The sequence below is a fragment of the Curtobacterium sp. USHLN213 genome (assembly GCF_037144815.1).
Lineage (GTDB): Bacteria > Actinomycetota > Actinomycetes > Actinomycetales > Microbacteriaceae > Curtobacterium.
Window position 1 is genome coordinate 115,344 of record NZ_JBBCYQ010000001.1, and the last position, 57,495, is coordinate 172,838.

Sequence of the window (57,495 nt, forward strand, 5' to 3'; positions counted from 1 at the left end):
TCCGGGTTCTCCTCGTCGAGGTTGTCGATCTGCTTGCTCGTGGCGGCGTCGACCCAGTCCTCGTCGAGGATCCGCTCGCCCTCCCACACACCGCGCTGCAGGTACAGCTGGCCGAGCGCGGCGATCGCCGAGGTCGGGGCGTAGCACCCGCTGAAGCCCAGCTCTGCGTCGGACTCGTCCCGGCGCCACGCCAGGTCGTCGATGCCGAGCGGGTCGAGCAGCCGCGGACGCAGGTAGTCGACCAGCGACCCACCGCTGACGCGGCGGACGATGGCGGCGAGCGTGTAGGTGCACGGCTGGTTGTAGGTGAAGAGCGCGCCGGGTTCCTCTTCCGGCGGCAGGAGCAGGAAGCCGCGCACGACGTTCATGCGGTCGAGTTCCCGGACGCGGTCGATGGTGTCCTCGCGGTGGCCGCTCGCCATCGCGAGCAGGTGCCGGACGCGGATGCGGCGGCTGCGTTCGTCGGTGATCTCGGCGTCGAGCTCCGGGAAGTACGAGAGCGCGGTGGCGTCGAGGTCGATGAGCCCCTCGCGGACGGCGATCCCGACGGCGGCGGCGGTGAAGCTCTTGCTGAGGGAGTAGAGCAGGTGGACGCGGTCCTCGGCGTAGGGCTGCCACCAGCCCTGGGCCGCCACCTGACCGTGGCGGAGCAGCACGATGCTGTGCGGTTCGACGTCGGGCGTCGACTCGAGGGCGTCGAGGAACCGGGCGAGGCCACGGGCGTCGATGCCGAGGGCGGACGGGGTGGACCGGGGGAACGTCGTCGTCACCCGTCCGACACTACGTCGCCGGGGGTCGTCGCGCGCAGCGGTTCGGTCCGTGTCCTCGTCGGCCTGTCTGAGAGTCACGGCATCTGCGTCACGGGTGCCGTCCACCGGCGCACGCCAGGATCGATCGGCAGCAGCGCAGCACAGACGGCACGACGGCACGAGGGGGTCCGATGACGACGGCGGACCACCCGCGGAGACGCCCGACCACGGCGGTCTGGGCGCTCCTCGTCGCCGTCGCCACCGGCCTGCTCGCGTGGGTCCGCATCGGGAGCCCTGCCCGCGGCGTCGCCTGGGCGGAGGACTCCGGGCGCTTCCTCACCGACCGGCTCACCCTCGGCCCGGTGCGGTCGGTGTGGCACCCGTACGACGGCTACCTGCACGTCCTGCCGCGACTGGTGGTCGACGCCGCCGTCGCGCTCGGGCGGATCGACCTGTACGCGCTGTCCGTCTCGGCGATGTCGTGCGCGGTGCTCGGCGCGGTGTGCGGCACCGTCTTCGTCCTGGCGCGCGGCGTGGTGCGGGCCTGGCCGCTCCGGGTGCTCCTCGCGGCCGTCCCCGCCCTCGTCCCGCTGGCGCCCGTCGAGATCGCCGGGACCGCGGCGAACCTGCACTGGTACCTGCTGTTCGCGGCGCCGTGGCTGTTCGCCCACCGTCCGCGGAGCTGGTGGTCGTCCGCGTGGACCGCCGTCGCGGTGGCGGTCGTGACGACGAGCGAGATCCAGGCCGCCGTGTTCCTGCCGCTCCTGCTGCTGGGCCGTCGGCAGCGTCGGGTCATCCCCGTCGCAGCAGTCGCCCTGCTCGGTGTCGCGGCACAGGTCACGGCAGCGCTGACACACCCCCGTTCCGCCACGCACCGGGGTGGCATCACCTCGTTCCGGGACATGACCGCCGGGTTCGTCGCCCAGGTCGTCGGCGGCAGCGGGAACGCCGACGTCCGTGCGGTCGGAGCGTCCGTCTCCGCGCACGGCTGGTGGGTCGTCACCGTGCCGGCCGTGCTCCTCGTGGGGGCGGTCGTGGCCGCCCTCGTCCTGGCGGACTGGCGGACCCGGTGGATGCTCCTCGCCGTGAGCGTCGGCGCCGGCGTCGTCTGGTACGCGGCGCTCATCGTGAACCGGACGCCCGGCACGACGTGGTCCTCGTTCACCCCGGCGGCGTGGGCGGGCACGGCGCCCCTGCGGTACGCGGCCGCGTCGTCGATGTTCCTGACCGCGGCGGTGGTCCTCGTCGCCGACGTGTTCCTCGCCCGCGCACGGTGGTCGTGGCGGGCAGCGGGCGGGGTGCTCGTCGCCGCCTCGCTCGTCGCGTTCGTGGCCGGGGCCGGGGCGGTGCCGCTCCGGGAGCACGGGCCGCAGTGGTCCGCCGAGATCGAGCACCGAGCCTCGTACTGCGCGGCGCACCCGGGCGACACCGTCCGGGTCGGCGCGATGCCCAGGATCGCGGGGTGGGACGCGACCGTCCCGTGTGCGATGGTCGAGCGCGCCGTCGGCCGGTGAGGGCTCAGGCGCCGCGGCGCGCGTCGGCCGGGTCGCGGGGCGGCGGGCTGGCCGGGTCGCGGGGCGGCGGGCTGGCCGGGTCGCGGGGCACTGGGCTGGCCGGGTCGCGGGGCGGCGGGCTGGCCGGGTCGCGGGGCAGTGGCACGGTGTCGGGGGTCGGGTCGGTCGCCAGGCGGGCGTGGGTCTCGACGTCGAAGCGGTCGTCGCCGTAGCGGAGCTTCTCGCGTTCCACTCCCTCGGCGCGGAACCCCGCCCGGGTCGCGACCGCGCACGACGCCGGGTTGTTCGTGCGGTGCCCGAGTTCGAGGCGGTGCACGCCGAGGGCGAAGGCGTCCTCCGCGGCGGCGGCGAGTGCACGGGTCGCCAGGCCCCGGCCGCGGGCCTCCGGTGTGAGCCAGTACGAGACCCAGGCGGTGCCGTGGGTGTGCTCGATGGCCGTCACCCCGACGCAGCCGACGACGCGGGCCCCGGCGCCGCCCGACCCGGCGCCGTCCGACCCGGGCCGCCCGTCCGCCGCGTCAGCGACGTCCGCCGCGTCAGCGACGTCCGCGACGTCCGCGACGTCCGCGACGTCCGCGACGATCGCCCAGTACCGGGCGTGCCCGTCGAACCGGTACGTCGCCCCGATGAACGCCTCCGCCGCCGCGACGTCGTCGAACCGCACACCACCGAACTGGCGCGCGAGCTCCGGGTCCGCCGACGCCGCCAGCAGCACCGGCGCGTCGGACGACCGCCACGGCCGCACGGAGGCCGGCACCGTCACGCGCCCTGGAACGGGTTCGTCCACCGCCACCAGACGCCCGGGTCGTCGATCGGCCGCTCGAGCACGAGCGGCACCGTCACCGGGTCGTGGTCCGTGATGGTGAACCGCACCGTGCCGACGCGCTCCCCCTTCGTGCCGAGGGTGATCTGTTCGAGCTTCGTCCTCGCGGACACCTTCGTCCGGCCCCACACGAGCACCTCGGCCGCGGACCGCGACACCGCGTCCGCCTCGTCCTGCCACGGCGTCGAGAACGTGCCGAAGGTCTGCCCGGCGTGGGCGAGCGTGACGACCTGGAAGTTGTCGGCGACCGACCGGAGCAGCCGCTGGACGTCGACGTCGAGCGAGTCGTGGTCGACGCCGCCGAGCATCGCGCCGACGACCGTGACCTCCTTGCCGCCGCGCTCGTACGTCGCCGCGAAGAGCAGGCAGGCGCCGGCCTCGTCGAGCGTGCCGGTCTTGATGCCCTCGACACCGTCGAGCCCGAGGAGCTTGTTCGAGTTCTCGATCGCGCCGGCGCCGGGCACCGTGACCTGCTTCGTGCCGACGACCTCCTTCACCACCGGGTTCGCGAGGGCGAGCTGCCCGAGTTCGACGAGGTCGGTGGCCGTCGAGGTGTTGTGCGCGTCGAGGCCGGTCGGCTCCTCGATCGTGGTGTGGTCGAGTCCGTGCTCGTCGAGCCACTCGTCCGCTGCCTGGCGGTAGGCGTCCATCGACCCGAAGGCCCAGAGCGCCAGCGACCCGGCGTAGTTGTTCGCCGACTTCATGAGCATGACCTGGAGCGTCTGGTACTCCGACAGCTGGAGGCCGGCGGGCATCGGCGCGACCTCGCCGTTCACGGCGAGGTACTTCGCGTACAGCGCCTGCATCCCGGGGCTGAAGGTGATCGTCGGGCCGGACTCCCCCGGCTGCAGCGGCTTCTCGTCGAGCACGACGAGCGCGGTGACGACCTTCGAGATGCTCGCGATCGACCGGGGCTTCGTGTCGCCGCTCGTGCGCAGGCTCTCGGGGAAGTCGGTCGCCTCGACCGCGGTGGCGCCGTAGCCGGGGAACGTCAGGTCCGGCACCGACGACGTGGGCGCGGAGTACGTCGTGGTCGAGGCGCTCGCCGGGGCGAACGGCACGACCGCTGCGGCCACGAGGTAGCCGACCGCCAGCACGAGCACGGCGACGACCGAGATGGTCACCGGCCTCCGGACGGCGGAACGGGGGCGGCGGACGACTCGTGACACGGGAACCGAGCGTACCGGGGGCGGGTACCCCGTGGCTGCGAGGACGCGCTAGGCGCGCGTCGGTGCGGGGTCGGACTGGAGGCGCGGCTCGCCCCCGACGGCAGCCGTCGCGTCCGACGGGACGCCGGCCCCACCGCCGTCGGGTCCCGTCGGGCGCGCGAAGGTCCACCTCCGCGACAGGTACGCGAAGACGGGGCCGGCGGCGTTCATCACCACGACGGACACCCACGCTGCCCACACGTTGCCCGGTGCGAAGCCGAAGCCGCCGAAGTACGTCGCGAAGAAGGACGCGAACCCGAGGAACATCCCGGGGACCAGCGCGAACGCACGGACCCGGCCGGTGCACATCAGCGCGGTGTTGCACACGAGGATCACGACGCCGAGCACGACGTTCCGGGCGAACTGCCCGTCGCCGAGGAGCGTGCCGATCCGCTGGTCGACGAGCACGATGACGAGGGCGAACGTCGACCCCACCGGCATCGTCGCCCAGAGCCGGGTGGCGTTCCGGAGCGTGGGCTTCGGCCCGAGCAGGAACATCCCCGCCCAGCTGATGAAGATCGCCCAGGTGGGCAGGTTCAGCGCCGTGCCCCCGATGAACGCGGTGGCGCCGGCCAGGACGGAGGCGACGATCTCGTGCGGGATCCGTTCACGCATTGCTGAGCTCCTTCGATCGGGTGGTGCCGGTGGTGAGGACGGTGGTGCGGGTGGTCTCGGCGACGACGCGGCCGCGCTTCACGACGAGGGCGCGGTCCGGGCGGTCGAGCAGCACGCCCGCCGGGTCGGTGGTCGAGAGCAGCACGAGGTCGGCGTCGGCGCCGGGACGGATGCCGTAGGTCTCGGCGATCCCGACGACCCGTGCAGCCGAGGTCGTCGCCATGTCGAGGACGCGGGCGAGGTCCTCCTGCCCGGACAGGTGCCCGACCTGCGCGAGCAGCAGCCCGATGTCGAGCAGGTCGGCGTTGCCGAACGGGGTGAAGGCGTTCCGCACGTTGTTCGACGAGTACGCGCTCGTGACGCCCGCGGCCCAGAGGTCGCGGACCGGGACGACACCGCGGCGGACGTCGTGGTCGTCGGCGCGACCGCCGAGGTGCAGGTCGGTCGCCGGCAGCGGGACGACCGCGACCCCCGCCTCGGCGAGCCGCGCGAACAGGTCGGCCCGCTCGGTCCAGGGCAGGCTCGCGGACGAGGTCATGTGCCCGAGCGCGACCCGGCCCTGCATCCCGCGGCGGACGACGGCGTCGGCGATGACCCGCGCGAGGGCGAACCGCGGGTCGCTCGTGTCGTCGGCGAAGTCGGCGTGCAGGTCCGCCGGCACGTCGAACTCCTCGGCGAGGTCGAGGACGGTCTCGACGTGCTCGTGGCACTCGGCGAGGGTCCACTCGTTGTACGTGCAGCCGCCGATCACGTCCGCGCCCGCACCGAGCGCCTCGCGCAGCAGTGCGAGGGTCCCCGGCGCCTTCGCGATGCCCTCCTGCGGGAACGCGACGATCAGCAGGTCGAGGGCGTCGCGGTACTCGTCGCGGAGCCCCAGCAGGACCTCGACGCCGGTCAACCCGACGATCGGGTCGACGTCGGGATGTGCGCGGACCAGCGTCGTGCCGTTCGTGATCGCCTGGTCGAGCAGGGTGCGCGCGCGGTCCCGGACCGAGCCGTGCGTGAACCCGCGCTTGAGCTCCCCGGTGACGGCGATCGCCCCGGCGAGCGTCCCGTCCGGGTTCGCACGTTCCCGGTCGAGCAGGGCCTTGTCGACGTGCAGGTGCGACTCGACGAACCCGGGCACGACCACGCGGCCGGCGCAGTCGACGACCCGGGTGGCCGGGTCGCCGGGGACGGTGCCGACGGCGGCGGTGACCGCGGTGATCGTGCCGTGTTCGACGACGACGTCGACGAGGCCCGGCTCGTCGACCAGGCGGGCGTTGCGGAGGACCAGGTCCACGACGGACCCCTCTTCTTCATCGGTGGTCGGTTGACGCCACCCACCATTCGCCCGTCGTGTTTCCGGCTCCGTCGCAGCGTGTGACGGGCGTGTAAAAGTTGGTCGTACCAATGAGCCAAGCAGACCAATGGACCCTAGGCTCCTGACCCATGCAACGAGGACGCACCCTGAGCGCCGCCACCGCCGCGCACCTCGCGCGCCTGGTGCTCGAGGACCTCGCTCCGGGCGACAAGCTGCCCCCGGAACGGACCCTGGCCGAGGACCTCGCCGTGTCGCGCACGACCGTCCGCGAGGCCATGCAGGAACTCGAACGCCGACGCCTCGTGTCCCGGACGCCCGGTCGCGGGACGGTCGTGCTCCCCCGGTCCGAGGAGGCCACCGCGCTCCTCGAACGCCAGACCGGTGTCGGGCACGCCGAGGACCTCGCGCACCGGGCCGAGAACGTCGCCGAGTTCCGGGCCGTCGTCGAGCCCCAGGTCGCCGCGCTCGCCGCAGCCCGTGCCGGCGAGGCCGACCTGCTCGCGCTCGAACGGATCCTGCAGGCCACGCACGCCGGCCTCAGCCCCGAGGAGTCCCTCGCGCAGGACGTCGCGTTCCACGTGCAGGTCGCCCGGGCCTCCGGCAACCCGCTCCTGGTCTCCCTGTGCGAGCTCAGCAGCGGCTGGGTGCAGGACGTCCGCGCCCGGTCCCACAGCACGAGCGAGGGCCGCCGGTCGTCGTTCGTGTGGCACGAGCAGATCCTCGACTGCATCCGCCGACACGACGAGGGGGCCGCCCGCACGGCGATGACCGACCACCTCGCCGACGTCGCCCACCTCGCCGACGTCGCCCACCTCGTCGAACGGAAGGCCGACCGATGACGACCCCCGCGATCCCGACCCTCCAGCCCGGAACGGGACCGGTCCGCGCCGACCGGTACCTGCCGGTCGACCCGGACACCGTCCTCTGGGGGCGGCTGCCGAACGCCGACGACCGACCGGCGATCACCGTCGTGCCGGGCGAGTCGGTGACGATCGACACCGTCAGCCACGAGGGGATCCTCCCCGACCAGGGAAGTGACCCACGTGCCTTCTTCGCCACGCACGGCGTCGCACCGGAGCACGTGCTCGACGACGCCGTCGCGATCGCCCGGACCGGACGCCGCGACCCCGACACGGACGGACCGCACGTCGTGTCCGGGCCCGTCGGGGTCGCGGGCGCACGACCGGGGGACGTCCTCACCATGACCGTGGTCGAGACGCTCCCCCGCGTGCACTACGGCGTCGTGTCGAACCGCCACGGCCGGGGCGCGCTGCACGGCGAGTACCCCGTCGACGGCACGACCGTGAGCGTCTTCGCCGACGTCGTCGACTCCCCCGCCGGACTCCGCGGCCGCATCCCCCTGACACCCGCGCGCGAACGGTTCGCCCGGTTCCCGCTCGCCCCGTTCCTCGGGATCATGGGCGTCGCGACCCCCGGGGAGCGCCGGCACTCGGTCCCGCCGGGCCGCCACGGCGGGAACATCGACGTGAACCTCCTGCAGGCGGGCACGCAGCTGCACCTGCCCGTCCTCGTACCCGGTGCGCTCGCGTACGTCGGCGACCCGCACTTCGCGCAGGGCGACGGCGAGGTGGCGCTCACCGCGATGGAGGCCTCCCTCCGCGCGACGGTCCGGTTCGACCTGACACCGGCCGACGAGGCCGCGAGCCGGTTCGGCGACCTCGTGTGGCCGGTCGCCGAGACCCAGGAGTACCTCGTCCCCACCGGGATGGACCCCGACCTCGACGAGGCCGTCCGGGAGTGCGTCCGGCACGCCGTCGCGATCCTCGGTGCGCGCTGGGGGATGGAGCCGCACCTGGCGTACGCCTACCTCTCCGCCGCGACGGACTTCGACATCTCGCAGGTGGTCGACTTCGTCACCGGTGTCCACGCCCGCATCCGCAAGGCCGACTTCGAGGAGCCCGCCCGATGACCACGCACCCCGACGCTCCCGAGGGTCTCCTCGAGGCACTCGACGCGTACGAGGCCGCCCTGCTGACGAACGACCTCGACGCCCTCGACGACGCGTTCGTCGACGCACCCGGCACGATGCGCGGCGACGACCGCGGGCTGCTCGTCGGCCACGACGCGATCAGCGCCTTCCGCGGAGCCCGCGGCGGGGTCGCGACCCGGACGCTGACGCGGGTCGAGGTCCGGCCCCTCGCCGAGGACCTCGCCCTCGTCGTGTCGGTGTCCCGGTTCGCCGCCGGCGGCCACGGCCTCCAGACCCAGCTGTGGCGCCGCACGACCGCACACGACGACACCGACCCCGTCGCGCGCTGGCGCATCGAGGCGGCACACGTGACCGGCCGCCCCCGCGCCTTCGACCCGACCGTCTGGCGAGCCGTCGGCGACCCGCTCGTCGCCCCCAGCGCCTCCGGGCCGCTCGACGGGCGCACCGTCGCGGTCAAGGACCTCTACGCCGTGCCCGGCCAACCCGTCGGTGCCGGCAACCCCACCTTCCTGCGCGAGGCGCCCTTCGAGACGGCCGCGGCACCGGCGGTCGAGGCCCTCCTCGCCGCCGGTGCCGCGATCCGCGGGATCGCACGCACCGACGAGTTCGCGTACAACCTCACCGGACGGAACGAGCACCACGGCACACCGCCGAACGCCGCGGACCCGACGCGGCTGCCAGGAGGCTCGTCCAGCGGCTCCGCGTCGGCCGTCGGTCTCGGGACGGCCGACATCGGGATCGGCACGGACACCGCCGGATCCGTCCGGGTCCCCGCCTCGTACCAGGGGCTCTGGGGCCTTCGGACGACCCACGGCACGGTCCCCCGCGACGGTCTGCTCCCCCTCGCACCGTCCTTCGACACCGTGGGGTGGCTCACGCGCGACGCCGGGACGCTCCTCGCCGCGCTCGACGCCACCGTGCCCGACCCCGGGACGGCCCCGGCACCGACGCCCCTCGTCGTCCCGGAGGACCTGCTCGCCCTGGTCGACCCCGACACCGCCGCAGTGTTCTCCACGTTCACCCGGTCCCTCGACGACGAACCCGGCCGGGTCCGGCTCGCGGACCTCGGCGTCCCCGCCCCCGACGAGCTCCGCGAACTGCTCCGCCTCGTGCAGGCCGCCGAGGCCGTCGCCGCCCACGGAGCCTGGATCGCCGGGCACCCCGGCGCGCTGAGCACCGTCGTCGGGGACCGGTTCGCAGCAGCCGCGGCGAACGACCCCGCCGCCACCGCCGACGCGGTCCAGCGCCTCGACGTCGTCCGGCACGCCATCCGCCGGGCGCTGGTCGGCCGGACCCTCGTGTTCCCGACCGTGCCGGGCCCCGCGCCGCTCGTGTCCGCCGACGCCGCCGCACTCGAGCGCACGAGGACCGCGACGACGGGGATGACGAGCCTCGCGAGCGTGGGCGGCCTCCCCGCGGTGAGCGCCCCCGCCCTCACCGTCGACGACGCCCCGGTCGGCGTGTGCCTGGTCGGCGCGGTCGGCACCGACCGGGACCTGGTGCGCCGTGCACGAGACCTGACGACCCGCTGAGGTGCGCCGGACGACGGAGGCGACCCGCGCCTCCCGGCCCCTCAGGCCCGCGCGCAAGCGAGCCGCTGCGCGTGTGTGACCGCCCAGAGCCCGACGGCGCTCGCCGCGGCGACGTTCAACGAGTCGACGCCGTGCGCCATCGGGATGCGCACGGTGGTGTCGGCGGACGCGATCGCCGCCGGCGTGAGGCCCTGTCCCTCGGTGCCCATCACGAGCGCCACGCGGTCCGGGACGTCCGCGACGAACGCGTCGAGGTCCACCGAGCGGTCCGTCAGAGCCATCGCGGCGAGGTGGAAGCCCTGCGCCCGGAGCTCCTCGCCGGCGGCCGGCCAGTCGCCGATGCGGGTCCACGGCACCTGCAGCACCGTGCCCATGCTGACGCGGACGCTGCGCCGGTAGAGCGGGTCGGCGCAGCGGGGGCTGACCAGCACGGCGTCGGCTCCGAGGCCGGCGACGCTCCGGAACACGGCGCCGACGTTGGTGTGGTCGACGATGTCCTCGAGCACCACCACGACCCTCGCGTCGCGCACCACGTCCGCGACGCTCGGCAGCTCCGGGCGGTGCATCGCGGCGATGGCGCCGCGGTGCATCCGGAAGCCGGTGAGGTCCTCGAGCAGGTCGTCGGGGCCGACGAACACGGGGCCGTCGTGGTCCGCGACGACCGGGAGCACGCTGTCGAGCCACTTCTCCTGGACCAGCACGCTCCGCGGGACGTGCCCGGCGCGGACCGCCCGCTCGATGACCGTGTTCGACTCGGCGATGTACAGGCCGCCCTCCGGCTCGGACACGCGCCGCAGGGCGACGTCGGTGAGTCGGGCGAAGTCGTCGAGGCGGGGGTCGTCGAGGGAGTCGATGCGGACGGCGTGCACGGGGCTCGTTTCGGGGTCGGTGTGGAACTCGGTGGCGGCGGGGCACGGCCTGGCGTCGTCCACGGGAAGTGACCGGGGCGGTCGGCTGTTGAGGGTACCGTGAACACGATGGCGACGAGCGAACCGACCAGCCCCGCGAGCGCGACCGCGTCCGGGCAGTCCCTCGACCGCGCCGTCGAGCTCCTCGCCGGCAAGCGCATCGCCGTGCTCTCCGGCGCCGGGCTCAGCACGGACTCCGGCATCCCCGACTACCGGGGTGCCGGCCGCGTCGTCCGGAAGCCGATGACCTTCCAGGAGTTCCGCGCCGACCCCGCCAAGCGGCAGCGCTACTGGGCCGGCTCGCACCTCGGCTGGCGCACCTTCGCCTCGGCCCGTCCGAACGCCGGGCACCAGGCCCTCGCGGCACTCGAACGCGACGGAATCGTCACGGGGGTCGTCACGCAGAACGTCGACGGACTGCACCTCCGCTCCGGATCCCGTCGGGTCGTCGAGATCCACGGGTCGATGGACCGTGCCGTCTGCCTCACCTGCGGGCAGGTGTTCTCGCGCGCCGACCTCGCGACCGTGCTCGACCGGGACAACCCGTGGATCGACGAGCCCGGGTCGGTGCAGCTCCAGCCCGACGGCGACGTCGAGATCACCGACGTCGAGCGCTTCCGGGTGCCGGACTGCTCGGTGTGCGGCGGGGTGCTGAAGCCCGACGTGGTGTTCTTCGGCGAGTTCGTCCCGGCCGAGAAGTTCCGCGAGGCCGTCTCCATCGTCGCCGAGGCCGACGCGCTCCTCGTCGTCGGCTCGTCCCTCACCGTGAACTCCGGCGTCCGGCTCGTCGACCACGCCGCACGACGCAAGCACCCCGTGGTCATCGTGAACCGCGGCACGACCCGCAGCGACCCCCGGGCAGCGGTCAAGATCGACGCCGGCACGACCGAGACGCTCGAAGCCCTGGCGGCACGGCTGCGATGAGGTGCCGCGCCGCGTCCGGGACGAGGTGCTGCGCCGCGTCTGGGACGAGGTGCCGCGCCGCGTCTGGGATGATCGTGCGGTGACGACGCTCCTGTACCTGGTCCGGCACGGCGAGACCGACTGGAACGCCGAACGGCGCATCCAGGGCTCGACGGACATCCCCCTGAACGACACCGGACGCCGACAGGCCCGCTCCACCGCGACCCTGCTCGACCGCCGGCGGTTCGACGCCGTCGTCGCGTCGCCGCTGTCCCGGGCGTTCGAGACCGGCTCGATCATCGCGGACCACCTCGGTCTCGCAGCGCCCGCCACGTACCCAGGGTTGGCGGAACGCTCCTACGGCGAGGCCGAGGGGCTGACCGACGACGAGGTCCGCGAGCGCTACCCGCACGACGACATCCCCGGCCGCGAGCCCCGCAGCGCGTTGCTCGACCGCGTCACCGAGACACTCGCCGAGATCGCGATCCGGTACGACGCCGGCAGCGTCGTCGTCGCGACCCACGGCGCCGTGATCCGCAGCATCGTCAACGCCGCCGCCCCCGGCACCGCCGACCGGCACAGCACCCCGATCCGGAACGGGTCCGTGCACTCGTTCCGGTGGGACCCCGAGCGCTTCCACGCCGAGCTCGTGCGGTTCGACGACCCGATCGACGGGGTCTCGGACGGGCCCGGCCGGTACGCCTTCGAGTACCAGAACCCACTCGAGCGTCGCGGGTAGCCGCCGCGGGGAGCCGTCGGGGCGAGCCGCTGCGCGCTGTCGGTGGTGTCGTACTAGGCTCCGATGCACTCGCAGACCCGAGCGTGTGAGGGGGCTGACATGACCGTCGACGGACCCGGTGGTGGGGGCGCTCGGCCCGGCTGGCCGCAGTCGCCCGATCCGGACGACCTCGATCGTGCCTTCGGCCCGGGCACGGCATCCGTCCCGGTGCGGACCCCGCGGCAGCGTGTCCGACGCAGCGCCCTCGTCGGAGTGGGCGTGATCGTCGCGGCCGGTGTGCTCGCCGTCGTGCTCGTCACCATCATCGGCAGCGTGCAGAACGGCGTCGGCGGGGTGTTCCCCCGCCCCGATGCCGCGCTCGACCGGTTCGGCAGCGCCGTGCGGGACCTCGACGGCGTCGAGGGCGTGCGCGACGCCGAACCGAAGAAGACCTCGTTCGCGAGCTACGACGTCGAGTCGACCGTCTCGGTGTCGCCGACGCTCTCCGACGAGGAGCGGACCGCGGTCGTCGACGACCTGCGCGCTGCAGCCAAGGCGGCGAGCGGCAACGGCGTCCGGGTGTTCGCCGTGGCGGACCTCGGTGCGCTCGAGATCGGGGTCTCTCCGGACGAGCGGACCACGGAACAGCGTCTGACGCTCGCCCGGCAGCTCGACGCGATCGGCGGTGTCTCGGGCGTGCGGTGCTCCTGGAGCGACGGCGGCCCGTCGGACGAACCGGCCGACCAGGCGATCACGGTCGAGACGATCGGGCGCGGGGCTGCCCTCGACGCCGTGGTGGCGAAGGCGACGCAGGAGGCGCAGGCGGTGTTCCCGGGGGCCACGGTGTCGGCGGAGCGGCCGTCGTCCTGAGGCGGGTCGGTGTGCGCGACCGGTAGCCGACGTCTGCTGGCTCGGGCCGGCCTACTGCCCGGGGGTGGCCCCGCGGGCCGCGACCGCCTGCTCCACCGCGCGGACGACCTGCTCCGCCGAGGTCTCCCACCGGAACCGCCCGGCCTGCACGACCGATGCCCGCGAGGCATCGTCCCACCGTGCCTCGAGCCGGCGCACCGCAGCCGCGACGGCCGACGGCGACGACGGGTCGAAGTACTCCGCGACGTCCCCGCCGATCTCGCGGAAGATCGGGATGTCACTGACGACCACCGGCGTCCCGACGCCCATCGCCTCGACGAGCGGGATGCCGAAGCCCTCGTCGTACGACGCCGTCGCGAGGGCCGTCGCCGACCGCAGCACCGACAGGTACTCGTCGTCGGAGGCGCCGTCGTGGAACACGATCGATCCGGCCGGCGCGAGCCGTTCGAGCCGCGCTCGATCGGCGGCGGACACCCGGGACATGCAGTGCAGCACCCAGTCCGCGCCGAGCAGCGGCATCGCGGCGGCCAGGGTCTCGACGTTCTTGTACGGCATGAACGAGCCCATGTACACGAGGGACTTCTCGCGCGGACCGCCCTCGGGCCGAGGGGTCGCGGGGTCGGCGGCGTTGTACGCGACGGTGACCGGCCGCTTCGTCAGCCGGTGCTCGGCGATGAGGCCGGCGGTCGTCTCGGACACGGTCACGACCCCGTCGGCGCCGTTCAGGAGCAGGCGCTGCGGCACCCAGCTGAGGTGGAAGGCACGCCAGCCGAGGCGGAGGGGCCACGAGAACTCCCGCGGGGGCGTCCGGTTCCGGTAGTAGATCAGGTCGTGGAGGGTCAGCACGAGGGCGTACTGCCGACCGCGGGACCCCATGGTCTGCATGGGCGAGAAGACGGCGTCGAGACCGAGGCGGTTGACCTTCCGCGCGACGAGGGGCTCCCCCGGCTCGGTCGGCGCGGGCAGGAGTTCCCACGGCAGGTCGGACGGCAGCGACTCGAGCTGCCGCTCGTCGTGCACGAGCAGGGTGTAGTCGTGTCGCTCGGGCAGGTGGGCGACGACGCCGGCCGTGAAGCGGCTGATGCCGTCGTGGCGGCCGATGCGGACGTAGCGGCAGTCGATCCCGATGCGCAGGCGGGTCACGACGCGGCACCGTCGGCCGGCGGGGTCGGCGGCGCCTTCGGCTTCGGTGTCTCCTTCGGGGCACGCTTGGACCCCTGCTGCGCTCCCTTGCGGCCCCGCTTCGGGGCGTCCGCCATCCGTCGGAGCACCGCGGACGCAGCGGCGCCGGGCGTCTCGTAGTGCACGAGGTGCCCGACGTGCGGCACGACGACGAGCTCGGCGTCCGCGAGGCGTGCGGCCAGGGCACGCTGCTCGGGCACCGCCGTGATGTCGTCGCGCTCGGCCGCGATCATCAGCACCGGCACGGTGATGCGATCGGCGTACTCGGCGACGTCGTGCGTGACCGAGGTGCGGAACGCCTCGAGCACGCTCGTGCGGTTCGCGAACGCCGAGAAGTACCGGTCGTGCTGGTCGTGCACCCAGCGCCGGAGGTCACGGTCGTGCGACTTGAGCATCGCCAGGCTCATCACGCGCACGATCGCCGGGTTGCGGAGCAGTCCGAGCCCGAGCGGCTTCGGCAGCACGGCGCCGGCACGGTAGTACCCGATCGCGATCGCCGTGCCGACCGCACGCGGACCCTGCAGTGCCGGGGCGGCGATCGGGTTCACGAGCACGAGCAACCGCGTCGCGAGGCCGGAGGCGACCGTGGCGGCCACGACGATCGACCCGAACGAGTGCCCGAGCACCACGGTGTCCGCACCGAGGCCGAGCTCCGCGTGGAAGCCGCGCAGCCACGCGACGTAGGAGTCGATGTCGGACACGGGCAGCGGATCGGAGATGCCGAAGCCGGGCAGGTCCGGCACGATCACCCGGACCCCGTCGAGGTGCGCCGCGATCGTCTCGAGGCCGTGGTGGTCGCCACGGAACCCGTGCACGGCGAGGACCGTCTGGGTCGCGTCGGACGGGCCGTACTCCCAGAAGTGGGTGGTGCGGCCGTCGACCTGCACGGAGCGGTGGACGACCGGGGTGGCGGCCATCAGCGACTGGTACGGGGAGAGCACGGGCGGTTGCATCCCCGTCAGTCTACGAACGCGTGCCGGTGCGCCGACGTCACCCACGCTGGATGGTGGACGACTCGCGGCCGCGACGTGCCTGTGGAGGACGACCCGCGCCTCCAGGCCGTGCATTCTCCGGACAACTCCATGCACCGCGGCCTAGCGTGTCCATGGTGACGTTCACCGCCCCGATCCAGCTCCCCGGCCTGACACTGGACCCGCAGTGGTACAAGCGCTCGGTCTTCTACGAGTGCATGATCCGCTCGTTCGTCGACTCGAACGGCGACGGCATCGGGGACATCCAGGGCGTCATCGGCAAGCTCGACTACCTGCAGTGGCTCGGGGTCGACGCCCTCTGGCTGCCGCCGTTCTTCCAGTCGCCGATGCGCGACGGCGGGTACGACATCGCCGACTACAAGGCGATCCTCCCCGAGTTCGGCACCCTCGACGACTTCCGCGAACTCGTCACCAAGTCGCACGAACGCAACATGCGCATCGTCATCGACATGGTGATCAACCACACCAGCGACCAGCACGAGTGGTTCCAGCAGTCCCGCGAGGACCCGGACGGCCCCTACGGCGACTTCTACGTCTGGCGCGACACGGACACCGACTACGAGAACATCCGCATCATCTTCGTGGACACCGAGGAGTCGAACTGGACTTTCGACCCGGTCCGCCGCCAGTTCTTCTTCCACCGGTTCTTCTCGCACCAGCCGGACCTCAACTTCGAGAACCCGGCCGTCGTCGAGGCCGTGTACGACGTCGTGCGGCACTGGCTCGACCTCGGCGTGGACGGGCTCCGGCTCGACGCGATCCCGTACCTCTTCGAGTCGGAGGACGGCAACGGCGAGGGCGAACCCGAGACGCACGAGTTCATCAAGAAGCTCCGCGCGATGGTGGACGACGAGTACCCCGGGCGCGTCCTGCTCGCCGAGGCGAACCAGTGGCCGCGCGAGACCGCCGCCTTCTTCGGCACCGACGAGGAGCCCGAGTGCCACATGGCGTTCGACTTCCCGGTGATGCCGCGCATCTTCTACTCGCTCCGCGCGCAGCACGCCGCCGAGCTCAAGGCGATCCTGTCCGAGACGCTCGACGTGCCGGCCTCCGCTGCGTGGGGTGTCTTCCTCCGCAACCACGACGAGCTCACGCTGGAGATGGTCAGCGAGGAGTACCGGCAGGCCATGTACGGCTGGTACGGCTACGACCCGCGGATGCGCTCGAACATCGGCATCCGGCGACGCCTCGCTCCCCTGCTCGACAACTCCCGCGCGGAGCTCGAGCTCATCCACGCCCTGCTGTTCTCGCTCCCGGGGTCGCCGTTCCTCTACTACGGCGACGAGATCGGGATGGGCGACAACATCTGGCTGCCGGACCGCGACTCCTCGCGCACGCCGATGCAGTGGACGCCGGACCGCAACGCCGGCTTCTCCACCGCGGACCCGGGCAAGCTGTACCTGCCCGTCGTCCAGTCCCTCGTGTACAACTACGCGCAGGTCAATGTCGAGGCGCAGCTCGCCCAGTCCCGGTCGCTGCTGCACTGGGTCCGCAACGTCATCCACGTGCGGAAAGCGCACCCCGTGTTCGGGCTCGGGACGTTGGACGTGCAGGACACCTCGAACGACTCCGTGCTCGCGTTCGTCCGGTCGTGGGAGGGCTCCGGCTCCGGCCACCAGTTCGGCCCCTCCGCCGAGGACGTCCTCTGCGTCTTCTCCTTCGCCACCAACCCGACGTCGGTCACCATCTCTGCGCCGGAGTACGCCGGGAGGCCGTTGTACGACCTCTTCGGCGGCGGCTCGTTCCCGTCGTTCGACGCGGAGGGCCAGGTCACGCTGACGATGGGGACGCAGTCGTTCTACTGGCTGCACGTGGGTGCGCCGGTCGGGTAGCGGCGTCCTGGAGGCGCGGCTCGGCCCCGGTGGGCGGGTCGCGTCCTCATCTGGTCGCGTCGCGCCCGGTGGGCGGGTCGCGTCCCCCGTCCGGTCGCGTCGCGCCCGGTGGGCGGGTCGCGTCTCGGCGTGTCGGTGCGTCCGGTTAGCCTGACCGCGTGACGTTCCCCACAGCGCAGCTCGACTCCCCCGCTCCGGCCCAGGACCTCTCGGGTCGCCCCTGGTGGCACGCACTCGGCGTGTTCGACCTCGAGACCACCGGCGTCGACGTCGAGACCGCCCGGATCGTCACCGCCCACGTCGGCCTGATCGACATGACCGGACGTTCCATCGTCGAGGGCGCCTGGCTCGCCGACCCCGGGGTCGAGATCCCCGAGGGCGCCGCCGCCGTCCACGGCATCACGACCGAGCGCGCCCGCGCCGACGGCCGCCCCGCCGCCGAGGTCGTCGCCGAGATCATCGCCGCGGTCGAGGCCGTCTTCGCCCGGGGCATCCCGCTCGTCATCTACAACGCCCCGTACGACCTCACCGTCCTCGACCGCGAGGCCAAGCGCCACGGCATCGCCTCCCCGGTCATCGGGAACGTCGTCGACCCGCTCGTGATCGACAAGGCGCTCGACACCTACCGCAAGGGCAAGCGCACGCTCGAGGCCGCGTCGGAGCTCTACGGCGTCACCCTTTCCGATGCGCACGACGCCGGAGCCGATGCCATCGCGGCCGGGCGTGTCGCGCAGGCCATCGCGGCGAAGTACCCCGAGGAGCTCGGCGTCTCCGCCGAGGAGCTCCATCGCAAGCAGGTCGGCTGGTGCGCCGAGCAGGCGTCCTCGTTCCAGGACTACATGCGGAAGAAGCGCGACCCGGCCTTCACCGCCGACGGCCGCTGGCCCCACCGCAACGCCGGCTGAGGCTCCTGTCGGCGGGCACGGCTCGCCCGACGTCGAACCACGCCGCTCGCCTGCCTTCGAACCACGAATCCGACACCGAACCACGCCGCTCGCCTGGTTCCACGTCGGATCCGTGGTTCGGCGCGCGCACCGGCCGGCCCGCCCGCGCCCCGCACCGACGCCCGCGCCGCTCGCAGGGCGTCCCACTCCGCTCCCGCACAACCAAAGTCCGCCCGAACCGCGCCATCGCACGGCGCGAACGCACTTGCGTTGTGCGCCGGCAATCCGCACCGCCCGACCCTCCGGCCGCACCAGCGCTACGTCGGCCGCACCGCCCGGAGCACACCGCGCAGCACCACCGCCCGCGCCGCCCGGCCGAGCGCGGCGCGGCGTCGAACCACGCTTCCGACGTCGAACCACGCCGCTCGCCTGGTTCGACGTCGGTTCCGTGGTTCGAACCGTCGCCGCGGCCACGCCCGCACCGCCCGGCCGCAACGCGCACCGCCCACCCAACGTGCCACGCCCCAGCCGCACCGGCCGCCCAACGTGCAGCACCGCCCGGCCGCGACCCCCACCGCCCGCCCAACGTGCCGCCCCGGCCGCCCCGCGCACCGCCGGCCCGACCTGCCACCACACCCCCGCCAACGACGGAACGGGCGGCCCTCCCGCAGGAGAGCCGCCCGTTCGAGCGTCCGGAGGACTGCTTACTTGCCGAAGCTCTTGAAGCGCTGGTTGAACTTCTCGACGCGACCGGCCGAGTCGAGGATGCGCTGCTTGCCCGTGTAGAACGGGTGCGACGCCGACGAGATCTCGACGTCGATGACCGGGTAGGTCGCACCGTCGAGCTCGATGGTCTTGTCGCTGTTCGCGGTCGAACGCGTCAGGAACGTCTCACCGGAAGCCAGGTCACGGAAGACGATGGCGCGGTACTCGGGGTGGATGTCGGTCTTCATGGAGATTCCTCGGTTGCGATGATGGGGACGTGCGCGGCACTCGTACGAGCACGACGCGGGAAGTCTGCGGCTTGCACCAGCCGTCTACGTTACCAGACGACCGGCCGGATCGGGAGCAGTGTCACGATGCGCGCGCCGTGTACCGGCCGGCGTCCTTCGACACGGTGAGCTCGATGCCGAACGCCTCGGTCAGGGTCGGGGCGGTCAGGACCTCGTCGATCGGCCCGGCAGCCTGCACGTGCCCGTCCGCGAGCACCAGGGCGTGGGTGAACCCGGCGGGGATCTCCTCGACGTGGTGGGTCACGATGACGATGGCCGGCGAGTCCTCGCTCTGCGCGTAGCCGCCGAGGGTCCGTACGAGGCTCTCGCGCGCGCCGAGGTCGAGCGATGCGGCCGGCTCGTCGAGGAACAGGATCTCGGGGTCGGTCATCACGGCCCGGGCGATCTGCACACGCTTCTGCTCGCCGTCGCTGAGCTCGCCGAAGGTCCGGTCGGTGAAGGCACCGAGGCCCCACTCGTCGAGCACGCGCTGGGCGCGGCGGACGTCGAGCTCCTCGTACTCCTCGTTCCAGCGGCCCGTCACCGAGTACGCCGCGGTGAGCACGACGTCGATGACCTTCTCGGTGACCGGGATGCGGCGCGCGAGGGCCGTCGACGCGAAGCCGATGCGCGGACGCAGTTCGAACAGGTCGGCGCCGCCGAGCTCGGTGCCGAGGACCTCGACCTCACCCGAGGTCGGGAAGGTCTGGGCGCCGGCGACCTGCAGCAGCGTCGTCTTGCCGGCACCGTTGGCACCGAGGACGACCCAGCGTTCGTCGTCCTGCACCTCCCACGAGATCCCGTCGAGGATGGTGGCCCCGTTGCGGACCACGGAGACGTCTGACAAGCGCACGACCGAGGGCATGCGACCAGCCTAGGGGTTCTGCCCGAGCACCTCGTCGTAGACCTGGCGTGTCCGCCGGGCGATCGCGTCCCAGGTGAACTCGGTCTCGACGCGGAGGCGTCCGGCGCGGCCCATGAGCTTCGCGAGCCCCTCGTCGGCGAGCACCTCGGTGAGGGTCGCGGCGAGGTCGGCCACGTAGCGGTCCGGGTCCGTCGGGGTCCCGGTGCCGTCCTGTGCCTGGTCGATCGGCACGATGCGACCGGTCAGTCCGTCCGCCACGACCTCGGGGATGCCCCCGGTGCCGGTGCCGACGACGGGGATCCCGCACGCCATCGCCTCGAGGTTGACGATCCCGAGCGGCTCGTAGATCGACGGGCAGACGAACACGGTGCCCGACGACAGCACGTTGACGATCTCCTCGTGCGCGAGCATCCGGTCGATCCAGACCACCCCGTCACGAGCGGAACGCAGCGAGTCGACCAGACCCGTGACCTCGGCCATGATCTCCGGCGTGTCCGGCGCACCGGCGCAGAGCACGATCTGCACGTCCGCCGGCAGCGAGGCCACCGCCCGCAGCAGGTACGGCAGGCCCTTCTGCCGGGTGATGCGTCCGACGAACACGACCGAGCGACGCGACGGGTCGATCCCGAGCGCGCGGACGGCGTCCTCGTCGACGGTGGGCTTCCACTCGTCGATGTCGATGCCGTTGTAGACGACGTGCACCTTCGCGGGGTCGATCGACGGGTACGAGCGGAGGATGTCCGCCCGCATCGCCTTCGACACGGCGATGACACCGTCGGCGTGCTCGAACGCCTCGCGCTCCATCCAGCTCGACAGCCGGTACCCGCCGCCGAGCTGCTCGGCCTTCCACGGGCGGAGCGGCTCGAGGCTGTGCGCCGTGACGACGTGCGGGATGCCGTAGGTGAGCTGCGCGATGCGTCCCGCCGAGTTCGCGTACCAGGTGTGCGAGTGCACGAGATCGGCACCCTCGACGTCCGCGGCGATCGCGACGTCGGTGCCGAGTGCCTGCAGCGCGCCGTTCGCCTGCTCGAGGCCGCCGGGCGTGCGGTAGGCCCACACGTCGGCCTCGTCGCGGAACGCCCCGAAGGCGCGGACGCGCACCTCGGTGTCGGTGTCGGACCGCAGCGCCTCGGTCAGTTCGGCCACGTGGACACCCGCACCGCCGTAGACCTCCGGCGGATACTCCCTGGTCAGCAGATCGACTCGCACGCGTTCAACGTAACGGGTTCCCAGTGCTGACGCCTACTGTGAGCGGCATGGCACCAAAGAAGGTCTTCGGCATCGTGCTCGCCGGCGGCGAGGGGAAACGGCTCATGCCGCTCACGGCCGACCGTGCGAAACCCGCTGTCCCGTTCGGCGGGAACTTCCGTCTCATCGACTTCGCGCTCTCCAACCTCGTCAACTCCGGACTGCAGAAGATCGTCGTCCTGACGCAGTACAAGTCGCACAGTCTCGACCGCCACGTCGCCGAGACCTGGCGCATGGAGGGCCTGCTCGGGTCCTACGTCGCGTCGGTGCCGGCGCAGCAGCGGCTCGGCAAGCGGTGGTTCGCCGGGTCGGCCGACGCGATCCTGCAGTCGCTCAACCTGCTCCGTGACGAGCGCCCCGACATCGTCGTCGTGGTCGGCGCCGACCACGTGTACCGGATGGACTTCCACCAGATGGTCGAGGCGCACATCGCGTCGGGCCGCAGTGCCACGGTCGCCGCGATCCGCCAGCCGATCGGCCTCGCCGACCAGTTCGGCGTGATCCAGGTCGCCGACGACGACCCGACGAAGATCGAGGCGTTCCTCGAGAAGCCGAAGGACGCCGTCGGGCTCGCGGACTCCCCCGGCGAGATCCTCGCGTCGATGGGCAACTACGTCTTCGACGCCGACGCGCTGGTCGACGCCGTCCTCCGTGACGGCCAGATCGAGGCGTCGGACCACGACATGGGCGGCGACATCGTCCCCGACTTCGTCGCGCGTGGCGACGCGGGCGTCTACGACCTCAAGCGCAACGACGTGCCCGGGTCGAACGAGCGCGACCGGTACTACTGGCGCGACGTCGGGACGATCGACTCGTTCTACGACGCGCACATGGACCTCATCGCTCCCGTCCCGGTCTTCAACCTGTACAACCAGGACTGGCCGATCTTCAACCAGCAGACGAACCTGCCCCCGGCGAAGTTCGTCCGCGACGCGAACGGCAACACCGGCTCGACGGTCGACTCCCTCGTGTCGCTCGGCTGCCTCGTGTCCGGCGCCCAGGTCGAGCGCAGCATGATCGGCCCCTGGTGCGGCATCGACTCCGGCGCGAAGGTCCTCGACTCGATCGTCTTCGAACGCGCTTCGATCGGCGCCGGCTCCGTCGTGAACCGCGCGATCCTCGACAAGGACGTGGTGATCGCCCCCGGCGCCCAGGTCGGCATCGACCGCGAAGCGGACGAAGCGCGCGGCTTCACCGTCACCGAGTCCGGCATCACGGTCGTCGGCAAGGGCGTGCGCGTCGACGCGTAGCGTCGCGCGGGCAGGAACGGACGGCCCAGGAGGCGCGGCTGGCGTCATGAACGCAGGCCGCGCCTCCTGAGTCGGTACCGTTGGTGCGTGCCACGCTTCCTCGTCGTCCTCGATGCCGATTCCACGCTCCTCGAGGACGAGGTCATCGAACTCCTGGCCGACACGGCGGGGACCCGGCCACAGGTCCAGGCGATCACGGAGCGCGCCATGCGCGGCGAGATCGACTTCGCCGAGAGCCTCCGGGAGCGTGTCGCGACCCTGGCGGGCCTCCAGGACGACGTCTTCCGGGGTGCACAGCAGGCGGTCCGCGTGACGCGGGGTGCCGACCAGCTCGTCCGCGGGGTGCACGCCGCCGGCGGGACCGTCGGCGTCGTGTCGGGCGGCTTCCACGAAGTCCTCGACCCGTTCGCCGAGCAGCTCGCACTCGACCACTGCCGGGCGAACCGGCTCGAGGTGGTGGACGGCGTCCTCACCGGGCGGGTCCTCGGCGACGTCGTGGACGCGCACGCCAAGGCCGTCGCACTGCGCGAGTGGGCCGCGGCCGACGACGTGCCGATCGTCCGCACCGTCGCGATCGGCGACGGCGCCAACGACCTCGAGATGATGCGTGTGGCCGGACTGTCGGTCGCGTTCGACGCGAAGCCGCTCGTCCGCGAGCAGGCCGACGTCGCGGTCGTCGACCGTGACCTGTCGAGCGTGCTCGCGACGCTCGGCCTGCGCGGCTGACGCGCCGCCTGCCGCGCCGCGCCGGCCGGCCGAGACTCGGCCCAGCGGACAGTTTCGCGGCCGCTTCGCCACGAAGGTGTCCGCCGAGGCGAGACTCGGCGGACGCGCCCCGGCCTAGTGCCCCATCCCGAGGCCGCCGTCGACCGGGATCACCGCGCCGGAGATGTACCCGGCCCCGTCGCCGGCGAGGAAGAGCGTGGCGTCCGCGACGTCGTCGACGGTGCCGTACCGCGCCGCCGGGATCTGCTTCTTGAACTCGGCCTGCAGTTCTTCGGGCAGAGCCGCCGTCATGTCCGTCTGGATGAACCCGGGCGCGACGACGTTGGCGGTGATGCCGCGGGAGCCGAGCTCGCGCGTGATCGACCGGGCCATACCGACGAGGGCCGCCTTCGACGACGCGTAGTTGACCTGGCCGACCTGGCCGTAGGCGCCGACGACGCTCGACATGAGCACGATGCGGCCGAACTTCGCCTTCATCATGCCCTTCGTGGCGCGCTTGACGACCCGGAACGTCCCCGTGAGGTTCGTGTCGATCACGCTCGTGAAGTCCTCTTCCGACATGCGGAGCAGCAGCTGGTCGTTCGTGATCCCGGCGTTCGCGACGAGGACCTCGATCGGTCCGAGCTCGGCCTCGACCTGCGAGAAGGCAGCGTCGACCGAGGCCGTGTCGGTGATGTCGGCCTGCACCGTGAGCGCGCCCTCGGGGCCGCCCTGGCCGCTGCGGGACGTGACCGCGACGCGGTGGCCGGCGGCGACGAAGCGCTCCGCGAGGGCGTGGCCGATGCCGCGGTTGCCGCCGGTGACGAGGACGGTACGGGGGGTGCTCATGGTCGCTCCGTTCGGGGTGGGTTGCACGGCGCGCCGGGCCCGGACCGGGTCGGACACGCCCGGAAGAGCGTACCGGAGCCGATACGCGCACCGTGTCCGCGCGCGGCGGAACCATCCGGGCCCGCGCGGAGTTAGGCTTTCCCTCGGGCAGAGGAAAGAACATCGGATGAAGACGACGCACAGCATCACCACCCTCCCGGACTCTCCGGAGCAGGATCGTGCGCACCGCCTGTCCCGGTACGTCTGGCAGATGGCCCTCCGCGTCGTGTTCTTCATCGGTGCGGTCGTCGTGTGGTCGATCTGGCACACGTGGATCGCCGTCATCCCGATCGTCCTCGCCGGCGTGATCCCGTGGGTCGCCGTCATCATCGCCAACGCGGGCAGCCGTGCCGAGAGCGACATCGTGACGCCTGCCGGTGCGATCCAGCTCTACGACGCCGTGGACCCGCGACTCCGCGAACAGCAGGAGGACGCCCGGGCCGAGGCGTACCGCGCCGAGCAGGACCGGCTGCGCGAGCAGGCGCAGGACGCGCAGGCCGAGTGGCAGCGCAACGGTGACCGCTCGCGCGTCTGGGGACGTCGCTGATGGGGGCCACGTTCGACCTCTTCACCGAACCCGGCTCGACCCCCGTGTGCTCGCGTGCCGGCTGCGTGTCGACCGCCTCGTGGCGCGTCAACTGGCGCAACCCGCGGATCCACGCGACCGACCGGGTGAAGATCTGGGCCGCGTGCGACGAGCACCGTGACTTCCTCGCCGACTACCTCCGGTCCCGGTCGTTCCCCGTCCGGGTCACGGGCATGCACGAGGACGTGGACCGCCTCGACGACGAACGCGACCCGGCCGACGCCCCGAAGAACGACGTCGGTGCACGCGCAGCCGGTGACCGTCGGTGAACCAGCAGTTCGACCCGAGCTCCCGGTACGGCCGACGGCACGCGCAGAAGCTCGAGCGCGCCGCAGCCGCCTCCGCTGCCGACGGCACCACCCGGACCGCCGAGCGTGATCCGGACGAGCCCTTCGTCGGCTGGCGCTTCGTCCGCAGTCGGCGGTGGCTCGGCTACTTCGCCATCGCGGTGGCGTTCGCGATCGTGTGCGCGCTGTTCGGCATGTGGCAGTGGGACCGCCGGAACGAGGCCGTCCGCCAGAACGAGCAGGTCGCGCAGAACTACGAGCACACCCCGGTCCCCCTCGACGAGGCGCTCCCGACGGCGTCGAGCTGGAACGACGGCAAGACCTGGCTCCGCGTGAGCGTCACCGGCCGCTACGACACCGACGACCAGCTGCTCGTCCGGAACCGCGTGCACAACGGCCAGCCCGGCTTCGAGGTCCTCACGCCGCTCGTCACGGCCGACGGTCGTGCGTTCGTCGTCGACCGCGGCTGGGTCCCCACCGGCAACGCACAGGACGCCCCCGACCACGTGCCCGCTCCCCCGTCCGGCGAGGTCACGGCGATCGTCCGCCTGCAGCCGAGCGAACCGCGCATCCCCGGCCGGACCGACCCGGCCCACACCGACCAGGTGCAGTCCGTGACGCTGTCCGACGTCGGCAAGAAGGTCGACACGCCCATCTACACCGGGGCGTACGGGCAGCTCGCGTCCGAGTCCCCCGCCCCGACCGAGGCTCGCCCGCTCGGCTGGGAGCGCCCGACGGCCGACACGGGGCTGCACCTCAGCTACTTCATCCAGTGGTTCATGTTCGCGGTCGGCGGGTTCGGATTCCTCGCCTACCTGATGGTGCAGGAGTTCCGGAACCTGAACCAGGACGACCCCGAGGAGCGCGAGCGCGCCCTCGAGCGGCAGCGCCGCAAGGACGCGAAGCCGAAGACGGACGCGCAGATCGAGGACGAGCTGCTGAACGCGGGTCGCTGACGCCAGCACAGGGCTGACGCCTCCAGTCCGTCGCCGGGTCGCGCCCGTCGACGGGTCGCGCCCGTCGACGGTGCGGGTCACGCGAGCTCGATGAGCTCCGCGTAGTCCTTGTTCCAGTGGTCCTCGGTGCCGTCCGGCAGGAGCAGCACCCGCTCGGGGTTGAGCGCCTCGACCGCACCGGCGTCGTGTGACACCAGCACCACGGCACCCTCGTAGCCGGCCAGCGCGCCGAGGATCTCCTCGCGCGAGGCCGGGTCGAGGTTGTTCGTCGGCTCGTCGAGCAGCAGCACGTTCGCGCCCGACACGACGATCATCGCGAGCGAGAGCCGCGTCTTCTCACCGCCGGAGAGGACACCGGCCTTCTTGTAGCCGTCGTCACCGGTGAACAGGAACGAGCCGAGGACCCGTCGCGCCTCGGTCTCGTTGAGGTCGTTCGACGCGGACACCATGTTCTCGATCACCGTGCGGTTCACGTCGATGTTCTCGTGCTCCTGCGCGTAGTACCCGATCCGCAGGCCGTGACCGGGCAGGATCTCCCCCGTGTCCGGCTGGTCGGCGCCCGCGAGGATGCGCAGCAACGTCGTCTTGCCGGCACCGTTGAACCCGAGGATCACGACGCGCGAGCCCCGGTCGATGGCGAGGTCCACGCCGGCGAAGATCTCGAGCGACCCGTAGGACTTCGACAGCCCCTCGGCCATCAGCGGGGTGCGGCCACAGGGCGTCGGGGTCGGGAAGCGCAGCTTCGCGACGCGGTCGACGGCGCGCTCGTCCTCGAGCCCGGCGAGGAGCTTCTCGGCACGCGCGACCATCTGGTGCGCCGCTGCGGCCTTCGTGGCCTTCGCACCGAAGCGGGCGGCCTGGTCCTTGAGCGTGGCGGCCTTCTTCTCGGCGTTCGCGCGCTCCTTGCGGCGGCGCTCCTCGTCGGCGGCACGCTGCCGCTGGTAGAGCTTCCACCCCATGTTGTAGACGTCGATCGACTGGCGGTTGGCGTCGAGGTAGAAGACGCGGTTGACGACCTCGTCCACGAGCTCGACGTCGTGCGAGATGACGATCACACCGCCCGGGTACGTCTTGAGGTGTTCGCGCAGCCAGATGATCGAGTCGGCGTCGAGGTGGTTCGTCGGCTCGTCGAGGATCATCGTCTCGGCGTCCGAGAACAGGATCCGGGCGAGCTCGATGCGACGGCGCTGACCACCCGACAGCGTCTTGAGCTGCTGGTCGAGGATGCGGTCCGGCAGCTTGAGGTTCGACGCGATCGACGCCGCCTCGGCCTCGGCCGCGTAGCCGCCGAGCGCGTTGAACTGGTCGTCGAGCCGGCTGTACCGCCGCATGGCCTTCTCGGCGACGGCGGTGTCCGTGCTGGCCATGTCGAGCGTGGCCTGGCGGATGCCCTCGACGAGCTCGCCGAGCCCACGGGCGTCGAGGATGCGCTTGCGGGCAGTGTCCTCCGGGTTGCCGGAGCGGGGGTCCTGCGGCAGGTACCCGATCTCGCCGGAGCGGTCGATCTTGCCCCCGGTCGGCTGGGTCTCACCCGCCAGGGCCTTGGTCATCGTGGTCTTCCCCGCGCCGTTCCGGCCGACGAGGCCGATCTTGTCGCCCTTCTCGACGCGGAAGGACACGTTCTCCATCAGGAGGCGAGCCCCGACGCGGATCTCGAGGTCGTGCACGGCAAGCACAGCAGACGTCCAATCAGTTGGTGGATGTGCACAACGGTGTGTGCGGGAGGTGCACCGCTACGCTGACGGGACCGATGGTCCCGAACGGGACCAGCAGTCCATTCTAGGAGAATCCATGACGAACGCCACCGGGTTCGCTCGCCGCGCAGTCCTCGCCGACCGTCTGCGCACCCACGGCCTGGCCACGAATGCCACCCTGGTCGCCGGCGGAGCACTCTTCACCGCCGCCATGGCGCAGGTCGAGGTGCCGATGTGGCCGGTGCCGATCACGGGCCAGACCCTGGCGGTCGTGCTCGTCGGTGCCACTCTCGGTGCCCGCCGCGGCATGCTGTCGCTGCTCGTCTACGCGGTCGCCGGACTCGCCGGTGCGCCGTTCTTCGCCGACTTCACGGGTGGCCTCGGCGCCCTCGCCGTGCCGAGCTTCGGCTACGTCATCGGCTTCATCCCCGCCGCCGGTGTCATCGGCTGGCTCGCCCGTCGTGACTGGGACCGCCACGTGGGCCGTGCCGCGGTGGCGATGCTCGTCGCCAGCGCGATCCCGTTCGTCACCGGTCTCCCCTACCTGGCCGTCGTGCTCGGACAGCTCGGCGCGCCGAACGACCTGCAGTCGGTCCTCGCGGCCGGGCTGTACCCGTTCATCGTGGGTGGCATCGCGAAGGCCCTCATCGCCGCGGGCATCGTGCCGCTGGCGTGGAAGGTCCTCGGCCGCCGCTGAGTCCCGTCGCAGAAGGGCCCCGCACCGTCCGGTACGGGGCCCTTCTGCGTGCGCGGGCGCGCGGGGCGCGCGGGGCGCGCGGGGCGCGCGGGGCGCGCGGGGCGCGCGGGGCGCGCGGGGCGCGCGGGGCGTGCGAGCGGGCAGGACACGCCGCGGGCCGCCCGCCGAGCGGGCGAAACCGGCCGCTCCAGAGCGGCGAGCGTGACTTTTTTGGCCCACTCGGGGCGCGCACGAGACCCGACGCACAGACGGACGGGAGGGGGGGGGGGGGGCGGGCCGCCCCCCCCCCCGCGGGCGGGGGGGCGGGGGCCCCCCGCCCCCCCCGCCTCCCGTCCGTCAGGGGCTCGCGCCTAGATCGAGAAGCCGAGCGCGCGCATCATCTCGCGCCCGTCGTCGGTGATCCGCTCCGGGCCCCACGGCGGCATCCAGACCCAGTTGATCCGGAACGCGTCGACGATGCCGTCCAGCGCGTTCGCCGTGTCGCCCTCGATGACGTCGGTCAGGGGGCAGCCTGCGCTCGTCAGGGTCATGCTGATCACGAGCGCGGTCGCCTCGTCGTCCCAGGCGAGGTCGTAGATGAGCCCGAGATCGACGATGTTCACGCCGAGTTCCGGGTCCTGGACCTCCTTGAGGCCCTCGACGACCTCGTCGAACTTCTCCGGTACGAGTGCGGTGATCATCAGTTCCCCGCCGCGGCGGCTGCGGCCTGCACGTATCGGTCGTAGCCCTCGTTCTCGAGGCGCTCGGCGAGCTCGGGGCCACCCTGCTCGGCGACCTTGCCCGCGACGAACACGTGCACGAAGTCCGGCTTGATGTAGCGGAGGATGCGCGTGTAGTGGGTGATGAGCAGCACGCCGAGCCCGGTCGCGGCCTTGGCACGGTTGACGCCCTCGGACACGATCTTCAGCGCGTCCACGTCGAGACCGGAGTCGGTCTCGTCGAGCACGGCGAACTTCGGCTTGAGGAGCTCCAGCTGCATGATCTCGTGGCGCTTCTTCTCGCCACCGGAGAAGCCTTCGTTGACGTTGCGCTCGGCGAAGGCCGAGTCCATCTTGAGGTCGGCCATCGACTGGCGGAGGTCCTTGACCCAACTGCGGAGCGCCGGGGCCTCGCCGTCGATCGCGGTCTTGGCGGTGCGGAGGAAGTTCGACACCGTCACGCCGGGGATCTCCACCGGGTACTGCATCGCGAGGAACATGCCGGCACGGGCACGCTCGTCGACGCTCATCGCGAGGACGTCCTCGCCGTCGAGCGTGATCGAGCCACCGACGACGTTGTACCGGGGGTGGCCGGCGATCGTGTAGGCGAGGGTGGACTTGCCCGAGCCGTTCGGCCCCATGATCGCGTGGATCTCGCCCTCGTTGATGGTGAGGTCGACGCCCTTGAGGATCTCCTTGACACCCTGGTCGGTGTCGATCGAGACCTGCAGGTCGCGGATTTCGAGAGTGGACATTGCGTTCCTTCGGTTGCAGCTGGTGTGCGGCGTCAGCCGCGGGAAGTGAGTGGAGGCCGGGGACGGCCGGGTCGGAGCGGTCTCAGTCGACCGGGACGGGGTCGTGCACGTCGACGTAGACCTCGCCGTCACGGACCTCGACCCGGAAGACCGGGACGGGTTCGTACGCCGGGAAGTTCTGCGGCTTGCCGGTGGCCAGCGAGAAGCGGGACCCGTGGGCCCAGCACTCGAGCGTGTCGCCCTCGACGAACCCCTCCGCCAGGGAGATGTCCCCGTGGGTGCAGGTGTCGCCGATCGCGTGCACGGTGCCGGCGGAGTCCTTGACGATGGCGACCGCGGTGCCGTCGACCACGGCGCGCATCGGGCTGTCCACCTGGATGTCCGCCTCGGCACAGACCTTCGTCGACATCAGGCGGAGGCCTCCGGTGCGGCCTCGGCGATGACCGAGCGCCCCTCGGCGAGCTCCTGCTCGACCGCGGCGATGAGGCGTTCCTCGAGCTCGGGCGCACCGATCTTCTGGATGACCTCGACGAGGAAGCCGAGCACGACGAGACGACGTGCCTCTTCCTCGGGGATGCCGCGGGACTGCAGGTAGAACAGCTGCTCGTCGTCGAAGCGGCCGGTCGCACTCGCGTGGCCGGCGCCCTCGATGTTGCCCGTCTCGATCTCGAGGTTCGGGATGCTGTCCGCACGCGTGCCGTCGGTGAGGACGAGGTTGCGGTTCTGCTCGTACGAGTCCGTGCCGTCGCCGGCACGCCCGATGAGCACGTCGCCGATCCAGACCGTGTGCGCGCCCTGACCCTGCAGCGCGCCCTTGTAGTTGACCCGGCCGCGCGTGTTGGGCGCGTCGTGGTTCACGTAGACCTGCTGCTCGATGTACTGACCGGCGTCGGCGAAGTACACGCCGTACATCTCGGTGTCGGCACCCTGCGCACCGAGGTGCGTCGAGGGGTTGACCCGGATGACGTCGCCGCCGAGCGAGACCACGACGTGCTTGAGGAAGGCGTCGCGGCCGACCTCGGCGAAGTGGGTCGACACGTGCACCGCGTCGTCGTCCCAGTCCTGCAGGCTGACGACCGTCAGGCGGGCGCCGTCGCGGACGACGATCTCGACGTTCTCGCTGAGGAGCGCCGAGCCGCGGTTGTCGAGCACGACGATCCCCTGCGCGTGCGCCTCGGCCGTGATGACCGTGTGCGCGGCGCGGGGCTGCGTGCCGAAGTCGGAGCGCGTGATCGTGATGAACTCGTGCGCCTCGGTGGACTTGACCGTGACGGCCAGGACCGCGTCCCGAGCGGTCCAGGCGGCTGCGGCGGCGCGGTCCTCGGGCAGGCCGGCGGTGCCGACGCGGGGGTCGTCGCTGCGACCCCACTCGACGTCGGCGCCGTCGGACTGGCGGGCGAGGAACGGGTAGGCGGATCCGTCGAGGCCACCGTCGAGCAGGGGCTGGAGCTTCGCGAGGGGCGCGAACTTCCAGTTCACCTCTCGCCCGGTGACGGTCGGGAACGCGTCGACGTCACCGGACTGGAACCGCTCGGAGCGGGTCTGCACCGGGATCGTCTTGTCGGGCGCGTCCCAGCCGCCGTCGGAGTGTGCTCCGGCGCCGTGCTGCGTGGTCGCCGCGGGCTCGATCGGCTGGTCGATGTGGGGAGGGGTGGTGCTGGACATCTAGCCGACGGATCCTTCCATGCTCATCTCGATGAGCTTGTTGAGTTCGAGTGCGTACTCCATCGGGAGCTCGCGGGCGATCGGCTCGATGAAGCCGCGGACGATCATCGCCATCGCCTCGTCCTCGGGCATGCCGCGCGACATGAGGTAGAACAGCTGCTCCTCGCTCACACGGGAGACCGTGGCCTCGTGCCCGAGCTGGACATCGTCGACGCGGATGTCGATCGCCGGGTAGGTGTCCGACCGGCTGATGGTGTCCACCAGCAGCGCGTCGCACCGCACGGTGTTCGCCGCGTGGTGGGCTGCCGGGTCGACCCGGACCTCACCGCGGTACCCCGCGCGACCGCCGCCACGGGCGATCGACTTCGAGACGATCGAGGACGTCGTGTACGGCGCCATGTGGATCATCTTCGCGCCGGCGTCCTGGTGCTGGCCGGGGCCGGCGAAGGCGACGGAGAGCGTCTCGCCCTTGGCGTGCTCACCCGCGAGGTAGATCGAGGGGTACTTCATCGTCACCTTGGAGCCGATGTTGCCGTCGATCCACTCCATCGTGGCGCCCTCGTGCGCGATCGCACGCTTGGTGACGAGGTTGTAGACGTTGTTCGACCAGTTCTGGATCGTCGTGTACCGCACGCGGGCGTTCTTCTTCACGATGATCTCGACGACGGCCGAGTGCAGCGAGTCCGACTTGTAGATCGGGGCGGTGCAGCCCTCGATGTAGTGGACGTAGGAGTCCTCGTCCGCGATGATCAGCGTCCGCTCGAACTGGCCCATGTTCTCGGTGTTGATCCGGAAGTAGGCCTGCAGCGGGATCTCGACGTGGACGCCCTTCGGGACGTAGACGAACGAGCCGCCGGACCACACGGCCGTGTTCAGCGCGGCGAACTTGTTGTCGCCGGCCGGGATCACGGTGCCGAAGTACTCCTCGAAGATCTCGGGGTGCTCGCGCAGCGCCGTGTCGGTGTCCATGAAGATGACACCCTGCTGCTCCAGGTCCTCGCGGATCTGGTGGTACACGACCTCGGACTCGTACTGCGCGGCGACGCCGGCGACGAGGCGCTGGCGCTCGGCCTCGGGGATGCCGAGCTTCTCGTAGGTCGCGCGGATGTCCTCGGGGAGGTCCTCCCACGACTGCGCCTGCTTCTCGGTGGAGCGCACGAAGTACTTGATGTTGTCGAAGTCGATGCCCGTCAGGTCGGCACCCCACGTCGGCATCGGCTTGCGGCCGAAGAGCTGCAGGCCCTTGAGCCGGTTCTTGAGCATCCACTCGGGCTCGGACTTGAGGTTCGAGATGTCGGTCACGACCTCTTCCGAGATGCCGCGGCGAGCAGAGGCGCCGGCCGAGTCGGAGTCGGACCAGCCGAACTCGTATTGGCCGAGCCCTTCGAGCTCGGGACGGTCGATGAGCACGTCGGACATGGTCTCCTCGTTTCCTTCTCGCGGCAGCGTCTTCGGGTGTCAACCCGTGGCGTCTGGACGCCATTCCACCGCAGACCCCCGACACGCTCGTCGCGCGCACGGTGGACACGGTGTTGCTCCCTCGCAACGTCGATGGTTCCACACAGCCCTGAGTGTCGACGTCCTGGGTGTGAACGGCGATCTCGGACCATTCGGAGCCGGCGCCTGCCTAGACTTGACTGCTGCTGAACCCTCGAATCCTACAGGTTCGCTGCACGGAACAACAGGAAGGCACCACGCTCGTGACTCGCGTCGCATCCCCCGTCGACCAGGACGTCCGCCGTGCGCGGTGGTGGTCGCTCCCCCGTGTCGTCGACCAGCGTGTCGTCGTCCTCGCCTGGGCGTCGTTCGTCGTCGAGGTGATCCTGATCGGCACGGGCGGGCTCGTCCGCCTCACCGCATCGGGTCTCGGGTGCCCGACCTGGCCGAAGTGCACGGCGGACTCCCTCGTCTCGACGCCGGAGATGGGCATCCACGGCGTCATCGAGTTCGGCAACCGACTGCTCACCTTCGTGCTCGTCGTCGTGGCGATCGCCATGTTCCTGCTCGTCGTCCGGATGCGCCGCACGCGCCCCGAACTGTTCTGGCTCGCGTTCGCCCAGGGCGCAGCGATCCCGGTGCAGGCCGTGATCGGCGGCATGAGCGTCTGGACCAACCTCAACCCGTTCGTCGTCGGGCTGCACTTCGTCGTCTCCGCCGCGCTCACGGCGGTCACCGCCGCACTCGTCTACCGCGCCATGCGTGGTCCGCGCACCGCCGAGCGGCTCGTCCCCGGCTGGTACACGGGCGTCGTGCGCGGCACCATCGCCGCGGTCGTCGTCACCGTGCTCGTCGGCATCCTCACCACGGGCAGCGGCCCGCACGCCGGCGCCGACGAGGCGGTCGACGGCGGACGACTGCACCGCACGGGCTTCGACCCCGCCGTGATGGAGCACCTGCACGCGATCCCCGCCTACGTGCTGTTCGCCCTGACCCTCGTCCTCGTGGTCGGCGCGGTCCGCCTGCGCCTGTCGAGCAAGTGGGCGCTGCTGCTCCTGGTGGTCGAGTTCGTCCAGATCGCCGTCGGGCTCACACAGGCGCGCACGGGGCTGCCGGTCGGTCTCGTGGGGACGCACATGGTCCTCGCGGGCCTGCTCGTCGGCGCCACCACGGTCGTGACGCTCTCCACGCGCGGCACCGCCGGTCGCCAGGCCGTCCGCGAGCCGATCGCGGGCTGACGCACGGCGCACCGCACGCGCTCCCCGACACCCCGCGAGTCGATCGACTCGTGGGGTGTCGTTCGTCGTGCGGAAGGCAACCGGCTGACGGACAGGAGGCGCGGTGCGGGCCCGCCACGCGCCTCCAGGCCGGTGGGTGGTCGCGACCGGCGCTCCTGCGGACCCGGAACGACAACCCCGACGTCGTACGACGACGGGGTCGTCGCACGCCAGCGCGTTCAACAACCCGCGTCCGCGACGAACGACATCGTCGCTGTCGTACGACAGCGACGATGTCGCACGGGGTCCGCAGCCGAGACAGCCGAGACGGCCGTGCGCGCCCCGCGCTAGAAGGTGAAGACCTGCGGTAGCAGCGGGTCGATGCCCACGGCGATGAACAGCAGCGTCAGGTACGTGATCGAGCTGTGGAAGACGCGCATCGGCTGCACGTGCTCCACGTGCTGGATCGCCCGCGAGTACAGCCGGTGCGACTCGACGACGAACCAGATGCCGCCGGCCAGCGCGACCACCGTGTAGAGCGGCCCCATGTGCGCGACCGGGATGAGCAGCAGCGAGCAGACGAGCGTCGCCCACGCGTACAGGACGACCTGCAGACCGACCACCGTGCGACCGCGGACGACCGCGAGCATCGGCACGTCGGCGGCGTCGTAGTCGTCGCGGTACTTCATCGACAGCGGCCAGTAGTGCGGCGGCGTCCAGAGGAAGATCACCATGAAGAGGATGACCGGCGCCCAGGTCAGCGACCCGGTGACGCCCGCCCAGCCGATCAGCACGGGCATGCAGCCGGCCGAACCGCCCCAGACGATGTTCTGCGGGGTGCGGCGCTTGAGCCACAGCGTGTAGACGAAGACGTAGATGAGGATCGCGATGACGCTCAGGGCGGCCGCGAGCCAGTTCACCAGGAACCCGAGGACCGCGGTCGACGCGACGCCGAGCACCCACGAGAAGACGAGTGCCTCGCGGTCGGAGAGCTCACCGGTCACCAGCGGCCGGGTGCTCGTGCGCTTCATGAGCCGGTCGATGTCACGGTCGATGTAGCAGTTGAAGGCCGAGGCGGACCCGGCCGACATCGCGCCACCGAGCATCGTCCAGAAGACGAGCCACAGGTCCGGCACCCCGCGCTCGGCGAGGAACATCGTCGGCGCCGTCGTGACGAGCAGCAGCTCCATGACCCGCGGCTTCGTCAGTGAGACGTAGGCACGCACCTTGCGCGACAGCGTCGAGCGGGGTCGATCGGTGTCGGGCCGGGTCACGGTGGCAGTCGGCAAGGGAACCTCAGTCTGTTCGCGTCAGCTCACACGCTCGGTGGACGGCTCCGTCGTCGTCGGGGCGTGCGTCGACCCGGAATGCGCACGGGTCCCCGACAGTTTACGTGATGGAGGCGCCGCGATGATGCCCCGCCCCGCCATCCGGACCGAAGTCACCCACCGACACGCCCGGCCGACGGCGGGTCCCCGCGACGACGAGTGAACAACCGGCGTCACCTGAACCCCTTCTGAGTGCATGGTCACTATGCTGGAGTCGCCCTCCCGCAGTGCGTGCCCCGATGACGTCGGCCGCGAAGAGCCGGTCGGCCGCCGCGAGACGGCGACCCGACGAAGGCCCCGGGATGGCGATCATGTCCGTGCGATGGCACGAGCCCTCGCACATGTCGCATCAAGAAGGGTCAACATCCAAGTGGCTGAATTCACCTGGGACGCCATCGACAGGAAGGCCGTCGACACGGCCCGCGTACTCGCCGCCGACTCGGTCGAGGCCGCCGGCAACGGTCACCCCGGCACCGCGATGAGCCTCGCGCCGGTCGCCCACCTGCTCTTCCAGAAGGTGATGCGTCGCGACCCCAGCGACTCCACCTGGATCGGCCGCGACCGCTTCATCCTCTCCGCCGGTCACGCCTCGATCCTCCAGTACGTGCAGTTCTACCTGCACGGCTACGGCCTCGAGCTCGAGGACCTCCAGCACCTCCGCAAGTGGGGCTCGAAGACCCCGGGTCACCCGGAGTACGGCCACACCGACGGCGTCGAGATCACCACCGGCCCGCTCGGCCAGGGCCTCGCCTCGGCCGTGGGCTTCGGCTACGCGCAGCGCTTCGAGCGCGGCCTCTTCGACCCGGAGACCGCCGACGGCGAGTCGCCGTTCGACCACTTCACCTACGTGATCGCCGGTGACGGCGACATGCAGGAAGGCGTCACGAACGAGGCCGCGAGCCTCGCCGGCCGCCAGCAGCTCGGTCGTCTGGTCGTCTTCTACGACTCGAACCAGATCTCGATCGAGGACGACACCGACATCTCCTTCTCGGAGAGCGTCCCGGACCGCTACGAGGCGCTCGGCTGGCACGTCCAGACCGTCGACTGGAAGAAGACGGGCGAGTACTCGGAAGACGTCGAGTCCCTCTTCGCCGCGGTCGAGGCCGCCAAGGCCGTCACCGACAAGCCGTCGCTCATCGTCCTCAAGACGATCATCGGCTGGCCGTCGCCGACCAAGCAGAACTCCGGCAAGATCCACGGCTCCGCCCTCGGTGGCGAGGAGCTCAAGGGCCTCAAGGAGGTCCTCGGCTTCGACCCCGAGCAGACCTTCCACGTCGACCCCGAGGTGCTCGAGTACACCCGCGGTGCCGTCGCCAAGGGCCAGGCGCAGCACGCCGAGTGGCAGAAGACCTTCGACGCGTGGGCCGCGGCCAACCCCGAGAAGAAGACGCTCCTCGACCGCATCAACGCCGGCGAGCTCCCCGAGGGCCTCGAAGAAGCCCTCCCGGTCTTCCCGACCGAGAAGGCCGTCTCGACCCGTGCCGCGTCCGGCAAGGTCATCAACGCCATCGCGCCGCTCATGCCCGAGTTCTGGGGCGGCTCGGCCGACCTCGCCGAGTCGAACCTGACCACGATCGAGGGCGCCAAGTCCTTCGGTCCGGTCGAGGCCTCGACCAAGGCGTGGAGCACCGACCCGTACGGCCGCGTGCTGCACTTCGGCATCCGCGAGCACGCGATGGGCTCGATCCTGTCGGGCATCGTCCTCCACGGGAACACCCGCCCCTTCGGCGGCACGTTCCTCATCTTCAGCGACTACATGCGTCCGGCGGTCCGTCTCGCCGCGCTCATGCAGGCACCGGCGATCTACGTCTGGACGCACGACTCCGTCGCCCTCGGCGAGGACGGCCCGACGCACCAGCCGATCGAGCAGCTCAGCGCCCTCCGCGCGATCCCGGGTCTGGACGTCGTCCGCCCGGCCGACGCCAACGAGGTCGCCTACGCCTGGCTCGAGATGCTCAAGCACAAGGACCGCCCGGCAGGCATCGCGCTGAGCCGTCAGAACCTCCCCGTCTTCGAGCGTGGCGAGGGCGACGCCTCCGGTGAGGTCTTCGCCTCCGCGAAGAACGTCGCCAAGGGCGCGTACATCCTGGCCGAGGCGCCGAACGGCACCCCCGACGTGATCCTCATCGCGACCGGTTCCGAGGTCCAGATCGCCGTCGAGGCACGCGAGCAGCTCAAGGGCGAGGGCATCAACGCCCGCGTCGTGAGCGCCCCGTCGCTCGAGTGGTTCCGCGCCCAGTCCGAGAACTACCAGGACCAGGTGCTGCCGAAGAACGTCACCGCGCGCGTCTCGGTCGAAGCCGGGATCGCCATGAGCTGGCGCGACATCATCGGCGACAAGGGCCGCAGCGTCTCGATCGAGCACTTCGGTGCCTCGGCCGACTACCAGACGCTGTTCAAGGAGTTCGGCTTCACGACGGAGCACGTCGTGGCCGCCGCGAAGGAATCCCTCGCGGCTTCCTGACCCCCCGAGGGCCGGGTCCGGTTCGCCGGATCCGGCCCTTCTTCCGGGAGGCGCGGCTCGGCCCCGCCACGCGCCTCCCGGTCCCCCAGACCCCGGCCACCAGGCCGATGAAGGAAAGAAGAGAAACACATGGCTGAGAACACCCCCACCGCCGCGCTCTCCGCGGTCGGCGTGAGCATCTGGCTCGACGACCTGTCCCGCGAGCTCCTCGAGACCGGCAAGCTCGAGTCCCTCATCGCCGAGAAGAACGTGGTCGGCGTCACGACGAACCCGACGATCTTCGCCTCGGCCCTCGCCAAGGGCGAGCGCTACGACGCACAGGTCAAGGAGCTGGCCGCCGCCGGCACCGAGGTCACCGACGCGATCTTCGAGATCACCACGCAGGACGTCGCCAACGCGTCCGACGTCTTCAAGCCGATCTACGACTCGACCAAGGGCTTCGACGGCCGCGTGTCGATCGAGGTCGAGCCGGGCCTCGCGCACGAGACCCAGAAGACCATCGAGCAGGCCAAGTTCCTGTTCGACAAGGTCGGCAAGGAGAACGTCCTCATCAAGATCCCGGCAACGGTCGAGGGCCTCGAGGCCATCACCGAGGTCATCGCCGCCGGCATCTCGGTCAACGTCACCCTGATCTTCTCGCTCGAGCGCTACCGCGCCGTCATCGACGCCTACCTCGGTGGCCTCGAGAAGGCCAAGGCCGCCGGCCACGACCTCTCGAAGATCCACTCGGTCGCGTCCTTCTTCGTGTCGCGCGTCGACTCCGAGATCGACAAGCGTCTCGACGCCGTCGGCACGGACGAGGCGAAGGCCCTCAAGTCGAAGGCCGGCATCGCCAACGCGCAGCTCGCCTACCAGGTCTGGACCGAGGCGTTCGCCTCCGAGCGCGCCCTCGGCCTGCTCGAGGCCGGTGCGAACACCCAGCGTCCGCTCTGGGCCTCGACCGGTGTCAAGGACCCGTCGCTCCCCGACACGCTCTACGTGACCGAGCTGGCCGCGCCGAGCACGGTCAACACCATGCCGGGCAAGACGCTCGACGCCACGTTCGACCACGGCGAGATCCACGGCGACGCCATCGCCGGGTCGTTCGACGCCGCGCAGCAGGTCCTCGACCAGCTCGCCGCCCAGGGCATCGACTACGACGACGTCGTGGCGCTGCTCGAGAAGGAGGGCGTCGACAAGTTCAACGTCTCGTGGGGCGAGCTCGTCGACACCGTCAAGAACGCACTCGAGGGCGCCAAGTAGTGACGGTTTCCATCGCCGCCAGCGGTGACGCGGCGCGGGCCATCGACCAGGTGGTCCCGCGTCTCGTCACCGATCTGGTGGCGTCGGGCATCACCGCCCAGGACCCCGAGCTCTGGGGTCCCGACGCCGAGGCCGAGGCGTCGAAGCGCCTCGGCTGGGTGGAGGCCGTCTCGGTCTCCCGCCCGCTCGTCGCCGAGGTCGCGGCGCTGCGCGAGTCGCTCCTCGCCGAGGGGGTCGACCACGTCGTCCTCGCCGGCATGGGAGGCTCGTCGCTCGCGCCCGAGGTCATCACCCGGACCGCCGGCGTGCCGCTCACGGTCCTCGACTCCACCGACCCGGCGCAGGTCCGCGCCGCAGTGGAGCACCAGCTGGACCGCACCGTGCTCGTCGTGTCCTCGAAGTCGGGTTCGACCCTCGAGACCGACTCGCAGCGCCGTGTCTACGAACAGGCCTTCCGCGACGCCGGCATCGACCCGGCGAAGCGCATCGTCGTCGTCACCGACCCGGGCTCCCCGCTCGAGGCCGTCGCGACGGACGCCGGGTACCGCGTCTTCACCGCTGACCCGAACGTCGGCGGCCGCTACTCCGCACTGACCGCGTTCGGCCTCGTGCCGTCCGGCCTCGCCGGTGCCGACATCGCGGAGCTCCTCGACGAGGCCGACGCCATCTCGGCGCTGCTCTCGGTCGACATCGACGAGAACCCGGGCCTCGTGCTCGGCGCCGTCCTCGGGGGCACCGCGCCCCTCCGCTCCACGATCGGCATCGTCGCGGACGGCACCCACATCGTCGGGTTCGGCGACTGGGCGGAACAGCTGATCGCGGAGTCCACCGGCAAGGACGGCCGCGGCTTGCTGCCGGTCGTGCTCGACGTCGACTCCCCCGAGGTGACCGCTGGACTGCCCGACCTGCAGGTGATCCGACTCGTCGGCTCCCGCGACGACGAGCGCCACGTCGCCGAGGGCGAGGTCGAGATCACCGGCACGCTCGGCGGCCAGCTCCTCGTGTGGGAGTACGCCGTGGCCGTCGCCGGTCGCCTGCTCGGCATCGACCCGTTCGACCAGCCCGACGTCGAGGCCGCCAAGTCCGCGGCGCGCGCACTCCTGGACGACCGCCCGGCACCGACCGAACCGGCCTTCACCGAGGACGGCACCGCCGTCCACGCGACCGAGGGCCTGGCGGTCGGGACGACGATCGCGGAAGCCGTGTCGCGCCTCCTGGACCAGGTCGGCCCCACCGACTACCTGGCCGTGCAGGCGTACGTGGACCGCACCGCGAACCCGGACCTCGAGTCGCTGCGCGACGCCTTCGCGGCGCGCACCGGCCGACCCGTCACGTTCGGCTGGGGACCGCGCTTCCTGCACTCGACCGGCCAGTACCACAAGGGCGGCCCGGCGAACGGCGTGTTCCTGCAGATCGTGGCCGACGAGCCCGACGACCTGGCCATCCCCGGTCGTCCGTTCACGTTCGGCCAACTCATCCAGGCCCAGGCCTCCGGCGACGCGAGTGTCCTCGCGCAGCACGGCCGCCCGGTCCTGACCCTCACGACGACGGACGTCGCAGCTGCCACCGCAGCACTGACGGCCGCCGTCACCCTCTGACTCTCGAAGGAGTTCACCGACTCATGTCACCGGTGGCAATCACCCCGGAGCACAACCCGCTCCGGCTGCCGACGGATCGTCGACTGAACCGGATCGCGGGACCCAGCACCCTCATCATCTTCGGCGTGACGGGCGACCTGTCCCGCAAGAAGCTGATGCCCGCGGTCTACGACCTGGCGAACCGAGGGCTCCTGCCCCCGGGGTTCGCCCTCGTCGGGTTCGCTCGACGTGACTGGGAGGACCAAGACTTCTCCCAGCTCGTCCACGACGCGGTCCAGGAGCACTCTCGCACCCCGTTCGACGAGGACGTCTGGCGTCAGCTCGAACAGGGCATCCGGTTCGTCCAGGGATCGTTCGACGACCCCGAGGCGTTCCGCGAGCTCAAGCGGACCGTCGACACGCTGGACGCTGAGCGCGGGACGCTCGGCAACCACGCGTTCTACCTGTCCATCCCGCCGAAGATGTTCCCCGTGGTCACCGAGCAGCTCAAGCTGTCCGGGCTGACCGAGAAGCGCGAGGACTCGTGGAGCCGCGTGGTCGTCGAGAAGCCCTTCGGCTCCGACCTCCGCACGGCGCGCGAGCTGAACGCGATCGTCGAGAGCGTCTTCGCTCCGGACGACGTGTTCCGCATCGACCACTACCTCGGCAAGGAGACCGTCCAGAACCTCCTGACGCTGCGGTTCGCGAACCAGATGTACGAACCCATCTGGAACTCGAACTACGTGGACCACGTGCAGATCACGATGGCCGAGGACATCGGCGTCGCCGGACGTGCCGCGTACTACGACGGCATCGGTGCGGCGCGCGACGTCATCCAGAACCACCTCCTGCAGCTCCTCGCGCTCACCGCGATGGAGGAGCCGGTCTCGTTCAAGGCGGCGGACCTCCGCGCCGAGAAGGAGAAGGTCCTCTCCGCGGTGCGCCTGCCCGAGGACCTCTCGACCGCCACGGCCCGCGGGCAGTACGCCGGCGGTTGGCAGGGCGGCGAGAAGGTGCTCGGCTTCCTCGAGGAAGCCGGCATGGACCCCGAGTCCGGCACCGAGACCTACGCGGCGATCAAGCTCGACATCGCGACCCGTCGCTGGCAGGGCGTCCCGTTCTACCTCCGCGCCGGCAAGCGTCTCGGTCGCCGCGTGACCGAGATCGCGATCGTGTTCAAGCGTGTCCCCGAGGACGTCTACGGCAACTCGCAGTCGCCCCTCGGCCAGAACGCGCTCGTCATCCGTGTGCAGCCGGACGAGGGCGTCACGCTCCGCTTCGGCTCGAAGGTCCCCGGCGTCGGCACGCAGGTGCGCGACGTGACGATGGACTTCGGCTACGGCCACGCGTTCACCGAGGCCTCGCCCGAAGCGTACGAACGACTCATCCTCGACGTGCTCCTCGGTGACCCGCCCCTGTTCCCCCGTCACCAAGAGGTGGAACTGTCGTGGAAGATCCTCGACCCGATCGAGGAGTTCTGGGCCACGCAGGGCCAGCCCGAGCAGTACCGTCCCGGCACGTGGGGCCCGGCATCCGCCGACGCCCTGCTCGCCCGCGACGGCCGGACCTGGAGGCGTCCATGAAGATCGACCTGCCGAACACCACGGTCTCGAAGATCCAGAAGAAGCTCGTCCACATCCGCGAAGAGGGCGGCGCCGTGGCCCTCGGTCGCGTCCTGACCCTCATCATCTCGACGGCCCTCGGGCACGAGGAAGAGGCGATCGAGGCCGCGAACGAGGCGTCCCGCGAGCACCCGATGCGCGTCATCATCGTGTCGAAGAACGACGGCGACACGAAGTCGCCGGGTCGCCTCGACGCGCAGATCCGCGTCGGCAGCGACGCGGGTGCGAGCGAGGTCATCGTCCTCCGTGCCTACGGCGAGACCGCGACCGACGAGGAGAGCCTGGTCACCGGCCTCCTGCTGCCGGACGCACCCGTCGTGGCCTGGTGGCCGCAGACCGCCCCGGAGCAGCCCTCGGCCTCGGCCCTGGGTCGCATCGCCCAGCGACGGATCACCGACGCGGCCGCGCAGAAGGACCCGAACGGTGCGATCGAGGCCCTCGGGGCCTCGTACGTGCCGGGCGACACCGACTTCGCGTGGACCCGACTGACCCTGTGGCGGAACCAGCTCGCTGCGGCGCTCGACCAGCCGCCGTACGAGCCGATCACCGCCGTCGAGGTCTCGGGGGCGTACGACAGCCCGTCGACGATCCTGCTCGCCGCCTGGCTGCAGCTGCAGCTCGAGGTGCCGGTGGCCGTCGTCACGTCGCCGCGCGCGACCGGGTCGAGCGGCATCCACGGCGTGAAGCTCGTGCGCGAGTCCGGCACCATCGAGCTCGAGCGGTCCCTGGTGGACGTCGCGACGCTCTCGATGCCCGGGCAGCCGACGCACGACCTGTCGCTGCCGCGCCGCAACCTGCGCGACTGCCTGGCCGAGGAACTCCGTAGACTCGACCCGGACGTCCTCTTCGGAGACGTCGTCAAGCACGGGGTCCCCCAGCTGCGCGAGTCCATCGCCGGCTGAGCAAGCCCCACACGACCGGTCGGGCCGACCGTCGTTCGTCCAGCGCGAGCGGCGGCCGGCCCGGACGGTCGGACCGACGGTGGTCGTACGACCGGTCGACCACCACGAACACGGGAGTCACGTGACCAACGAACGGCGGGTGCTGGTGCACCCGGACAAGCAGGCCCTCGGCGCTTCGGTTGCCGCACGCTTCATCACGAAGATCATCGACGTGCTCGACGAGCAGGAGCGCGCGGACATCGCCATCAGCGGTGGCTCCGTGTCGTCCCTCGTCCTCGCCGCGATCGGCCAGTCGCCGGCGCGTGAGAGCGTCGACTGGTCGAAGGTGCACGTGTGGTGGGTCGACGAGCGCTGGGTGCCCGCGGGCGATGCCGATCGCAACATCACCGGCACGCAGACGGACTTCTTCGACCACGTCGACATCCCGGAGTCGAACATCCACCCGATCGCGGCGTCGGACGCTGGCATCTCGATCGAGGACGCTGCGACCCGCTACGAGCAGGAGCTCCACGCTGCCGCGCCGGACGACGCCATCGCGCCGCGGTTCGACATCACGCTCCTCGGGGTCGGACCCGACGGTCACACCGCGTCGCTCTTCCCGGAGTTCCCGCAGCTCACCGTGACGGACCGCATCGTGCTGCCGGTGGACGACTCCCCCAAGCCGCCGCCGCAGCGCCTGACCCTCACCTACCCGGCGATCAACGCGTCGCAGCGTGTCTGGGTCATCCTGTCGGGTGCCGAGAAGGCCTCGGTCCTCGGGCTCGCGCTCGCGGGTGCCTCGGTCGACGAGGTCCCCGTCGGTGGCGTGCAGGGGCGCAAGCGCACCGTGTTCTTCGTGGACCAGGACGCCGCTCGCGACGTCCCCGAGAACCTCATCGCGTCGACGTACTAGACGCGGGTCCCTGACGGACGGGGGGGGGGGGGGGGGGGGGGGGGCGGCCCCCCCCCCCCGCCCGGGGGGGCGGGGGCCCCCCCCCCCGCCCCCCCCCCCCCGGGGGGGGGCCCCTGGGGGGGGGGGGGGGGGGGGGGGGGCGCCCCCCCCCCCTCCCGTCCGTTCGTGGGTGCGACCGCCGCGCGCCCGCCTGCCCGCCTGCCCGCCCGGCGCCCGCCCGCCTGCCCGCCCGCCCGCCCGCCCGCGAGCGGGCAGAATACGTCACGCTCGGCGCGCCGGAGCGGCGCGTTCCGCCCGCTCGACGGGACACCTCCGGCGTGTCCTGCCCACTCGACGCCGCCCCCGCTCACCCACCACACGCACGAAGGCCCCCGCACCGGATCGGTACAGGGGCCTTCGGACGTCTCGTGCGACTACTTCGCGGTGCCGCGACGCTGACGGAGCTGCTGCAACGCGTCCTCGAGGAGCTGCGCCGCCTCTTCTTCGGTGCGGCGCTCCTTCACGTACGCGAGGTGCGTCTTGTACGGCTCGGTCTTGGAGACCACGGGAGGGTTCTCCTTGTCGCGACCAGCCGGGAGCCCGGTCGACGGCGAGTCCACCGTCTCGGGGATCTCGTCATCGGGGAGGCCGGCGGCGAAGTACCGCACGACCTCGTTGCCGAGGGCGTCCCAGTACGAGATCGCCACACGCTCGGCCTGGACCCCGCGGTCCTGCTCCCCCATCGGGCCCGCGCCGACGCGCGAACCCCGGATTGCACTGCCTCCGGATGCCATGGATCAGCTCCCCGCCGTGAACTTGTTGATGAGACCGAGCACGATGATCGACACGATCCAGAGGAGACCGAGGATCACCGTGATGCGGTTGAGGTTGCGCTCGGCGACGCCGGACGCCCCGAGGTTGCTCGTCACGCCGCCGCCGAACATGTCGGAGAGGCCGCCACCGCGGCCCTTGTGCAGCAGGATGAGGAGCGTGAGCAGGAGGCTCGTTATCGCGAGCAGGACCTGCAGCACGACGGAGAGAATCGCCACGACGTACCTTTCGTGTCAGTCAGCCATCCGAGTATACCGGCCAGGTGGTCGGTCGAGGTCCCCGGGCTGGGCGTGGCACAGGCCGGCCGCACGATGGCGACCGGCCTGTGTCCGGTGGATCAGAGCCCGACGTGCTGCCGGAAGCGCGCGATGGCCGCGAACTCCTGCACGTCGAGGGAGGCGCCACCGACGAGCGCGCCGTCGATGTCGGGCTCGCGCAGGAAGCCGGCGATGTTGCCCGACTTCACCGAGCCGCCGTAGAGCACCCGCGTCGCCGCGGCTGCCTCGTCGCCCCAGGCTGCAGCGATCCCGCGACGGATCGCAGCACATTCGTCCTGCGCCTGCTCGGCGGTCGCGGCCTGGCCGGAGCCGATCGCCCAGACCGGCTCGTACGCCACGACGATCTCGGAGGGCTGTACAGCGTCGAGGACGACCTGCAGCTGCTCGACCGGCACGACACCGGCGCCGCGCTCTTCGCGCTGCTCACCGGTCTCGCCGACGCAGACCACCGGCACGAGACCGTGCTTGACGGCCGCGGCGGTCTTCGCGGCGACGACCTCGTCGGTCTCCGCGTGCAGCGTGCGCCGCTCGGAGTGTCCGACGATGACGTACTGCGCGTCGAGCGCGGCGAGGAACGCCCCGGACACGTCGCCCGTGTAGGCGCCCGAGTCGTACTGGGACAGGTCCTGCGCGCCGAAGCGGATCGGGAGCTTGTCGGCCGAGATGAGCGTCTGCACGCTCCGGAGGTCGGTGAAGGGCGGGAAGACCGCGACCTCGACGTCGTCGAAGTCGTGGCGTGCGTCCTTCAGCGTCCACGCGAGCTTCTGCACGGTGGCGATGGCCTGGAGGTGGTCCAGGTTCATCTTCCAATTGCCCGCGATCAACGGCGTCCGGGTCATCGCGACCACCCCAGTGCTTCGAGACCGGGGAGCGACTTGCCCTCGAGGAACTCGAGGCTCGCACCGCCACCGGTCGAGATGTGCCCGAACTGGTCGTCCGAGAAGCCGAGCGACCGGACGGCCGCGGCGGAGTCGCCACCGCCGACCACACCGAGGCCGTCGACCTCGGTCAGGGCCTGCGCGACGGTCTTCGTGCCGGCGGCGAAGGCCGGGAACTCGAACACGCCCATCGGGCCGTTCCAGAACACGGTCTTCGACGAGGAGACCGCGGACGCGAACCGCGCCGCCGTCTCCGGGCCGATGTCGAGGCCGATGCCGTCCGCCCCGAAGGACGACGACTCGATCGCGTCCGCGGCGACGGTCTCGTGCGACGCGTCGGCCGCGAACCCGGACGCCACGACGACGTCCGTCGGCAGGTCGATCGTCACGCCGAGTTCCTTCGCCCGCGAGAGGTACTCGCGGACGACGTCGAGCTGGTCGGCCTCGAGCAGCGACTTCGCCACCCCGTGGCCCTGGGCCGCGAGGAACGTGAAGAGCATGCCGCCGCCGATGCAGAGCGTGTCCACCTGCGGCAGGAGGTGGTCGATGACACCGAGCTTGTCGCTGACCTTCGACCCGCCGAGCACGACCGTGTACGGCCGCTCCGGCGTCGTCGTGAGGCGTTCGAGCACGCCGAGCTCGGTCTCGATGAGCGACCCCGCTGCGCTGGGCAGCGCGGACGCGAGCTCGTACACCGAGGCCTGCTTGCGGTGCACCACACCGAAGCCGTCGGACACGAAGGCGTCCCCGAGGGCGGCGATGCGGTCCGCGAAGCCACTGCGCACGGCAGCGTCCTTCGAGGTCTCCTCCGGGTTGAACCGGAGGTTCTCGAGCAGCAGGACGTCGCCGTCCCCGAGTTCCCCGGCGGCCGCGGTCGCTTCGTCACCGACGGTCTCGCCGACGAACGTGACCTCTTTGCCGAGCAGCTCGGAGAGCCGCTGGGCCACCGGCGCGAGCGAGAACTCCGGCTTGGGCTCGCCGTCGGGGCGGCCCAGGTGGGAGATCACGATGACGCGGGCGCCGGCGTTGATGAGGGTGTTCAGGGTGGTCAGCGACGCGCGCACGCGGCCGTCGTCCGTGATCACGCCGTCCTTGAGCGGGACGTTGAGGTCACAACGGACGACGACACGCTTGCCGGCGAGGTCGCCGAGGTCCTCGAGGGTGCGGAGTGCCATGGGTTAGAGGCGCTCGCCCACGTACTCGGTGAGGTCGACGAGGCGGTTCGAGTAGCCCCACTCGTTGTCGTACCACGAGGTGATCTTCACGAGGCCGCCGATGACCTTGGTCAGGCCGGAGTCGTAGATCGAGGAGTGCGGGTCCGTGGTGATGTCGGTCGACACCAGCGGGTCCTCGCTGTAGAGCAGGATGCCCTTGAGCGGACCCTCGGCTGCCTCCTTGTAGGCGGCGTTGATCTCGTCGACGGTGACCTCGGACTTGGTCTCGAGGGTGAGGTCGGTGATCGAGCCGGTCGGCACCGGGACGCGGAGCGCGAAGCCGTCGAGCTTGCCGGCGAGCTCCGGCAGGACGAGGCCGATGGCCTTCGCCGCACCCGTGGAGGTCGGGACGATGTTCAGGGCTGCGGCACGCGCACGACGCGGGTCCTTGTGCGGGCCGTCCTGGAGGTTCTGGTCGGCGGTGTAGGCGTGGACCGTGGTCATGAGACCGCGCTCGATGCCGAACTTGTCGTGGAACACCTTGGCGAGCGGCGCGAGGCTGTTCGTGGTGCAGGACGCGTTCGAGATGATGTTGTGGTTCGCGGGGTCGTACTGGTCCTCGTTCACGCCGAGCACGATGGTGACGTCGTCACCCGTGGCCGGGGCGGAGATGATGACCTTCTTGGCACCGGCGTCGATGTGCTTCTGCGCATCGGCGGCCTTGGTGAAGAAACCGGTCGACTCGATGACGATGTCGACACCCAGCTCGCCCCAGGGGAGGTTGGCGGGGTCGCGCTCCGCGAGGACCTTGATCGCCTTGCCGTCGACCACGATGTTGTCGCCGTCGAGCTCGACCGTCGCCGGGAGCTTGCCGGTGATGGAGTCGAACTTCAGCAGGTTCGCGAGGGACGCGTTGTCGGTGAGGTCGTTCACCGCCACGATCTCGAGGTCGCTGCCCTTGGCCAGTGCGGCCCGGAAGAAGTTACGGCCGATGCGGCCGAAGCCGTTGATACCGATCTTGACGGTCAATGGATCTCCTGGTGGGTGTGGAGCGCCCGGGGGGCGCTGCTTTCGGAGTCGTGTGGCCCTTCGGGCCCACGTGTGGTGGACGATACGCCCCGTAACGTCGCCGTAACGACCCTAGCAGTCGGACTCTGCCAGACCGCGCGGGATGACGGTCCGTCCGGACGGTCGCGAGCGCCGCCCTGGACCACCCTGACGACGGACGGGAGGCGCGGTACCAGCTGGCACCGCGCCTCCCGTCCGGAACGTCGTCACGCCCGTCGATCAGGCCCCTTCGAGCTCCTCGGGAACGCTCGCTTCGGTCCCCGGGATCCCGAGGTCGGACGCGCGCTTGTCGGCCATCGCGAGGAGGCGGCGGATGCGCCCGGCGATGGCGTCCTTCGTCATCGGCGGGTCCGCGTGCTGGCCGAGCTCGTCGAGCGACGCGTCGCGGTGCTGCAGCCGCAGCGAGCCGGCGTACTGGAGGTGGTCGGGGACCTCGTCGCCGAGGATCTCGAGCGCACGCTCGACCCGCGCGCACGCGGCGACGGCGGCCTGCGCGGAGCGACGGAGGTTCGCGTCGTCGAAGTTGACCAGACGGTTGGCGGTGGCACGGACCTCGCGGCGCTGGCGCATCTCCTCCCAGTCGGCGGTGGTGCGGGCGGCGCCCATCACGGTCAGCATCTGGCCGATGGCCTCGCCGTCGCGGATGACCACGCGGTGCACACCGCGGACCTCACGGCCCTTCGCCGCGATGCCGAGCCGCGACGCAGCGCCGACCAGGGCCATCGCGGCCTCGTTGCCGGGGCACGTGACCTCGAGCGCAGCGGCACGACCGGGGTCGGTCAGGGTGCCGGCGGCGAGGAACGCTCCACGCCAGATCGCGGCGAGGTCCTCGCGGTTGCCGGTGGTGAGCCGGTTCGGCAGACCGCGCACCGGGCGGCGGCGGGCGTCCATGAGGCCCGTCTGCCGGGCGAGGGTCTCCCCCGCCTCGAGCACGCGCACGAGGTACCGGGTGCCACGACGGGCGGACGCGGACGACCCCACCGACGCCTCGCTCCGCACGCCGTACAGCTCGGCGAGGTCCTTGCGCACACGGTGCACGATGATCCGGGTGTCGAGTTCGACCTCGACGGCGATCCGGCCCGAGATGACGTGCAGGCCACCCGCGAACCGCAGGATGGTCGCGAGCTCGGCAGCGCGGACCGTGTTGCGGTTCACGACGACCCGGGCCAGTTCGTCCTTGACCTCGGCAGTCAACGGCACAGCATCATTCCTAACGTTTCTTCTGGTGGGGTCCGCGTGCCCGGCGCACGTCGTGTGGAGCGGCCGGAGGGACGGTCACTCTCGGCCGAGGTCTCGGTTCTTCACACGCACGGCGACGTCGGGCATCCCGCGGAGGAGGTTCGCCAGCTCGGCGACGATGGCGACCGAACGGTGCTTGCCGCCGGTACAGCCGATGGCGATCGTAGCGTGTCTTTTGTTCTCGCGCTGGTACCCCTCGAACACCGGCTCGAGGACGTCGGCGTAGCGCTCGACGAACGTGCGGGCTCCGGGCTGGGCCAGGACGTAGTCCGAGACGGGTCGGTCGAGGCCCGTGTGCGGGCGGAGTTCCGGGACCCAGTAGGGGTTCGGCAGGAACCGCACGTCGGCCACCATGTCGGCGTCGGCGGGCAGTCCGTACTTGAACCCGAAGCTCATCAGGGTCACCTGGACACCCGTGAAGTGGTCGTCGGCGAACTGCTCGGTCACGGCGTTCGCGAGTTGGTGGATGTTCAGGTCGGAGGTGTCGATGACGAGGTCCGACGCCTCGCGCAGGGCAGCGAGCCGACTGCGTTCGCGGCCGATGCCGTCGAGCAGCGTGTCCTCGCCCTGGAGCGGGTGGGGCCGCCGCACCTGCTCGAAGCGCCGCACGAGGACCGCGTCCGTCGCCTCGAGGAACAGCACCCGGACGCGGGCCGAGGCACTCTTGCGCACCTGCTCGACCGCCTGCTCGGGGTCGGTGAAGAACCGGCCGCCGCGGACGTCGACCACCGTGGCGATCTTGGGGATCTTCTCACCGGCACGGTCCGCGAGCTCGGTGAGCGGCGCGAGCATCTGTGTCGGGAGGTTGTCGACGACGTACCAGCCGAGGTCCTCGAGCGCCTTCCCCACCGTCGAACGACCGGCTCCGGACATGCCGGTGACGATGAGGATGTCGTGCTGCTGCGGCGATCGTGTCGGCGCTGGGACGCTGTCGGTCATCTGGGAGTGGGCTCCGTCGTGGCGGCCCGGGCGCGTCGCCCGGGGAGGTCTCGGCTGCGGGACAAGGGTATCGCCCGGACGCCGGGCTCGGGGTGCGTCATCCGGTCGGGTGTGGCCCGTCGGTCGGGTGTGGCCCGTCGGTCGGGTGCGGTCCGTCGGTCGGGTGCGGTCCGTCGGTCGGGCGCGGTCCGTCGGTCGGGTGCCGTCCGCCGGTCGGGCGCGGTCCGTCGGTCGGGTGCCGTCCGCCGGTCGGGTCCTGTCCGCCCGTCGGCCGCACGGGAGGCGCGGTGTGGGTCATGCGGGCAGGTGCGGGCCGTCGTCGGTCACCTCGGGGAGCCGGGCCGGTCCTCCGGAGCGGGCGGCGGCCGCCTGCGGGGCGGCGGCCAGGTCGGACGCGCTGGCTGGGTCGGACGCGCTGGCTGGGTCGGGCGCGCTGGCGGTACCCGGTTCGCCGGCTGCGTCGGCCGCGCTGGCGGTGCCGGGTTCGATCGCCGTGTCCGGCGCACCGGCCCCGTCGGGAGCGCTCGTCGGCGTCGGGGCGCCCGCGGCCTCCGGCGCGCTCGTCGGCGTCTGCGCGAGCTTCGTGACCACGGCCGCCGCAGTCGCCGGCCCGACGCCGTTCACCTCGGCGATCTCCTCCGCCGTCGCCTCCCGCAGCCGCGCCACCGACCCGAAGTGCTTCAGCAGCGCGTTCACCCGGGTGGGGCCGAGACCCGGGATCTCGGACAGCCGCGACCGGACGTCCCGCTTGCGCCGGGTCCGCTGGTGCGTGATCGCGAACCGGTGTGCCTCGTCACGGATGCGCTGGATGAGGAACAGCGCCTCGGAGTTGCGCGGCAGGATCACCGGGAAGTCGTCGTCCGGCAACCAGAGTTCCTCGAGCCGCTTCGCGATCCCCACGAGCGCGATGTCGTGCACCCCGGCCTCGTCCATCGCGCGCTTCGCCGCCTGCACCTGTGGCTGCCCGCCGTCGACGATGAGGAGCTGCGGCCGGTACGCGAACCGCTTGGTGGGCTTCGAGCCCTCGACGACCTCGTCGCTGGTGACGTCGGGGACGTCCGGCAGCTCGGCGTCCTCGTCGAGGCGCGCGAGCCGGCGGGACAGCACCTGGTACATGCTGTCGGTGTCGTCGGTGGTCTCGGCGATCGAGTACCGCCGGTACTGGTCCTTGCGGGGCAACCCGTCCTCGAACACGACCATCGACGCGACGACGTTCGTCCCCTGCAGGTGCGAGATGTCGTAGCACTCCATGCGGAGCGGCGCCTCGGTCATGCCGAGGGCGTCCTGGATGTCCGCCAGCGCCGCGGACCGCGTCGTGTAGTCGGCGGAGCGCTTCGTCTTGTAGAGCATGAGCGCCTGGGCAGCGTTCTGCGCCGCGGTCCGGGCGAGCCCCGCCCGGTCACCCCGCTGCGCGGTGCTGAGCTTGGTGCCCCGACCGCCACGGCGTTCGCTGAGCCACTGCTGCAGCGCCTCGGCGTCCTCCGGCAGTTCCGGCACGACGACCTCGCGCGGGGGCTCCTCGCCCGTCGCGTACTGTCCCTGCACGATCTGCTCGATGAGGTCGCCCGTCGAGATGTCGAGTTCCTTGTCGACGACCCACCCGCGCACACCGCGGATGCGCCCGCCGCGCACCGAGAACAGCTGCACGGCCGCGGCGAGCTCGTCCTCGGAGATGCCGAACAGGTCGAGGTCGACCGAGTCGCGGAGCACGACCGCGGACTTCTCGAGCACGGCCTCGAGCGCGCCGACCTGGTCGCGGAACTTCGCGGCCTGCTCGTACTGCATCGCGTCGGCCGAAGCGGCCATGCGCTGCCGCAGCTGCGTGATCACCCGGCGGTCGTAGCTCGCCATGAAGCGCACGAACTCCTCGACCAGCGCGCGGTGCTCGGCGATCGTGACCTTCTGGGAGCACGGGCCGCCGCACTTGCCGATCTGCCCCGGGAAGCACGGCTTGCCGGTCTGCATCGCCTTCTTGTACGACGAGTCCGAGCAGGTGCGGATCGGGAACACCTTGATCATCAAGTCGATCGTGTCGTGCACGGCCCAGATCTTCGGGTACGGCCCGAAGTACTTCGCGCCCTTGATCTTCCGGTTCCGGGTGACCATCACCCGGGGCGACTCCTCGCCCAGGGTGATCGCCATGTACGGGTAGGACTTGTCGTCCCGGAACTTGACGTTGAAGGGCGGATCGAACTCCTTGATCCACGTGTACTCGAGCTGCAGCGCCTCGATCTCGGAACCGACCGTCGTCCACTCGACGCTCCGTGCCGTGAGCACCATGCGCCGGGTGCGCTCGTGCAGCGTCGGCAGCGGTGCGAAGTAGTTGCTCAGCCGGGCACGGAGGTTCTTCGCCTTGCCGACGTAGAGCACCCGGCCGGCTTCGTCACGCCAGCGGTAGACGCCCGGATCAGTGGGGATCTCCCCCGCCTTCGGACGCCACGGGACGGTGTCCGCCACCTACCGAGCACCCGCCTTCTGCTTCGCCTTCGGCCGCTTCTGGCTGGCCGTGCGTGCGCCGACCGCCTGTTCCTTGCCGACCCGCGCGTCCTGCGCGTCGAAGATCTCCTTGAGGAAGACCCCGGTGTGGCTCTCGGGCACGTTCGCCACGTGCTCGGGCGTCCCCGTCGCGAGGACCGTCCCGCCGCCGGATCCACCCTCGGGTCCCATGTCGATCAACCAGTCCGCCGACTTGATGACGTCGAGGTTGTGCTCGATCGTGATGACCGTGTTGCCCTTGTCGACCAGGCTCTGCAGCACGAGGAGCAGCTTGCGGACGTCTTCGAAGTGCAGACCGGTGGTCGGTTCGTCGAGGACGTAGACCGTCCGGCCGTTCGACCGGCGCTGGAGCTCGGTGGCGAGCTTGACGCGCTGCGCCTCGCCCCCGGAGAGCGTCGTTGCGCTCTGCCCGAGCCGGACGTAGCCCAGCCCGACGTCGACGAGCGTCGCCATGTACCGGTGGATCGCGGAGATCGGCTCGAAGAACTCGGCTGCCTCGCTGATCGGCATGTCGAGGACCTCGGAGATGTCCTTGCCCTTGTAGTGCACCTGCAGCGTCTCGCGGTTGTACCGCGCACCGCCGCAGACCTCGCACGCGACGTAGACGTCGGGGAGGAAGTTCATCTCGATCTTGATCGTGCCGTCACCGGAGCAGTTCTCGCAGCGACCGCCCTTGACGTTGAAGCTGAAGCGACCGGGCTGGTAGCCGCGCGCCTTCGCCTCGGGCGTCTCGGCGAAGAGCTGCCGGATCCGGTCGAACACACCCGTGTAGGTCGCCGGGTTGGACCGCGGGGTCCGACCGATCGGCGCCTGGTCGACGTGCACGACCTTGTCGAGCTGGTCGAGCCCCTTCACGCGGGTGTGCTTGCCCGCGATGTGCCGTGCGCCGTTGAGCTGGTTGGCGAGCACCTTGTAGAGGATGTCGTTGACGAGCGTCGACTTGCCCGACCCGCTCACCCCGGTGACCGCGGTGAACACCCCGAGCGGGAAGTCCGCGTCGATCGACTTGAGGTTGTTCGCCCGCGCACCCTGCACGCTGATCGTGCGCTTGAGGTTGACCTTGCGACGCTCGGCCGGGACCTCGATCGCACGTCGGCCCGCGAGGTAGTCGCCCGTGATCGATTCGCGGTTCTCGATGATCCCCTCGTACGAGCCGGAGTGGACGACGTTGCCGCCGTTCACACCCGCGCCGGGGCCGATGTCGACGACCCAGTCAGCCGTGCGGATCGTGTCCTCGTCGTGCTCGACGACGATGAGCGTGTTGCCGAGGTCCTTGAGCTTCACCAGGGTGTCGATCAACCGCCGGTTGTCGCGCTGGTGCAGCCCGATGCTCGGCTCGTCGAGGACGTAGAGCACGCCGGTCAGACCGGACCCGATCTGGGTGGCCAGACGGATGCGCTGCGCCTCGCCGCCGGACAGCCCGCCCGCGCCACGGGAGAGCGTCAGGTAGTTCAGACCGACCTCGAGCAGGAACTCGAGCCGCGCCCGGATCTCGCGCAGGACGGCGGCCGCGATGTGCGCCTCGCGCTCGGTGAGGGTGAGGCTCTCCATGAAGCCGTACGCGTTGTCGAGCGACATGTCCGTCACGTCGGCGATGCTGCGGCCGTCCACCGTCACGGCGAGCACCTCGGGCTTGAGGCGCGTGCCGTCGCAGACCGGGCAGGGGACCTCGCGCAGGTAGCCCTGGAAGCGCTGCCGCTGCGAGTCCGACTCGGCCTCGGCGAACTTGCGCTCGATGTAGGGCATGACGCCCTCGAACCCGCTCGTGTACCGCATCTCGCGGCCGAACCGGTTGCGCCAGGACACCGACACCTGGAAGTCCTTGCCGGTGAGGATCGCTGCCTGCACCGAGGCGTCGAGACGGTTCCACGGGGTGTCCAGGTCGAACCCGAGGTCCTTGCCGAGGCCGGCGAGGAGCTTCTCGAAGTAGGAGTAGAGCCCGCTCGTGCCCGTCCACGGCAGCAGGACGCCGTCGCGCAAGGACGCCTCGGGGTCGCCGAGGACGAGGTCCGGGTCGACCGACATGCGGGTACCGAGGCCGGAGCACTCGGGGCACGCACCGAACGGCGCGTTGAACGAGAACGTGCGGGGCTCGATCTCGGTGAGCGCCAGCGGGTGGTTGTTCGGGCAGGAGAGGTTCTCGGAGTAGGTCCGGACCGCACCGGGTCCCTCGGCGTCGACGAGGTCGATCGCGACCGTGCCGTCGGTCAGGCGAAGTGCCGTCTCGAGCGAGTCGGTCAGGCGCCCGAGGATGTCCTCGTTCGCGACGAGACGGTCGACGATGACCGAGATGTCGTGCTTGACCTGCTTCTTGAGCTTGGGCGGGTCGCTGAGCTGGATGCGTTCCCCGTCGACGATCGCGCGGGCGTAGCCGGACGCCGCCAGTTCTTGGAAGAGGTCGACGAACTCGCCCTTCTTCTTGGAGATGACGGGCGCGAGCACCTGGAACCGCGTGCCCGACTCGAACTCCATGAGCTGGTCGGCGATCTGCTGCACGCTCTGCTTGCTGATCACCTCACCGCAGACGGGGCAGTGCGGGATGCCGATGCGCGCCCAGAGCAGACGCATGTAGTCGTAGACCTCGGTGATGGTGCCGACCGTCGATCGCGGGTTGCGGTTCGTCGACTTCTGGTCGATCGAGACCGCGGGCGAGAGCCCTTCGATGAAGTCGACGTCCGGGCGGTCGACCTGCCCGAGGAACTGGCGCGCGTACGCGGACAGCGACTCGACGTAGCGGCGCTGTCCCTCGGCGAAGATCGTGTCGAACGCCAGCGAGGACTTGCCGGATCCGGACAGACCCGTGAACACGACGAGCGAGTCGCGTGGGATCTCGAGGTCGACGTCGCGCAGGTTGTGCACGCGGGCACCGCGCACGCTGAGCGTGGAGGTGCTGTGCGGTGCCGTGCCGCCGGGGATGTGGAGGTCTACGGGCTCGCCGAAGGCATTCCGGCCCGACGTCGAGGTTCCGCGGTCAGAGGTGATGGTCATCGTCGTCGATTCTACGAAGCGGCACCGACATTCGGCCGCGATGGACGGTCAGACGAGTGCGTCGAGAGCGAACGCGACCCCGGCGGCACGCTCGCTCGCCACCCAGAGCCGGGCGGCCTCGGCCCGGTCGTGGGCCCGCGGTTCGGCCCGGACGACCGCTGCCGGCCCCCGGAGCTGCATCCAGCCCGACGGCCCCCAGTACTCGCCGGATCGGACGCCGTCGGCGATCGCCGCGTGCACGAGCGGGTCGGCGCCGGCGTCCTTGCCCTGGGCGTACAGCCGCTGCGCCGGACGGGTCCACGCCGGCTCCGATCGGGACGATGCGACGTCGGGACGCTCGGGTGACAGCAGGTCGAGCGAGAACCCGGGATGCGCGACGACGCTGGAGACCGGTGACCCGGCATCGGCGAGGCGTTCGGCGAGCTCGAAGCCGAAGAGCATGACCGCGAGCTTGCTCCGCCCGTACTGGCGGTAGCTCGAGTAGTGGCTCGCGCCGAGCGGGTCCGCCGGGTCGAGCCGTGCCCACCGGTGTGCGATCGACCCGAGGTGCACCACGCGCCCCGCGCGGCGGTCGAGCAGTGGGAGCGTCAGCGCCGTCCAGGCGAAGTGCCCGAGGTGGTTCGTACCCACCTGCAGCTCGGTGCCCTGGGCCGTCCGCTGCATCGTGCTCGCGCCCACCACGCCGGCGTTGTTCACGATCGCGTCGACACCCTCCGGCTGCAGCGCCGCGAGCTCGTCGGCGGCTGCCCGCACGCTGTCGAGGTCAGCGAGGTCGAGGTGCACGTGCGCGAGGTCGGCGCCGTCCACATGGCGACGGATGCTCCGCTCGGCCGCCGCAGCGCGCTCGCGGCTGCGGGTCGCGAGGACGACGCGGTGACCGGCGGCGGCGAGCTGCTCCGCGGCGAAGTACCCGAGGCCGGCACTCGCACCGGTGACGACGACCGTGCGACGAGACCCGTCGAGCGCGCCGGCGTCAGCTGACATGGCCGGCCGACTCCATCTGGCGGAGCGCCTTCTTGAGGTCCTGCACCTCGTCGCGGAGTCGTGCGGCGAGTTCGAACTTCAGCTCGGCCGCCGCCTGCAGCATCTGCTCGTTGAGGTCGCCGATGGTCGCTTCGAGCTGCATCGCCCCCTCGCCGGCGATCCCGCCGCGCTTGAGGTTCGGCGTCGGCGAGCGTCGGCCGTCCGCTCCGGGGCGACCCTCGAGCAGCGCCTTCGTGTCGTCGTTCTCACGCGCCAGGATCTCGGTGATGTCGGCGATCTTCTTGCGTAATGGCTGCGGGTCGATGCCGCGCTCGGTGTTGTACGCCACCTGCTTCTCGCGGCGCCGGTCCGTCTCCTCGATCGCGGTCTTCATCGAGTCGGTCATCTTGTCGGCGTACATCAGCACCTGGCCCGACACGTTGCGGGCAGCACGACCGATCGTCTGGATGAGCGACGTCGACGAGCGCAGGAAGCCTTCCTTGTCGGCGTCGAGGATCGCCACGAGGGAGACCTCGGGCAGGTCGAGCCCCTCGCGCAGGAGGTTGATGCCGACGAGCACGTCGTAGACGCCCTGGCGCAGTTCGGTCAGCAGCTCGACGCGCTTGAGGGTGTCGACGTCGGAGTGCAGGTACCGGACCCGGACGCCGGCGTTGCCGAGGAAGTCGGTGAGTTCCTCGGCCATGCGCTTGGTCAACGTCGTGACGAGGACG

Annotated in this window: 52 protein-coding genes (2 of these 52 running past the window's edge); 22 read left to right on the forward strand and 30 right to left on the reverse strand. The window is 71.2% G+C overall.

The window, feature by feature from the left end; translation table 11 throughout:
• Positions 1-770, reverse strand: the 5' portion of a protein-coding gene (locus WFH25_RS00535) for a serine hydrolase domain-containing protein (protein WP_336696491.1). 598 nt of this gene lie to the left of the window's left edge; the window shows 770 of its 1,368 coding nt (coding positions 1-770); the start codon lies at positions 768-770; the stop codon falls past the left edge of the window.
• A 170-nt stretch (positions 771-940) separates the two neighbouring features.
• On the opposite strand from WFH25_RS00535, the gene WFH25_RS00540 reads away from it, so the two are divergent.
• On the forward strand, positions 941-2,263 hold the full coding sequence (locus WFH25_RS00540) for a hypothetical protein (protein ID WP_336696492.1): 1,323 nt from the start codon (positions 941-943) through the stop codon (positions 2,261-2,263).
• A 4-nt stretch (positions 2,264-2,267) separates the two neighbouring features.
• Here WFH25_RS00540 and WFH25_RS00545 read toward each other — a convergent pair whose 3' ends face one another.
• The 4 genes from WFH25_RS00545 to WFH25_RS00560 are packed head-to-tail and all read right to left on the reverse strand — an operon-like array spanning position 2,268 to position 6,191.
• Complete coding sequence (locus tag WFH25_RS00545; protein ID WP_336696493.1) at positions 2,268-3,020, reverse strand: GNAT family N-acetyltransferase; 753 nt, start codon at positions 3,018-3,020, stop codon at positions 2,268-2,270.
• Between the two features lie 2 nt (positions 3,021-3,022).
• Positions 3,023-4,255, reverse strand: a complete 1,233-nt coding sequence (locus WFH25_RS00550) for a D-alanyl-D-alanine carboxypeptidase family protein (RefSeq protein WP_083413673.1) — start codon at positions 4,253-4,255, stop codon at positions 3,023-3,025.
• Between the two features lie 48 nt (positions 4,256-4,303).
• A complete protein-coding gene (locus WFH25_RS00555; RefSeq protein ID WP_071301545.1) occupies positions 4,304-4,909 on the reverse strand; it encodes a DUF1097 domain-containing protein in 606 nt (201 codons plus the stop codon).
• A complete protein-coding gene (locus WFH25_RS00560; protein WP_336696494.1) occupies positions 4,902-6,191 on the reverse strand; it encodes an amidohydrolase family protein in 1,290 nt (429 codons plus the stop codon). The genes WFH25_RS00555 and WFH25_RS00560 overlap by 8 nt, the downstream gene beginning before the upstream one ends.
• Before the next feature lie 149 nt (positions 6,192-6,340).
• Here WFH25_RS00560 and WFH25_RS00565 point away from each other — a divergent pair, with 149 nt between their 5' ends.
• From WFH25_RS00565 to WFH25_RS00575, 3 genes are read left to right on the forward strand one after another with little or no spacing between them, the layout of a single operon-like run.
• Positions 6,341-7,051, forward strand: a complete 711-nt coding sequence (locus WFH25_RS00565) for a FadR/GntR family transcriptional regulator (protein ID WP_336696495.1) — start codon at positions 6,341-6,343, stop codon at positions 7,049-7,051.
• Positions 7,048-8,142: an acetamidase/formamidase family protein gene (locus WFH25_RS00570; RefSeq protein ID WP_336696496.1), complete on the forward strand. Its 1,095-nt coding sequence runs from the start codon at positions 7,048-7,050 to the stop codon at positions 8,140-8,142. Before WFH25_RS00565 ends, WFH25_RS00570 begins: the two co-directional genes overlap by 4 nt.
• A complete protein-coding gene (locus tag WFH25_RS00575; RefSeq protein ID WP_336696497.1) occupies positions 8,139-9,695 on the forward strand; it encodes an AtzH-like domain-containing protein in 1,557 nt (518 codons plus the stop codon). The genes WFH25_RS00570 and WFH25_RS00575 overlap by 4 nt, the downstream gene beginning before the upstream one ends.
• A gap of 41 nt (positions 9,696-9,736) precedes the next feature.
• Here the strand turns inward: WFH25_RS00575 and WFH25_RS00580 are convergent, their stop codons facing one another.
• Entirely contained in the window at positions 9,737-10,564 is an 828-nt protein-coding gene (locus WFH25_RS00580; RefSeq protein WP_336696498.1) for a TrmH family RNA methyltransferase, read from the reverse strand.
• Between the two features lie 108 nt (positions 10,565-10,672).
• On the opposite strand from WFH25_RS00580, the gene WFH25_RS00585 reads away from it, so the two are divergent.
• The 3 genes from WFH25_RS00585 (at position 10,673) to WFH25_RS00595 (ending at position 13,094) form a co-directional block, all read left to right on the forward strand.
• Positions 10,673-11,527: an NAD-dependent protein deacetylase gene (locus tag WFH25_RS00585; RefSeq protein ID WP_336696499.1), complete on the forward strand. Its 855-nt coding sequence runs from the start codon at positions 10,673-10,675 to the stop codon at positions 11,525-11,527.
• Positions 11,528-11,606: 79 nt separating this feature from the next.
• The gene (locus WFH25_RS00590) at positions 11,607-12,245 is read left to right on the forward strand and encodes a histidine phosphatase family protein (RefSeq protein WP_336696500.1); all 639 of its coding nucleotides are present in this window, start codon (positions 11,607-11,609) and stop codon (positions 12,243-12,245) included.
• Positions 12,246-12,344: 99 nt separating this feature from the next.
• On the forward strand, positions 12,345-13,094 hold the full coding sequence (locus WFH25_RS00595) for a hypothetical protein (RefSeq protein WP_336696501.1): 750 nt from the start codon (positions 12,345-12,347) through the stop codon (positions 13,092-13,094).
• 51 nt (positions 13,095-13,145) lie between these two features.
• On the opposite strand, the gene WFH25_RS00600 is transcribed toward WFH25_RS00595, so the two are convergent.
• The gene (locus tag WFH25_RS00600; protein WP_229087348.1) at positions 13,146-14,228 is read right to left on the reverse strand and encodes a glycosyltransferase family 4 protein; all 1,083 of its coding nucleotides are present in this window, start codon (positions 14,226-14,228) and stop codon (positions 13,146-13,148) included.
• A 5-nt stretch (positions 14,229-14,233) separates the two neighbouring features.
• Positions 14,234-15,229 carry an alpha/beta fold hydrolase gene (locus WFH25_RS00605; RefSeq protein ID WP_336696502.1) on the reverse strand — a complete coding sequence of 332 codons (996 nt, stop codon included), beginning with the start codon at positions 15,227-15,229 and terminating at the stop codon, positions 14,234-14,236.
• Positions 15,230-15,384: 155 nt separating this feature from the next.
• On the opposite strand from WFH25_RS00605, the gene treS reads away from it, so the two are divergent.
• Together treS and WFH25_RS00615 are read left to right on the forward strand one after the other, a co-directional pair.
• Positions 15,385-17,100, forward strand: a complete 1,716-nt coding sequence (gene treS / locus WFH25_RS00610; RefSeq protein ID WP_070419606.1) for a maltose alpha-D-glucosyltransferase — start codon at positions 15,385-15,387, stop codon at positions 17,098-17,100.
• 158 nt (positions 17,101-17,258) lie between these two features.
• Positions 17,259-18,005: a 3'-5' exonuclease gene (locus WFH25_RS00615; RefSeq protein WP_175473596.1), complete on the forward strand. Its 747-nt coding sequence runs from the start codon at positions 17,259-17,261 to the stop codon at positions 18,003-18,005.
• A gap of 683 nt (positions 18,006-18,688) precedes the next feature.
• Here WFH25_RS00615 and WFH25_RS00620 read toward each other — a convergent pair.
• The 3 genes from WFH25_RS00620 to glgA form a co-directional block, all read right to left on the reverse strand.
• A complete protein-coding gene (locus tag WFH25_RS00620) occupies positions 18,689-18,937 on the reverse strand; it encodes a type B 50S ribosomal protein L31 (RefSeq protein ID WP_070419036.1) in 249 nt (82 codons plus the stop codon).
• A gap of 121 nt (positions 18,938-19,058) precedes the next feature.
• Positions 19,059-19,841 carry an ABC transporter ATP-binding protein gene (locus tag WFH25_RS00625; protein ID WP_070419037.1) on the reverse strand — a complete coding sequence of 261 codons (783 nt, stop codon included), beginning with the start codon at positions 19,839-19,841 and terminating at the stop codon, positions 19,059-19,061.
• A gap of 9 nt (positions 19,842-19,850) precedes the next feature.
• Positions 19,851-21,050: a glycogen synthase gene (gene glgA, locus WFH25_RS00630; RefSeq protein ID WP_336696503.1), complete on the reverse strand. Its 1,200-nt coding sequence runs from the start codon at positions 21,048-21,050 to the stop codon at positions 19,851-19,853.
• 47 nt (positions 21,051-21,097) lie between these two features.
• Here glgA and WFH25_RS00635 point away from each other — a divergent pair, with 47 nt between their 5' ends.
• On the forward strand, positions 21,098-22,339 hold the full coding sequence (locus WFH25_RS00635) for a glucose-1-phosphate adenylyltransferase (protein ID WP_070419039.1): 1,242 nt from the start codon (positions 21,098-21,100) through the stop codon (positions 22,337-22,339).
• Between the two features lie 87 nt (positions 22,340-22,426).
• Complete coding sequence (gene serB / locus WFH25_RS00640; RefSeq protein ID WP_336696504.1) at positions 22,427-23,065, forward strand: phosphoserine phosphatase SerB; 639 nt, start codon at positions 22,427-22,429, stop codon at positions 23,063-23,065.
• Positions 23,066-23,179: 114 nt separating this feature from the next.
• Here the strand turns inward: serB and fabG are convergent, their stop codons facing one another.
• A complete protein-coding gene (gene fabG, locus WFH25_RS00645; RefSeq protein ID WP_070419041.1) occupies positions 23,180-23,893 on the reverse strand; it encodes a 3-oxoacyl-ACP reductase FabG in 714 nt (237 codons plus the stop codon).
• Positions 23,894-24,059: 166 nt separating this feature from the next.
• Here fabG and WFH25_RS00650 point away from each other — a divergent pair, with 166 nt between their 5' ends.
• Genes WFH25_RS00650 through WFH25_RS00660 form a run of 3 tightly spaced genes read left to right on the forward strand, consistent with a single transcriptional unit; the run spans position 24,060 to position 25,761 of the window.
• The gene (locus WFH25_RS00650; RefSeq protein ID WP_070419042.1) at positions 24,060-24,479 is read left to right on the forward strand and encodes a DUF3099 domain-containing protein; all 420 of its coding nucleotides are present in this window, start codon (positions 24,060-24,062) and stop codon (positions 24,477-24,479) included.
• Positions 24,479-24,787 carry a hypothetical protein gene (locus tag WFH25_RS00655; RefSeq protein WP_070419043.1) on the forward strand — a complete coding sequence of 103 codons (309 nt, stop codon included), beginning with the start codon at positions 24,479-24,481 and terminating at the stop codon, positions 24,785-24,787. The genes WFH25_RS00650 and WFH25_RS00655 overlap by 1 nt, the downstream gene beginning before the upstream one ends.
• Positions 24,784-25,761, forward strand: a complete 978-nt coding sequence (locus tag WFH25_RS00660; RefSeq protein ID WP_229087243.1) for an SURF1 family cytochrome oxidase biogenesis protein — start codon at positions 24,784-24,786, stop codon at positions 25,759-25,761. The genes WFH25_RS00655 and WFH25_RS00660 overlap by 4 nt, the downstream gene beginning before the upstream one ends.
• A 77-nt stretch (positions 25,762-25,838) precedes the next feature.
• On the opposite strand, the gene WFH25_RS00665 is transcribed toward WFH25_RS00660, so the two are convergent.
• On the reverse strand, positions 25,839-27,437 hold the full coding sequence (locus WFH25_RS00665) for an ABC-F family ATP-binding cassette domain-containing protein (RefSeq protein ID WP_031261586.1): 1,599 nt from the start codon (positions 27,435-27,437) through the stop codon (positions 25,839-25,841).
• Between the two features lie 115 nt (positions 27,438-27,552).
• Between WFH25_RS00665 and WFH25_RS00670 the strand changes: the two genes are divergently transcribed.
• The gene (locus WFH25_RS00670) at positions 27,553-28,152 is read left to right on the forward strand and encodes a biotin transporter BioY (RefSeq protein ID WP_336696505.1); all 600 of its coding nucleotides are present in this window, start codon (positions 27,553-27,555) and stop codon (positions 28,150-28,152) included.
• A gap of 350 nt (positions 28,153-28,502) precedes the next feature.
• On the opposite strand, the gene WFH25_RS00675 is transcribed toward WFH25_RS00670, so the two are convergent.
• The 5 genes from WFH25_RS00675 to sufB all read right to left on the reverse strand — a co-directional run bounded on the left by WFH25_RS00675 (position 28,503) and on the right by sufB (position 32,689).
• A complete protein-coding gene (locus WFH25_RS00675; protein ID WP_336696506.1) occupies positions 28,503-28,832 on the reverse strand; it encodes a metal-sulfur cluster assembly factor in 330 nt (109 codons plus the stop codon).
• Positions 28,832-29,605 (reverse strand): Fe-S cluster assembly ATPase SufC, encoded by a 774-nt coding sequence (gene sufC / locus WFH25_RS00680; protein WP_070419045.1) that lies wholly within the window; start codon positions 29,603-29,605, stop codon positions 28,832-28,834. Before sufC ends, WFH25_RS00675 begins: the two co-directional genes overlap by 1 nt.
• Positions 29,606-29,687: 82 nt before the next feature.
• Positions 29,688-30,017 carry a non-heme iron oxygenase ferredoxin subunit gene (locus tag WFH25_RS00685; protein WP_070419609.1) on the reverse strand — a complete coding sequence of 110 codons (330 nt, stop codon included), beginning with the start codon at positions 30,015-30,017 and terminating at the stop codon, positions 29,688-29,690.
• Positions 30,014-31,270, reverse strand: coding sequence for a Fe-S cluster assembly protein SufD (gene sufD, locus WFH25_RS00690; protein ID WP_071303096.1), 1,257 nt, complete (start codon positions 31,268-31,270; stop codon positions 30,014-30,016). Before sufD ends, WFH25_RS00685 begins: the two co-directional genes overlap by 4 nt.
• Complete coding sequence (gene sufB / locus WFH25_RS00695; protein WP_070419047.1) at positions 31,271-32,689, reverse strand: Fe-S cluster assembly protein SufB; 1,419 nt, start codon at positions 32,687-32,689, stop codon at positions 31,271-31,273.
• Between the two features lie 281 nt (positions 32,690-32,970).
• Here sufB and WFH25_RS00700 point away from each other — a divergent pair, with 281 nt between their 5' ends.
• A complete protein-coding gene (locus WFH25_RS00700; protein WP_070419048.1) occupies positions 32,971-33,945 on the forward strand; it encodes a COX15/CtaA family protein in 975 nt (324 codons plus the stop codon).
• A 326-nt stretch (positions 33,946-34,271) separates the two neighbouring features.
• On the opposite strand, the gene WFH25_RS00705 is transcribed toward WFH25_RS00700, so the two are convergent.
• Complete coding sequence (locus WFH25_RS00705; RefSeq protein WP_070416200.1) at positions 34,272-35,198, reverse strand: heme o synthase; 927 nt, start codon at positions 35,196-35,198, stop codon at positions 34,272-34,274.
• Between the two features lie 424 nt (positions 35,199-35,622).
• Here WFH25_RS00705 and tkt point away from each other — a divergent pair, with 424 nt between their 5' ends.
• From tkt to pgl, 6 genes are all read left to right on the forward strand, one after another.
• Positions 35,623-37,716, forward strand: coding sequence for a transketolase (gene tkt, locus WFH25_RS00710; RefSeq protein ID WP_071296307.1), 2,094 nt, complete (start codon positions 35,623-35,625; stop codon positions 37,714-37,716).
• Positions 37,717-37,845: 129 nt separating this feature from the next.
• Positions 37,846-38,958, forward strand: a complete 1,113-nt coding sequence (gene tal / locus WFH25_RS00715) for a transaldolase (protein ID WP_070416202.1) — start codon at positions 37,846-37,848, stop codon at positions 38,956-38,958.
• Complete coding sequence (locus WFH25_RS00720) at positions 38,958-40,556, forward strand: glucose-6-phosphate isomerase (protein ID WP_336696507.1); 1,599 nt, start codon at positions 38,958-38,960, stop codon at positions 40,554-40,556. The genes tal and WFH25_RS00720 overlap by 1 nt, the downstream gene beginning before the upstream one ends.
• 23 nt (positions 40,557-40,579) lie before the next feature.
• Entirely contained in the window at positions 40,580-42,118 is a 1,539-nt protein-coding gene (zwf, locus tag WFH25_RS00725; protein WP_071296305.1) for a glucose-6-phosphate dehydrogenase, read from the forward strand.
• A complete protein-coding gene (locus WFH25_RS00730) occupies positions 42,115-43,059 on the forward strand; it encodes a glucose-6-phosphate dehydrogenase assembly protein OpcA (protein WP_070416205.1) in 945 nt (314 codons plus the stop codon). Before zwf ends, WFH25_RS00730 begins: the two co-directional genes overlap by 4 nt.
• Before the next feature lie 121 nt (positions 43,060-43,180).
• Entirely contained in the window at positions 43,181-43,951 is a 771-nt protein-coding gene (gene pgl, locus WFH25_RS00735) for a 6-phosphogluconolactonase (protein WP_071296304.1), read from the forward strand.
• 413 nt (positions 43,952-44,364) lie between these two features.
• Here the strand turns inward: pgl and WFH25_RS00740 are convergent, their stop codons facing one another.
• The 11 genes from WFH25_RS00740 to uvrB all read right to left on the reverse strand — a co-directional run.
• Positions 44,365-44,724, reverse strand: coding sequence for an RNA polymerase-binding protein RbpA (locus tag WFH25_RS00740; protein ID WP_070416207.1), 360 nt, complete (start codon positions 44,722-44,724; stop codon positions 44,365-44,367).
• A gap of 3 nt (positions 44,725-44,727) precedes the next feature.
• Positions 44,728-44,979: a preprotein translocase subunit SecG gene (gene secG, locus WFH25_RS00745; protein ID WP_056124375.1), complete on the reverse strand. Its 252-nt coding sequence runs from the start codon at positions 44,977-44,979 to the stop codon at positions 44,728-44,730.
• A gap of 119 nt (positions 44,980-45,098) precedes the next feature.
• On the reverse strand, positions 45,099-45,878 hold the full coding sequence (gene tpiA / locus WFH25_RS00750; RefSeq protein ID WP_071296368.1) for a triose-phosphate isomerase: 780 nt from the start codon (positions 45,876-45,878) through the stop codon (positions 45,099-45,101).
• A complete protein-coding gene (locus tag WFH25_RS00755) occupies positions 45,875-47,092 on the reverse strand; it encodes a phosphoglycerate kinase (protein ID WP_071296303.1) in 1,218 nt (405 codons plus the stop codon). Before WFH25_RS00755 ends, tpiA begins: the two co-directional genes overlap by 4 nt.
• Before the next feature lie 3 nt (positions 47,093-47,095).
• Entirely contained in the window at positions 47,096-48,100 is a 1,005-nt protein-coding gene (gap, locus tag WFH25_RS00760; protein WP_070416209.1) for a type I glyceraldehyde-3-phosphate dehydrogenase, read from the reverse strand.
• A 258-nt stretch (positions 48,101-48,358) separates the two neighbouring features.
• On the reverse strand, positions 48,359-49,339 hold the full coding sequence (gene whiA, locus WFH25_RS00765) for a DNA-binding protein WhiA (protein ID WP_070416210.1): 981 nt from the start codon (positions 49,337-49,339) through the stop codon (positions 48,359-48,361).
• A gap of 75 nt (positions 49,340-49,414) precedes the next feature.
• Positions 49,415-50,317, reverse strand: a complete 903-nt coding sequence (gene rapZ, locus WFH25_RS00770) for an RNase adapter RapZ (RefSeq protein WP_070416211.1) — start codon at positions 50,315-50,317, stop codon at positions 49,415-49,417.
• Positions 50,318-50,611: 294 nt separating this feature from the next.
• On the reverse strand, positions 50,612-52,774 hold the full coding sequence (uvrC, locus tag WFH25_RS00775) for an excinuclease ABC subunit UvrC (protein ID WP_336696508.1): 2,163 nt from the start codon (positions 52,772-52,774) through the stop codon (positions 50,612-50,614).
• Positions 52,775-55,801, reverse strand: a complete 3,027-nt coding sequence (uvrA, locus tag WFH25_RS00780) for an excinuclease ABC subunit UvrA (protein WP_139199561.1) — start codon at positions 55,799-55,801, stop codon at positions 52,775-52,777. It abuts the gene before it with no gap.
• Positions 55,802-55,849: 48 nt separating this feature from the next.
• Positions 55,850-56,785 carry an SDR family NAD(P)-dependent oxidoreductase gene (locus WFH25_RS00785; RefSeq protein WP_336696509.1) on the reverse strand — a complete coding sequence of 312 codons (936 nt, stop codon included), beginning with the start codon at positions 56,783-56,785 and terminating at the stop codon, positions 55,850-55,852.
• A protein-coding gene (gene uvrB / locus WFH25_RS00790) for an excinuclease ABC subunit UvrB (RefSeq protein ID WP_070419051.1) crosses the window boundary here: on the reverse strand, positions 56,775-57,495 show its end. The gene runs 1,352 nt beyond the window's last position; only the last 721 of its 2,073 coding nucleotides appear in the window; its start codon lies off the right edge, out of view; it ends in the stop codon at positions 56,775-56,777. Before uvrB ends, WFH25_RS00785 begins: the two co-directional genes overlap by 11 nt.

What these genes read in the sequence shown, in the direction of transcription:
- WFH25_RS00730 (WP_070416205.1), top strand. Translation starts at nt 42,115, where the DNA reads ATGAAGATCGACCTGCCGAACACCACGGTCTCGAAGATCCAGAAGAAG.
- WFH25_RS00585 (WP_336696499.1), top strand. Translation starts at nt 10,673, where the DNA reads ATGGCGACGAGCGAACCGACCAGCCCCGCGAGCGCGACCGCGTCCGGG.
- WFH25_RS00650 (WP_070419042.1), top strand. Translation starts at nt 24,060, where the DNA reads ATGAAGACGACGCACAGCATCACCACCCTCCCGGACTCTCCGGAGCAG.
- sufC (WP_070419045.1), bottom strand. Translation starts at nt 29,605, where the DNA reads ATGTCCACTCTCGAAATCCGCGACCTGCAGGTCTCGATCGACACCGAC.
- WFH25_RS00675 (WP_336696506.1), bottom strand. Translation starts at nt 28,832, where the DNA reads ATGATCACCGCACTCGTACCGGAGAAGTTCGACGAGGTCGTCGAGGGC.
- tpiA (WP_071296368.1), bottom strand. Translation starts at nt 45,878, where the DNA reads ATGACCCGGACGCCGTTGATCGCGGGCAATTGGAAGATGAACCTGGAC.
- uvrA (WP_139199561.1), bottom strand. Translation starts at nt 55,801, where the DNA reads ATGACCATCACCTCTGACCGCGGAACCTCGACGTCGGGCCGGAATGCC.
- WFH25_RS00625 (WP_070419037.1), bottom strand. Translation starts at nt 19,841, where the DNA reads ATGCCCTCGGTCGTGCGCTTGTCAGACGTCTCCGTGGTCCGCAACGGG.
- WFH25_RS00635 (WP_070419039.1), top strand. Translation starts at nt 21,098, where the DNA reads ATGGCACCAAAGAAGGTCTTCGGCATCGTGCTCGCCGGCGGCGAGGGG.
- WFH25_RS00655 (WP_070419043.1), top strand. Translation starts at nt 24,479, where the DNA reads ATGGGGGCCACGTTCGACCTCTTCACCGAACCCGGCTCGACCCCCGTG.
- WFH25_RS00595 (WP_336696501.1), top strand. Translation starts at nt 12,345, where the DNA reads ATGACCGTCGACGGACCCGGTGGTGGGGGCGCTCGGCCCGGCTGGCCG.
- WFH25_RS00670 (WP_336696505.1), top strand. Translation starts at nt 27,553, where the DNA reads ATGACGAACGCCACCGGGTTCGCTCGCCGCGCAGTCCTCGCCGACCGT.
- WFH25_RS00605 (WP_336696502.1), bottom strand. Translation starts at nt 15,229, where the DNA reads ATGCAACCGCCCGTGCTCTCCCCGTACCAGTCGCTGATGGCCGCCACC.
- WFH25_RS00785 (WP_336696509.1), bottom strand. Translation starts at nt 56,785, where the DNA reads ATGTCAGCTGACGCCGGCGCGCTCGACGGGTCTCGTCGCACGGTCGTC.
- WFH25_RS00540 (WP_336696492.1), top strand. Translation starts at nt 941, where the DNA reads ATGACGACGGCGGACCACCCGCGGAGACGCCCGACCACGGCGGTCTGG.
- WFH25_RS00755 (WP_071296303.1), bottom strand. Translation starts at nt 47,092, where the DNA reads ATGGCACTCCGCACCCTCGAGGACCTCGGCGACCTCGCCGGCAAGCGT.
- WFH25_RS00570 (WP_336696496.1), top strand. Translation starts at nt 7,048, where the DNA reads ATGACGACCCCCGCGATCCCGACCCTCCAGCCCGGAACGGGACCGGTC.
- WFH25_RS00740 (WP_070416207.1), bottom strand. Translation starts at nt 44,724, where the DNA reads ATGGCATCCGGAGGCAGTGCAATCCGGGGTTCGCGCGTCGGCGCGGGC.
- WFH25_RS00555 (WP_071301545.1), bottom strand. Translation starts at nt 4,909, where the DNA reads ATGCGTGAACGGATCCCGCACGAGATCGTCGCCTCCGTCCTGGCCGGC.
- WFH25_RS00565 (WP_336696495.1), top strand. Translation starts at nt 6,341, where the DNA reads ATGCAACGAGGACGCACCCTGAGCGCCGCCACCGCCGCGCACCTCGCG.
- sufD (WP_071303096.1), bottom strand. Translation starts at nt 31,270, where the DNA reads ATGTCCAGCACCACCCCTCCCCACATCGACCAGCCGATCGAGCCCGCG.
- sufB (WP_070419047.1), bottom strand. Translation starts at nt 32,689, where the DNA reads ATGTCCGACGTGCTCATCGACCGTCCCGAGCTCGAAGGGCTCGGCCAA.
- WFH25_RS00575 (WP_336696497.1), top strand. Translation starts at nt 8,139, where the DNA reads ATGACCACGCACCCCGACGCTCCCGAGGGTCTCCTCGAGGCACTCGAC.
- tal (WP_070416202.1), top strand. Translation starts at nt 37,846, where the DNA reads ATGGCTGAGAACACCCCCACCGCCGCGCTCTCCGCGGTCGGCGTGAGC.
- zwf (WP_071296305.1), top strand. Translation starts at nt 40,580, where the DNA reads ATGTCACCGGTGGCAATCACCCCGGAGCACAACCCGCTCCGGCTGCCG.
- WFH25_RS00620 (WP_070419036.1), bottom strand. Translation starts at nt 18,937, where the DNA reads ATGAAGACCGACATCCACCCCGAGTACCGCGCCATCGTCTTCCGTGAC.
- rapZ (WP_070416211.1), bottom strand. Translation starts at nt 50,317, where the DNA reads ATGACCGACAGCGTCCCAGCGCCGACACGATCGCCGCAGCAGCACGAC.
- fabG (WP_070419041.1), bottom strand. Translation starts at nt 23,893, where the DNA reads ATGAGCACCCCCCGTACCGTCCTCGTCACCGGCGGCAACCGCGGCATC.